Below are 47,927 nucleotides of genomic sequence, written 5' to 3'. Positions count from 1 at the left end.
GGGGGGGCGCCGCGGATGGCGGGACACGCCGTAAACCCGTCCATGGGGGCTCGTAGGCGCCATCCATGGCGCCTGCGGTCCCGCCTGCCCCACCCACCCGGCCACGGACATTCTCCGTGCGCGTCAGCCACGTGAATCAAAGGAATGAAATCAAGAGCGGGGGCCTGTGGCTCCGCTTTATTTGTAGAGTCGAGCCTTGCTCGACTGCTTTTGATCAGGAACGATCACTCATCATGAAATTCAACGCACTGGCCAAAAAAGCGGCCAAGGGCCCCGCGCCGCTGGAACATGGCGGCAACGTGGAAGTGGAGGATCTGATCCGCTTCGTGCTGGAACACGGCAGAGAGGGCGCTACCGAGATCGAACGCCTGTGTGCGCTGTACGGCTGGCGCGAGGAGTTCCAGTACAACGCCGATGGCACCCACCTCGCGCCGATGGCGCCGTGGGCGCAGGTGTGTGCGGCATTCGGGCACGGTGGCGTGGCGGGGCTGCAGCCGCTGCTGGATGATCCGCGGCGGGCGACCTATGCGATCGGTGTGCTGGAGGACGTGCGCAGCGAGGCGTCGGTGATGGCGCTGCTGGGGTTCTGCGCGCAGGCGGATTTCAGCCAGAGCGATCCGATGTCGGCGCCGTCGCGGGCGCTGGCTGCGTTGAATTCGCTGCTGTCGTTCGACAAGGGCGTTGTGGTGCCGGTGGCAACGCAGCAGTCGCTGCTGCGCCTGGTCCAGCGCGCGTGGGAACAGGCGCCGACGCCGCAGGGCCGCAGCCTGGCGCTGTATGCCGCACGTGGTGCATCGGTGGCGGAAGCGATGGCGTGGCTGCAGTCGCTGGCGCTGGAGGAGGAAGAGTTGGTTGCTGCGCGCAAGGTGGCCTTGAAGCGGCTGCGGCAGCGTTTGTGAGATGGGGTCAGAGCCCGGACCTCATACGGGGTCAGAGCCCTTTTGCCTTGGCAAAAGGGCTCTGACCCCAGCAGAATCCCGTAGCGTCAGCCGGCGCAGCGCGCGCAGAGGCCGTGCACTTCCAGGGTCTGCGCCTGCGGCTGGAAACCCAGTTCCTTGGCGCGCTTTTCCAGCTGGGTGACGATCTCGCGGTCTTCCAGCTCCACCGCGCTGTGGCAGCTGTTGCAGATCAGGAACGGCACCGAATGCGCCGCGCTGCTGGGGTGGTGGCAGGCCACGAAGGCATTCACCGATTCCAGCTTGTGCACGAAGCCGTTCGCCATCAAGAAGTCGAGCGCGCGGTAGACGGTGGGCGGGGCATCAGCGCCCACACCCTTGCCGTTGCGCACCCACTCCAGCAGCTCGTAGGCCTTGACCGGCTTGCCGGCCTCGGCGATCAGCTTGAGCACGTTGGCGCGGATCGGGGTCAGGCGCAGCCCGCGCTCACGCGAGACACGCTCGACCACCGCCACGAAATCCGATGCGTCGTGGACGTGGTGGTGCGGGGCGGTACAGGCAGAGGCTGGTTTGGCGGGCATGCGCGTTCTCCGGTTCAGGTCTGGGCGGCAGGGCTCAGGCCGTTGCTACCTTGGTGATGGCCACATCGATGCGTTTCAAGGCCTGCTCGCGGCCGGCCAGGTACACGGTATGGGAAATGTCAGGACTGACCTGGGTACCGGTGATGGCCACGCGCAGCGGCTGGGCGACCTTGCCCATGCCCATTTCCAGGGCGGCGGCAGCGTCGTGCAGGGCCACGCCGACGGCTTCAGCGGTCCATTCCGGCAGGGCCGCCAGCAGTTCGCGGGCCTTGCCCAGCGGCAGCTCGGCGCCGGCCTTGAAGTGCTTGGCCACGGCCGCGTCGTCGTACTCGGTCAGCGGCTGGTACCAGACCACGGCCTTCTCGGCCATTTCCTTCAGGGTCTGCACGCGCTCGCGCAGGGCGATCACCACGTCCACCGGCGCCGGGCCGGCGGCCACGTCCAGGCCCAGCTTTTCCAGCTGGTAGACCAGGTGCGGCACGATGCTGGCCGGCTCCTCGGTCTTCAGGAAGTGCTGGTTGACCCAGCCCAGCTTGGCCATGTCCAGGCGCGAGGCCTTGGAGTTGCAGTTGGTCACGTCGAACAGCTCGATCAGTTCCTGGCGGCTGAACAGCTCCTGGTCACCGTGCGACCAGCCCAGGCGGGCCAGGTAGCTCAGCAGCGCATCGGGCAGGTAGCCTGCGTCCTTGTACTGCATCACGTCGGCCGCGCCGGTGCGCTTGGACAGCTTGGCACCCTGCTCGTCGAGGATCATCGGCATGTGGCCGAACTTCGGCACCGGGGCGCCGATGCCTTCGTACAGGTTGATCTGGCGCGGGGTGTTGTTGATGTGGTCGTCGCCGCGGATGACCTCGCTGATGCCCATGTCCCAGTCGTCCACCACCACCGCGAAGTTGTAGGTGGGGTAGCCGTCCGGGCGGAAGATGACCATGTCATCCAGCTCGCTGTTGGCGATCTCGATGCGGCCCTTGATCAGGTCGTCGAACACCACGGTGCCGTCGAGGGGGTTCTTGAAGCGGATGACGCGGTTCGGGTCGTCCTTGCGCGGCAGGCCCAGTTCACGCGCGGCGCCGTTGTAGCGCGGCTTTTCCTGCTTGGCCATGGCGGCCTCGCGCATCGCGTCCAGCTCTTCGCGGGTCTCGTAGGCGTAGTACGCCTTGCCGTCGGCCACCAGCTGCTCGGCCACTTCCAGGTAACGGGCGACGCGGTCGGTCTGGTAGATCGGGCCGACGTCGTAGTCCAGGCCCAGCCAGTCCATCGCCTCCAGGATCGCGTCGATCGCGCCCTGGGTGCTGCGTTCACGGTCGGTGTCCTCGATGCGCAGCACGAATTCGCCGCCGCGGTGGCGGGCCTCCAGCCAGCAGTACAGCGCGGTGCGGGCACCGCCGATGTGCAGGTAACCGGTGGGGCTGGGGGCGAAGCGGGTGCGGCAGATCATGGAGGGCTCGGGGAACGGGAATCCCCCGATTTTACCACCAGCCCCGGAAAGGCAAGGGGGGGCGGACACATCCCGCCCCTCCTGCCCGGTTTTTCAGGGCTGCGGTTCAGCCTTGCGCGGGAACGACTGCTCGCGCATCGCCGCGTTGTAGGCAAACGAGGCGACGATGGCGGCGGCCTGCTTCAGGTCGTCCGGCTCGGCGTGGTCCCAGGTGTCCAGGTGGCTGTGGTGGACGTTGGTGAAGTAGTCCAGGCGGTCCTGGATGAACTGGAAGCCCGGCAGGCCGATGCGGTCGAAGCTGATGTGGTCGGTGCTGCCGGTATTGCGGGTGGCCACGGTAGTGGCGCCCACGTCCTGGAACGGGGCCAGCCAGGCTTCGAAGATCGGCATCGCCGCCAGGTTTTCCTGGGCGTAGATGCCCCGGAAGCGGCCGGAGCCGTTGTCCATGTTGAAGTAGACCTGGAACTTGCCGTAATCGCGGGTCTTCTGCAGGGCACCGGTCGGGTCGCGCAGCGAGGCCGGCAGCGCCTTCTGGGCCGCGTCGGTGGGTTCCGGGAAACGGCCGAAGTGCTTGGCCACATAGGCCTGCGAGCCGATCAGGCCCTGCTCCTCGCCACTCCACAACGCCACGCGGATGGTCCGCTTCGGCTTGGCGCCGGTGGCCTTGAGGATGCGCATCGCCTCCATCATCACCGCCACGCCGGCGGCGTTGTCGGCCGCGCCGGTGCCGCTGTGCCAGGAATCCAGGTGGGCGCCGATCATCACCACTTCGTCGGGCTTGCTGCTGCCGCGGATCTCGGCCAGCGTGTTGTAACCGGGCTGGTCGGCCTCGTCGGTGAAGCGCGCGGCCACGTCCACGCGCAGGCGTACCGGCTGCTTGGCGTCCAGCGCGCGCACCAGCGGGTTGAAGTGCTCGGCGATCATCGCCAGTTCCGGGATGCCCACCGATTCGCCGGCCTTGCGCGAACCGCCGCCGGCGACGCGGATGATGCCGTTGTCCCAACTGCTGATGCTGATCGATGCCAGCGCGCCCTCTTCGACGAAGAAGGCGTTGACCTTGGCGGCCAGCTCCTGGCGTTCCTTGTATTCCTTCACCCGCTTGGCCCGTTCGGCGGCCACGTCCTTGGGCAGGGTGAATTCCTGCAGGCCTTCCAGCGAGGTGGCGTCGTGCCGGTGCGAGTCCGGCTCGGTACCGCGCTTGTACTCGCGCGCCTCGCCCAGCAGCAGGATCTTGCCGCGCAGCTTGCCGCGGTACTGCTCGATGTCCTCGGGCTTCTTGATCTCCACGTGCACCAGCTCGCCCTCGACCGGGCCGCGGGTGCCGGGCGTCCACGCCTTGGGCAGGGCGTGCAGCGGCTGCACGCGGTCGCCCAGCATTTCCACGCTGGCCGAGGTGAATTCCCAGCCGCGGCCGAAATCATCGAAGGCTTCGTCGTGCACGTTGTCCAGCTTCCATTCGCTGAACTTGCTGCGGGTCCACGCATTGGCGCGGCCCATCGCCGGCGAATTGGTCAGGCGCGGGCCGATGCGTTCGGTGAGGTAGCTGAAGGTGTCCATCACCTGCGAACGGTGGAAGGCCTCCTGGCGGATGCGGCTGACCATGTCCAGGTCCACCGGTTCACGCTGCTGCGCCATTGCGTTGCCACCCATCGCCAGCGCCGTGGCCAGCACGCCCCACTTCAGCCCGTTCCACTTCAACACACCACACCCCTGCCCTTCGGCTCGATCGTCAACCCATCGAGTCTAGCCAGCGGCGGTGGGCGGCCCCCGTCCCATCGGTCATGGGCAGCACTGCGCTCACCCACGCCACCCCAGCCACAGCTGCGCGCGCTCCGGCAGCAGCAACAGCCAATGACGCTGGTCCACGCTGCTGCAGCCGTACACCGCGGCATGCGCCGGCCAGTCCGGCGGCAGGCCGTCGATGCCGATCTCCGACAGCGCCGCCGCGCCGGCCTTCCATGGCCGGTAGCGCGGCACCCGCCCGGCCAGCGCGCCGCGTCCCTGCCGCGCGCCGACCAGCCAGTCCAGCCCCCTGCGCTGCAATCCCTCGCAGGTCACCGCGGCCAGCTGGAAGCGGACCAGGCCGGGGGCGATCCGTGCCCCCGGCAGGGCCGCCAGCACGCCATGTGCCTGCAGCAGTGCATCCACTTCCAGCAGCGCCGGAACGCCCTGCCGTGCCCGTTGCCACAATCCCTGGCGCCAGCCCATGGCGTGCTCCTTACTTCAGTTCCGCGCCCAGCGCGTACCAGTCGACCCGGCGGGTCACCCACATCGCCAGCGCCAGGATCACGAACAGCAGCAGCGATCCCATCAGCAGCGCGTTGTTTTCCGAGACCAGCAGGCCATACAGCGCGCCGTACAGCAGGGTCAGCAGCGCAGCGAAGCCGAGGCCGCGCTTCCAGTGGCCCAGCACATGGGCCAGGTACACCGCCTGCAGGCCGATGCAGGCCACGGCCGAGACCAGGTAGGCCTTCCAGAAGGTGATGTGCTCGGACAGGCTGATCAGCAGCAGGAAGAAGATCGCCAGCGCCAGGCCGACCATCAGGTACTGCAGCGGGTGGATGCGCAACGACTTGATCAGCTCGAACAGGATGAAGCCGACGAAGGTCAGCACCACGAACAGGATGCCGTACTTGGAGGCGCGGTCGGCCTGGGTGTAGGTGTCGACCGGATCCACCAGCGACACCGTCACTGCCTGCGAATCCATCGCACCGTCACGGCGCAGCTGCGTCTGGGCATCCGAGGCCAGCGAAGACACCGCCCACTGCGCGTTGAACCCCTGCGCATCGACCCGGCGTTCGTTGGGCAGGAACGCACCGCTGAAGGACGGGTGCGGCCAGCGCGAGCGCAGTGCGATCCGGGTGTCATCACCCACCGGCACCACCGACAGCGCGCGACTGCCGTCCAGGCGCAGGTCCAGCTCGATGCTGCTGCCGGCCAGGGTGCCGCCGTGGCTCTCGGCGAAGCCGGCCACCGGCGCGTGCAGGCCACGGCCTACCTCGCTGGCCGCCCCGACACCCGGCAGCAACCGCACCTGTCTGCCATCCACGCGCAGGTCCGGCGTGCCGACCAGGCCACGCGCATCGGACACGCCCAGCACCACGTACGGCCGGCCATAGCTGCGGCCCGGCTTCACCGGGTAATCGTCGGCCGCGAAGGTCGCCTTCAACTGGCCGTTCCAGCTGTACACCGGCACCTTGAACAGGCCGACCTCGCGCTGGCTCGGCAGCATCTCGCCGCCCACGTCCAGCGAGGCCGGCATCTGCAGCCAGTGGCCTTCGGTCACCTGCTCCTCGGTCTTCTTGTTGCCCTTGGCGTCGACCACCTCGACCTGCTGGCGTTCCACCCACGGCACCACCCGTACCGGGCCGACCAGGCGCTGCGCACCGGCGCGGCTGTCGGCCACCCGCGCGAAGGCCTCGTCGCGGTATGCACTGCGCTCGTTGATGACGCCGCGGATCATCGTCAGCGGGATCAGCAGCAGCAGGATCAGTCCGCCGACAATGGCGAACCGCAACAGCATCTTCAGGGATTTCATCGTCCGTCCTCGTTGCAGAGGACTGCAGGATGGACGGCGGCGGTGAGCGGGGTTTGTGGCGAATTTGAAGCGAATGTGAAGTCAGCGACGGGCGCGCTGCGCCGGTCCACCCAGCGGCAGCCACAGGCTCGCGACCGTGCCGCCGCCGGGCCGCGGCTCGAGGCTGGCGCGGCCATCGTGCAGGCGCGCCACTTCCTGCACGAACGGCAGGCCCAGGCCGGAACTGCGCCGGCCACTGCCGGGACGGGCCAGCGAATAGAAGCGCTCGAACACCCGGTCACGCGCGTATTCGGGCACACCGGCGCCACGGTCGGCCACCTGCAGGCGCACGCCCTGGCCATCGGCCACCGCCTCCAGCTCGACCTCGCCGCCGGGCGTCGAGAACGCCACCGCGTTGTCGATCAGGTTCTGCAGCGCCTGCCGCAGCAGATAGGCATCGCCGTGCACGCGCAGGTCAGGCACCGCGTCGATCCGCACCACGACACCGGCCGCCTGTGCACGCACCTGTGCGGCGGCAGCGGCATCGTCCAGCAGCGTGGCCGGCGCGATCGGGTCGCGGGTCTGCAGCCAGCCATGCTGTTCCACTTCGGCCAGCGCCAGCAGCTTGTCGATGGTCTCGGTCAACCGCTCCTGCTGGTCGACGATGCTGCGCGCGAAATGCGCACGGTCGGCATCGGGCATCGGTTCCTGCAGCAGTTCGGCGGCACCGCGGATGGCGGCCAGCGGGCTCTTCATCTCATGGGTCAACGACTGTACGTACTGCTCGACGTAGGCCTTGCCTTCCAGCTTGCGGCGCATGGTTTCCAGCGCTTGGCCGAGATCGCCGATCTCATCGCGGCGGCGCCGTGGCGGTGGCACCGGCTCGCCAGCGGTGACCGCGCGTGCGTAGCGGCTGAGCTGGCCGAGGCCGGTGGTCAGCCACATCGTCACCAGCACGCCGACCAGCGCGGACAGGCCGATCAGCCACGCCCCGCGCTCCATGATGGCGCGCTGGCTGGCGGCAATGAACGGATCGATGCTGCGGTTGGGCTGGGCCAGGCTGAGCACGCCGATGAGGGTGTGGCCATCGGCGGGGTCGTAGACCGGCGCGGCCACGTGCATCACCGTGTCGCCCTCGCCACCGGGCACTTCCGGGCTGGAGCGCGCGCCGTACTCGCCACGCAGCGTGCGGTAGACATCGTTCCAGCGCGAGTTGTCGCGGCCGACGTCGCGGCCCAGCGAATCGTAGATGACGATGCCGCGCGCATCGGTGATCGTCACCCGGTAATCCAGCGAACGCTTGGGGAAGCGCCAGACCATCGCCTTCAGGTCGCGCTGCCGCGCCTTGGCCAGGTTGCGGGTGAAGCTGCCACTACTGATCGTGCCGGCCTTGACGTCGGCGGCGGCCATTTCGGCCAGCACGTTGGCCGCATCGACCAGGGTCGATTCCATCGCCTGGCGCACGCCCGGCTTCACCTCGTTGACGAACACCCGCATGACGAAGAACGCGGCGATGCCGGTGATCAGGAAGAAGCCCAGGAACAGCTTCAGTACCAGGCGCATCGCTCAGGTCTCCAGCGCGTAGCCCAGGCCACGATGGGTGCGGATCGGGTCGTCGCTGGCACCGGCCGCACGCAGCTTGGCGCGCAGCGTCTTGACGTGGGTATCGACGGTGCGGTCGGCGCTGTCGGCGCTGCTGTCCCAGCCGCGGTCCATCAGCTGGGCGCGGCTGAGGATGGCGCCGGGGCGCTGCAGCAGCGCCTCCAGCAGGGCGTACTCATAGCGGGTCAGGTCCAGGGTGTGGCTTTGGTAGCGGATGCGACGGCCCTCGCGGTCGATGGAGAAGGCACCATGCTCGCGCCAGCCGGGCTCGACCGCCGCCACGACCGGGGCGGCCGGCGTCACCCGGCGCAGCCGGGCGCGTACCCGGGCCACCAGCTCGCGCGGCGAGAAGGGCTTGGCCATGTAATCGTCGGCGCCCAGTTCCAGGCCCAGCACGCGGTCCAGCTCATCGTTGCGGGCGGTCAGGAAGATCACCGGCACCTGCGCCTGCGGCCCCGGCATCGCGCGCAGCCGGCGGCAGACCTCGAAACCGCTGAGGTCGGGCAGGCCCACGTCCAGCACCACCACGTCCACATCGCCCTCCTGCAGGCGCTGCAGGGCCTGCCCGCCGAGCAGGCAGTGGCTGGCCGCGTAGCCTTCGCTGCGCAGGGCATACAGCACGGTTTCGGCGATGGCGGCTTCGTCCTCGACTACCAGGACCTGGGCAACGGGGGCTGTCATGGCGCGCAGCATAGCCGCTGCGGCCGCCGCCCCGTACACTGCCGCCCATGAACTATCGCCACGCCTTCCATGCCGGCAACCATGCCGATGTCCTCAAGCACATCGTGCAGCTGGCCCTGATCGACAGCTTCAAGCGCAAGGACAGCCCGTTCTTCGTGCTCGACACCCATGGCGGTGCCGGCCGTTACCTGCTGGCCAGCGAAGAGGGCCGCAAGACCCTGGAGGCCGAAGACGGCATCATGCGCCTGATGGCCCAGCCCAAGCTGCCGGAGGTCATCGAGCGCTACCTGAAGGCCGTGCAGGCCGACAACCCGGTGGGCGCGATGATCACCTACCCGGGCTCGCCGCTGCTGAGTGCCCAGGCCATGCGCGCGCAGGACCGGATGGCGGTCTGCGAGCTGCAGGACGATGAAGCGGCCCAGCTGAAGGCGCTGTTTGCCCACGACAACCGCGTCGGCGTGCACCAGGGCGATGGCTACGCGCTGCTGCGTTCGCAGCTGCCGCCGAAGGTCAACGGCAGCAAGATCGGCCGTGGCCTGGTGCTGATCGACCCGCCGTACGAGGCACAGGATGCCGAATACCAGGCCATCCTGGCCGCCCTGGCCGAGACCCTGGCGCGCTGGCCGCAGGCCACCTGCGCGGTCTGGTTCCCGATCAAGCAGCGCCGCACCATCCTGCATTTCCTGCGCAAGGCCGCCGCCCTGCCGGTGAAATCGGCCATGACCATCGAGTTCCTGGTGCGTCCGGACGATTCCCCGCTGCGCCTCAACGGCAGCGGCATGCTGCTGCTCAATGCCCCCTGGCAGTTCGACCGGGTGGTCGGCCCGGCCCTGCCGGCGCTGCGCCAGCACCTGGGCGAGCCGGGTGCCACCACCCGCCTGGATTGGCTCAAGGCCCCCGAATAGGCCACGATCAGGCGACGATCTGCCGTCTTCACGAGGCTGTACGCCCGTGAGCCTTTCGTTCACGGAATGCAGCCCCGGTGATGCCACAATCGATGGACCACCAAGGAATCACCCGGTATGGCCACTCGCAACCGCATGCCGCCCTGGCATGAGATCTTCAAGGCTCCCAGCGGCCACGAGCTGCTGATCCGCCCCATCCGCCCGGAAGACGGCGCGCCGCTGCAGGCCGCCTTCAGCCTCTTCGGGCCGGAAGAAATCCGTGACCGTTTCCTGCAGTCGGTGACCGAGCTTTCGGCGGACACCACCCAGCGCCTGACCCACCCCAACCCCAAGACCGAAATCACCCTGGTGGCCGCCGAATCGCTGCCTGCCGGTGAGGCGGTGGTTGGCGCGGTCGCGCGTGCCTCGATCATCCCTGGTACCCGTGAAGCCGAGTACGCGATCCTGATCAGCCGCTTCCTGATCGGCCAGGGCCTGGGCCGCCAGCTGATGCGCAAGCTGGTGAAATGGGGCCGCGGCAAGTACCTGGACCGCCTGTATGGCGACGTGGCCGCCGAGAACGAGCCGATGAAGCAGCTGGCCGCCTCGCTGGGCTTCAAGCCGGTACCGCACCCCAATGGCGCCGATGGCCTGGTGCGCATGGTGCTGGAACTGGACAACTGATGTAGCGCCGGGCCCACGCCCCCCCGCCCCCCGCGGGGGCGGGCACCCCCGGCCCTAGCCCCCCCCCACCACACCCCTTGACCCCCCGGCCACCCCCGGGCGGGCGCTGGGGGGGGCGGCCAGCCCCGGGCCAGGCCCCGGCGCTACCAACCGCGTTGCGCACACGGTCGCGACAAACCCTTCTGCTAAGATCGGCGGTCCATGTCGCGTACCTCATACCCCGCCCCGCCGTTGCCTCGCGCCGGCCAGCTCCGCGCCTGGTGGCGCGCCCCCGCCTCGCCGACCGCCCTGGCCTGGTACCTGGTCCAGGCCGCGCGCGCGCACGACGCGCCGCTGCTGGTGATCGCCCGTGACAACCACGGCGCCAACCAGCTCGAAGCCGACCTGCAGACCCTGATCGGCACCGATCCGGACCTGCCGGTGGTGGCGTTCCCCGATTGGGAAACGCTGCCCTACGACCGCTTCAGCCCGCACCCGGACATCATTTCGCAGCGCCTGGCCGCCCTGCACCGCCTGCCCACGCTCAAGCGTGGCCTGGTGGTGGTGCCGGTGCAGACGGTGCTGCAGCAGCTGGCCCCGCGCAGCTACGTCATCGGTGGCAGCTTCGACCTGAAGGTCGGCCAGCGCCTGGACCTGGAAGCCGAGAAGCGCCGCCTGGAAAGCGCCGGCTACCGCAACGTGCCGCAGGTGATGGACCCCGGCGATTTCGCCGTGCGCGGTGGCCTGCTCGACGTGTTCCCGATGGGCGCCGATGAGCCGCTGCGGGTGGAACTGCTGGACGAGGACATCGATTCGATCCGCGCCTTCGACCCGGAAAGCCAGCGCTCGCTGGACAAGGTCGAGTCGGTGCACATGCTGCCCGGCCGCGAAGTGCCGATGGACGATGCCAGCATCGCCCGCGTGCTGGGCACGCTGCGCGAGCGCTTCGATGTCGATACCCGGCGCAGCTCGCTGTACCAGGATCTGAAATCCGGGCTGGCCCCGGCCGGCATCGAGTACTACCTGCCGCTGTTCTTCGACCGAACCGCCACCCTGTTCGACTACCTGCCCGCCGGCAGCCTGCCGGTGGTGTGCACCGGTGCGGATGAAGCGGCCGTCGCCTTCTGGGCGCAGACCGCTGACCGTTACGAACAGCGCCGCCACGATGTGGAACGGCCGCTGTTGCCGCCGTCAGCGCTGTACCTGTCGCCGGAACTGCTGCGCGAACGCTTGAACGATGCCGCGCGCATCGAAGTCTGGGCGCCCGAGCACGCACGCATTGCCGATGCGCATGCGCTGGGTGACCAGCCACTGCCGCCACTGCCGGTGGCCGCGCGCGACGCGCCCGCCGGCGATGCACTGAAGTCATTCCTCGGTCACTACCCGGGCCGGGTGCTGATCGCCGCCGATTCACCGGGCCGACGCGAAGCCCTGCTGGAAGTGCTGCAGGCCGCCGAGCTGAAGCCGCCGGTGGTAGCCGATCTGCCCAGCTTCCTCGCCGACGATGCGCGCTTCGCCATCACCGTGGCGCCGCTGGAAGACGGCTTCGCGCTGGATGAGCCGCGCATCGCGGTGCTCACCGAGCGCCAGCTGTTCCCCGAGCGCGCCAGCAGCACCCGCCGCACGCGCCGTGCCGGCCGCGAGCCGGAAGCCATCATCCGCGACCTCGGCGAGCTGACCGAGGGCGCGCCGATCGTGCACGAAGACCATGGCGTCGGCCGCTACCGTGGCCTGATCGCGATGGACGTCGGCGGCATGCCCGGCGAGTTCCTGGAAATCGAATACGCCAAGGGCGACCGCCTGTACGTGCCGGTGGCCCAGCTGCACCTGATCAGCCGCTATTCGGGTGCATCGGCGGAAACCGCGCCGCTGCATTCGCTGGGTGGCGAGCAATGGACCAAGGCCAAGCGCAAGGCGGCCGAGAAGGTGCGCGACGTGGCCGCCGAGCTGCTGGAGATCCAGGCCCGCCGCCAGGCGCGTGCCGGTCTGGCGCTGCAGGTGGACCGCGCGATGTACGAACCGTTCGCGGCGGGCTTCCCGTTCGAGGAAACCCCCGACCAGCTGGCCGCCATCGACGCGACCCTGCGCGACCTGGCCAGCAGCCAGCCGATGGACCGCGTGGTCTGCGGCGACGTCGGCTTCGGCAAGACCGAAGTGGCCGTGCGCGCGGCATTTGCCGCGGCCAGCGCCGGCAAACAGGTGGCCGTGCTGGTGCCGACCACGCTGCTGGCCGAGCAGCACTACCGCAATTTCCGCGACCGCTTCGCCGATTACCCGCTGAAGGTGGAAGTGCTGTCGCGCTTCAAGAGCACCAAGGAAATCAAGGCCGAACTGGAGAAGGTCGCCGCCGGCACCATCGACGTCATCGTCGGTACCCATCGCCTGCTGCAGCCGGACGTGAAGTTCAAGGACCTGGGCATGGTCATCGTCGACGAGGAGCAGCGTTTCGGCGTGCGCCAGAAGGAGGCACTGAAGGCGCTGCGCGCCAACGTGCACCTGCTGACCCTGACCGCCACGCCTATCCCGCGTACCTTGAACATGGCCATGGCCGGCCTGCGCGACCTGTCGATCATCGCGACCCCGCCGCCGAACCGGCTGGCGGTGCAGACCTTCATCACCCAGTGGGACGACGCGCTGCTGCGCGAAGCCTTCCAGCGCGAGCTGGCGCGTGGTGGCCAGCTGTACTTCCTGCACAACGACGTGGAAAGCATCGGCCGCATGCAGCGCGAGCTGTCCGAGCTGGTGCCCGAAGCGCGCATCGGCATCGCCCACGGGCAGATGCCCGAGCGCGAGCTGGAAAAGGTGATGCTGGATTTCCAGAAGCAGCGCTTCAACGTGCTGCTGTCGACCACGATCATCGAATCGGGCATCGACATCCCCAACGCCAACACCATCATCATCAACCGCGCCGACCGCTTCGGCCTCGCCCAGCTGCACCAGCTGCGCGGCCGCGTGGGTCGCTCGCACCACCGTGCGTATGCCTACCTGGTGGCGCCGGACCGCCGCTCGATCACCCCGGATGCGGAGAAGCGCCTGGAAGCGATCGCCTCGATGGACGAACTCGGCGCCGGCTTCACCCTGGCCACGCACGATCTGGAAATCCGCGGCGCCGGCGAACTGCTGGGCGAGGACCAGAGCGGACAGATGGCCGAAGTGGGCTTCAGCCTGTACACCGAGCTGCTGGAACGCGCGGTGCGCAGCATCAAGCAGGGCAAGCTGCCCGACCTGGATGCCGGCGAGGAAGTGCGCGGTGCCGAGGTCGAGCTGCATGTGCCGGCGCTGATCCCGGAAAGTTACCTGCCGGACGTGCACACCCGCCTGACCCTGTACAAGCGCATTTCCAGCGCGCGTGACAGCGAGGCACTGCGCGAGCTGCAGGTGGAGATGATCGACCGCTTCGGCCTGTTGCCGGATGCGGCCAAGCACCTGTTCGCCATTGCCGAACTGAAGCTGCAGGCCAACACCCTGGGCATCCGCAAGCTGGACCTGGGCGAGAACGGCGGCCGCATCGTGTTCGAATCCAAGCCGAACATCGACCCGATGGCGGTGATCCAGCTGATCCAGAAGCAGCCGAACCTGTACGCCATGGAAGGGCCGGACAAGCTGCGCATCAAGCACCCGCTGCCGTTGCCGGAGGACCGCTTCAACGCGGCCCGTGCGCTGCTGCTGACCCTGGCGCTGCGCTGACCCCGGCGCACGCGTTACCCTATGCATCACCCCACCCCATCCGGGCCCGCAGACGCGGGCCTTGTTGTTTCTGCGTGCCAAGGCGGCGCCACCCCCATGCTTGATTCCAACCCTCCCGATCTGCTGCACACCGATGCCTGCCTGGTCGATGCACTGTCGATGTCGCTGCAGATGCGCGATGCCTACACCCGCCACCACTGCGACCGCGTCGGTCTGCTCGCCCAGCGCCTGGCCATCCACTGCGACATGGACAGCGACAGCCGCGCGCACGTCGGTCTGGCCGCGCGCTTCCACGACATCGGCAAGATCGGCATTCCCGATGACGTGCTGCTGAGCCCGCGCCGGCACACCGACGAGGATCGCGCGATCATGCGCGAGCATCCGGTGCGTGGCGAACACATCTTCCTGGCCACGGGCCGCAGCGATGCGGTGCCGGTGGCGCGGCTGATCCGCGCCCATCACGAAGCCCACGACGGCAGCGGCTACCCCGATGGCCTGCACGGCGAGTCGATCCCGCTGGGCGCACGCATCCTCACCGTGGTCGATGCCTACGACGCGATGACCAGCGCCCGCCCCTACCGCCAGGCGATGGAGCATGACGCGGTACTGCGCATTCTCGATGAGCAGGCCGGCGGGTTGATTGACCCGTACGTGCTGAGGCGTTTCCGCGACATGCTGGCCGGGTAGCCACAGCAAAAGAAAAGGCCCCGCTTTCGCGGGGCCTTCTGCACTCAGACAACCGCCGTGGCGATTACCAGATCACCACACGCTTGTCGTCGGCGCGCACCATCGCGTCACCGGCCTTGCACTGGAACGCAGCGGCATAGGACGGCATGTTCGACGGTGCACCGTTGGCGCGGAAGTTGGCCGGTGCGTGCGGATCGGTGTTCAGGCGCACGCGCAGCTCGCCATCGGTGAAGTTGCGGCGCCACACGGTGGCCCAGTTCATGAAGAAGCGCTGGTCCTGGCTGTGACCGTCGACTTCGACATTGGCCTTCGGGTCCTCCTTCAGGGCCATCTGCAGCGCGTCGTACGCCACGGTCAGGCCGCCCAGGTCACCGATGTTCTCGCCCAGGGTCAGCTTGCCCTTCACGAACACGCCCGGCACCGACTCATAGCCATCGAACTGCGCGACCAGCTTGTCGGTACGCTCGGTGAAGGCCTTGCGGTCACCGTCGGTCCACCAGTTGTCGAAGTTGCCGTTGGCGGCGAACTGGCTGCCCGAGTCGTCGTAGCCGTGCATCATCTCGTGGCCGATGACCGCGCCGATGCCGCCGTAGTTCAGCGCCGGGTCGGCCTTGGCGTCGAAGAACGGCGCCTGCAGAATGGCGGCCGGGAACACGATCTCGTTCTTGGTCGCGTTGTAGTAGGCGTTGACGGTCTGCGGGGTCATGCCCCACTCGGTCTTGTCCACCGGCTTGCCGATCTTGTCCAGCATGTAGCGGTAGTTGAACGCACGCGCCGCCTGCATGTTGCCCAGGTAGCTGTCGCCGTTGGTCTGCAGGCCCGCCCAGTCACGCCACTTGTCCGGGTAACCGATCTTCGGGGTGAAGCTGGCCCACTTTTCCAGTGCCTTCTTCTTGGTTTCCTCGCCCATCCACGGCAGCTGCTCCAGGCGCGCCTTCAGCGCCTGCGACAGGTTCTCCACCAGATGCTGCATGGCCACCTTCGATTCGGCCGGGAACACGGCATCAACGTACAGCTGGCCCAGGGCTTCGCCCATGCCACCGTTCACCGATTCCAGCACACGCTTCCAGCGCGGCTGCATTTCCTTCTGGCCACGCAGGGTGGTGCTGTAGAAGTCGAAGTTGGCCTTCTCGAACTGGCTGCTCAGGTACGGCGAAGCGTCATCCACGGTGTGGAAGCGCAGGTAGGCCTGCCAGGTGCTGGCCGGCACGTCGGCCAGCATCTTGTCCATTTCACCGAAGAAGCCCGGCTGCGCCAGCGAGAACTTCTGCGCGGCCGGCACCTTCAGGGTGTCGAACAGCGCGGTCCAGCTGAAGTTCGGGGTCAGCTTGTCGGCGTCGGCGGCGCTGAGCGGGTTGTAGCGCTTGGCCGGGTCACGCATTTCGATGCGCGACATCGAGGCCTTGGCCAGGCGGGTCTCGAAGGCCATCACGGCCTTGGCCTGCTCGGCAGCCTGCGCCGCGTCCATGCCCGACAGAGTCAGCACCTGGGCGATGTAGGCCACGTAGGCCTCGCGGATCCTGGCCTGCGACTCGTCGAAGTAGTAGCCCTTCTCCGGCAGGCCCAGGCCGCCCTGGCCGACGTAGGCGATGACGTTGGCCGAATCCTTGTAGTCGGCATTGCCGAACAGCGAGAACAGCACGCCCTTGCCTTCGGCCTGGCTGTCGCGCAGGTACTGGGTGATGGCGGCGGTGTCGTTCAGCGCGGCGATCTTGTCCAGCTGCGGCTGCAGCGGGGTCAGGCCGGCGGCCTCGATCTTCGCTTCGTCGTTGCCGGTCTTCCAGATGTCACCGATCTTGGCTTCCACCGAGCCGGCCTTGGCCTGGCTGGCGGCGGCCTGTTCGACCAGCGCGTGCTGCACTTCCAGCGAGCGCTCGCGCAGGATTTCGAAGCTGCCCCAGGTGGTCTGGTCGCCCGGCACCGGGTTCGCCTTCAGCCACTTGCTGTTGACGAAGCCGTTGAGGTCGGTACAGGCGGCGATGGACGGATCCAGGTCGGCGCCGTTGAGCGAGATCAGCGCGGTCTTGATCTGCGACTGATCGAAGGCCGGCTTGGCATCGGCAGTGGCGGCCGGCGCGGTTTCGTTCTTGCCACAGGCGGCCAGCGAAGCAGCAATGGCGATGGTCAGGCCCAGCGGGACCAGGTTGCGGACGTTCATGGAGTCTCTCTCCGACGGCGAATCGTCCAGCGTAGCGGGCACGGCGGTGCGGGGGACCGGCCAAAGGTCACAGGGGCCGTGGCATCGCCAACCAAGTGCATGCCGGTATTCTTGTCTTCCCGATCACCGGACCTCGCGCCCATGGACGAAGCTGCGCTGCTACTGGCTCTTGACACCTGCGAGTATCTGTTCCTGACGGATATCGGCGAACCGGAGGTCAACTGTCTGCGGCTGGTCATCGAGGAGGGACGGGTGACAGGAGAGCCCCGCCGCGTGAATTTCGGCCAGGGACATTGGATAGATGACGTGCGGGCGATAGAGATAACCTCCGATTCGCAGCGCTTCGAGCTGGTATGGGATGACTACATCAGCTATGTCGTGCACAACGAGTGTTACCAGAGCGGCGACGACTCCGAAGATTGGAGCGGCAACCGGTTCCGCCGCTACAGCCGTTCGAAGTTCCTCGACTATCTGGACCATGCCACCTTCGCTGATAGCCGTTACCCCGGCCCATTCGCCCACTATCAAGTGATATGCCAGGACCACGTCATCGACATTGCTGGATTGCAGCCGCCGAGGGTGCGCTTGCTGGGTCCTTCGTAGCCGACGGATGCAACCACCCATGGGGTGGCTCTACTGGGTTGCGATGGCGTCAGTCGAGCATGGCTCGACGCTACAACAGGCCGCCGTAATGGCGTTCATTCGCCCCTGATGGGAAGGGTTTCACCCATGCCGCACACTGCCGGCGCTATGCCAGACTGGCAGGCATCGCACCCACGACACCCGTTTGAACCACATGGCCGACAGACAGACACACCGCGATGAGACCGTGGCCGAGCATATCCAGCGCTACGGGTGGCATTGCCTGCACGTCCAACCAGATCACCCCGATCAAGCCCCTTTTTCCTACACCATCGGCTTCAACCAGTGCCACCAGGCGCCCGAAGTCATGGTCTTCAACATGCCCCGTGACAGGGCGCATGCTCTGCTCAGTGCCTGCGCCGCGATGCTCGCCGAGGGGAATCGGATACAGCCGGACATCAGGAATGGCGACGTCCTGTCAGGGGGATACGACGTCATTTTCAAGCGCGTCGATCCACGGTTCCATCGGGAATATCTCGGAACGGCCCTTCGACACGCCCCGGAAACACCGCTCGATGCCGTGGTGATGTTCCTTCCGGACGCCGATCACCGCTACCCCTGGGAAGATGGCTACGCCTACGTTGACGTCAGCGAAGCGCTGGGCATCGTCTAACAAAGGCCTCAGGGGCCTGCCCCTGTAGAGTCGAGCCATGCTCGACTGCGCCTTTCGCACGACATCAAAGCAGTCGAGCATGGCTCGACTCTACAAAACGAAAGGCCGGCTTGCGCCGGCCTTCAGTTTTATTTCGCCTTGCCCTGGTTGGCCACGGCTTCAGCGGCCTTGCGGGCGGCTTCCGGGTCGCCCAGGTAGCGGAACGACTTCACGGTCAGGTCGTCGTTCAGTTCGAACAGCAGCGGGATGCCGGTCGGGATGTTCAGCTCGAGGATTTCCTCGCGCGAGACGTTGTTGAGGTACTTGTACAGCGCGCGCAGCGAGTTGCCGTGCGCGGTGACCAGCACGGTCTTGCCGTCCTTCAGCTGCGGCGCGATGGCGTCGTGCCAGTACGGCAGCACGCGGTCCAGCGTGGTCGCCAGCGATTCGGTACCCGGCAGTGCATTGCGGTCCAGGCCGGCGTAACGGCGGTCGTGGATCGGGTGGCCCGGATCTTCCAGCTCCATCGGCGGCGGCGGGATGTCGTACGAACGACGCCACACCTTGACCTGGTCCTCGCCGTGCTTGGCAGCGGTCTCGGCCTTGTCCAGGCCCTGCAGGCCGCCGTAGTGGCGCTCGTTGAGGCGCCAGGACTTGTTGACCGGCAGCCAGTCCTGGCCCAGTTCGGCCAGCGCACCCTGCAGGGTGTGGATGGCGCGCTTGAGCACCGAGGTGTAGGCGACGTCGAACTGCAGGCCTTCTTCGCGCATCAGGCGGCCGGCGTTGGCGGCCTCGCTGCGGCCCTGGTCGGTCAGATCGACATCGACCCAGCCGGTGAAGCGGTTGTCCAGGTTCCACTGGCTCTGGCCGTGGCGCAACAGTACGAGTTTACGGGTCACTGCAGGATCTCCAACGCGAGGAAAGGCAGGCGGCCATTGTAGCCCCGCCGGCGCTCACCGCGCCGTGGCGGCGGCCATGCCATGCTGCGGGCCGATGAAGACCGTGATCGACCCCGGGCGCTGGCAAGGCAGCGTCGCCGACGCCCGCGAACAACAGCGGCAGCTGGCCAGCCGCGTGGAGCGCCAGGACCGCCTGCCGCGCACGGTGCGCTGGCTGGCCGGGCTGGACGTGGGCTTCGAGGATGACGGCGCCACCACCCGCGCCGCAGCGGTATTGCTGGATGCCCGCACCCTGCAGCCGGTGGCGCAGGAGATCGCACGCATTCCCACGGTCATGCCCTACATCCCCGGCCTGCTCAGTTTCCGCGAACTGCCGGCCCTGCTGGCCGCGTTGGCACAGCTGCCGCGCACGCCGGACCTGGTGTTCGTCGATGGCCATGGCATCAGCCACCCGCGGCGGCTGGGCGTGGCGTCACACCTGGGCGTAGTGACCGACCTGCCCACTATCGGCGTGGCGAAGTCGAAGCTGGTGGGCGCTTCGAAGAGCCCGGCGCAGAAGCCGGCGCGCACACGCCGCTGCTGGACGGCGACGAGCAGCTGGGCTGGGTGCTGCGCAGCAAGATCCGCTGCAGGCCGTTGTTCGTGGCCGGCGGCCATCGGGTCAGCGCCGATACCGCGCTGGCCTGGGTGCAGCGCACGCTGCGCGGCTACCGGCTGCCCGAACCGACGCGGCTGGCCGACCGGCTGGCTTCGCGCCGCGATGAGGGTAGAGTCGACTGCTAGTCGACTATCGCGCGCAGCGCGGGATTTTCGGGGCTTTCCGCCAAGAGCAGTCGACTAGCAGTCGACTCTTCCCAGCCGACGCGACCCAGTCGGGATTTTTTACCGGTGCACATGGCCATGATGGCCCTGCGCATCATGGTCATGGTCATGGCCATGGTCATGATCGTGCTTCACCGGCTGCCCGCAGGCTTCGCCACAATGGTCCGCCTCGATCTGCAGGGTCACATGATCGATGCCGAACTCCTCGTGCAGACGCGCACCCAGTTCGCGGCGCAGCGCATCGGCATCGGTGCCATCACGCATCACCACGTGCGCGGTCAGCGCCGGCGTGCTCGATGCCAGTGCCCAGATGTGCAGGTCGTGCACGTCCAGCACGGCGGCATGCGCGCCCAGGCCCGCGCGCACCTTGGCCACGTCGGTGCCCTTGGGCACGCCTTCCAGCAGCACGTTGATCGCCTCGCGCATCAGCACCCAGGTGCGCGGCAGCACCCACAGGCCGATCAGCACGGCCAGGATCGGGTCGATCGGCTTCCAGCCGGTCCAGCGGATCAGCAGCGCGCCGACGATGACCGCGACCGAGCCCAGCATGTCGGCCCACACTTCCAGGTAGGCACCTTTCACGTTGAGGCTTTCACCGCTGCCGGCCTGCAGCAGCCGCATCGAGATGAGGTTGATGACCAGGCCGATCGCCGCGATCACCAGCATGCCGGTGGAGGCGATCTCCTGCGGCTGGCGGAAGCGCGCGATGGCTTCCCATAGGATGTAGCCGGCCACCACGAACAGCATCGCGCCATTGATCATCGCGCCCAGCGCTTCCAGGCGGGCATAGCCGTAGGTGCGGCGTGCATCGGGTGGGCGCCGGCTCAGCCGCACCGCGACCAGCGCGATCATCAGCGCCAGCGTATCGGTGGCCATGTGCGCGGCATCGGACAGCAGGGCCAGGCTGTTGGTCCAGAACGCCCCCACCACTTCCACCAGCAGGAACGTGGTGGTCAGCCCGAGCGCCCACCACAAGGGCTTCTCGTGGCGGATTTCAGATGGCAGGTGGTCGTGGTCATGACCCATGGCAAAGCTCCTGTGCAATGCGGTCAGGCTACGCGCGGTGGCCGCGGGAGACTATTACGCTGTTTATAACATTGCAGGCGTGCACGCCCCATCGGGCTTACACTGCGCTGCTCACTCCCTTCAACCGTACGCCCGCGCTGCCGATACCGGTGGTCTGCTGTACGCCGCCGGACAACAACGTGGATACCCCCCAACTGGATGAAGCCAGCCAACCGCTGGCCGAAGCCTGGCAGCAGTGCCTGCTGCAGGCTGGCAGCGCTGCCACTACATTGCTGCGCCGTGTCGCCGAGGATGCTCCGCCGCTGCTCGCCCAGCGCTTCTATGAAGTGCTTCTGGACGATGCGCGTGCACGCCGCTTCCTGTCCCACGAACAGGTGAAGCAGCGCCTGCAGCCGGCAATGCAGCGCTGGTTGAGCCAGTTGCTGTGCACCGGTACCGAGGGCGTGGCCGCCGCCGTAGCCGCACAACGGGTGATCGGCGACGTGCATGCGCGGGTCGGCATTCCGGTGGATCTGGTGACCCGCGGCGCGCGCGTGCTCAAGCACGAACTGTTCGTGCGCCTGCGTCAGCAGGCCTGCGACAGCGACACCGCGTTCGCGGCCATCAACTGCCTCAGCGCGACCATGGACATCGCCATGGAAGGCATGACGCTGGCCTATACCCATGCCCGCGAGCGCTCCTCGCGTACCGATGCGGCCTATCGCCTGTTCTCGCTGGTGCAGAACGTGAGCACCGAGCGCGAACGCCAGCGGGCGCTGTTGCTGGACTGGGAAAACACCCTGCTCTACACCCTGGCCGGCCACGCCTGCGATGGCGAGGGCGCCAGCCTGGCCACGTCCGAGTTCGGCCTGTGGTTCACCCACAAAGGCATTCCCAGCTTCGGCGAAAGCAGCGAGACGCAGCAGGTGTCGCGCCTGGTCGCACGCATCGATGGCTGCCTGCTGGGTGCCCAGGACGATGACACCGCCCAGCGCCTGGCCGTGCTGCCGCCGATCCGCGAAGACCTGGCCACCATCCGCAGCCTGATGACGCTGCTGTTTGAACGCATCGGCGAACTCGATGCCGGCAGCGATGCGCTGACCAACCTGCTCAACCGCCGTTTCCTGCCGACGGTACTGCGCCGGGAGATCGAGCTGGCCACCCGCAACCAGACGCCGTTCTCGTTGCTGCTGCTCGACCTGGACCACTTCAAGGCGATCAACGACGGCCACGGCCACGATGCCGGCGACCGCGCGTTGCAGCATGTCGCTGCGCTGCTTGGCCAGCTGACCCGTGGCAGCGATTACCTGTTCCGCTACGGCGGCGAGGAGTTCGTGGTGGTGCTGGTGGCCGCCAGCGAATCGCAGGCGATGGTGATTGCCGAGAGCCTGCGCCGGCAGATCGCGCAGTCGCCAGTCAGCCTGCCCAATGGCCAGGTGCTGGACCTCAGTGCCAGCATCGGCGTCGCCGGCCACGACGGCCACCCGGATTACGAGCGGCTGATGGCCCGTGCCGATGCGGCGATGTATGCCGCCAAGCGCAGCGGCCGCAACCGCGTCGTGCTGGCCGATGCCGCACTGCCCGAGGCACCCGGTCGTCGCGCCCTGCGCTGAACGCTACAGCGCGTCGCAGGGGCGGCGGCGCGCACGGCAACACAGCCACCACAGCAGCGCCAGTACCGCGATTCCCGCGCCCAGCAGGCACACCGCATGCCAACCGTGGCGTGCCTGCATCCAGGTGCCGGCGGTCGCACCCACGCCACTGCCGACCGCATAGAACAGCATGTACAGCGCCACCAGGCGGCCATGCTGTTCGACCGGTGCACGCAGCAGCAGCGCCTGGTTGGACACGTGCAGGGCCTGCCCGCCCAGGTCCAGCAGCACCACACCCAGCAACAGCAGCGCCAGTGAGTACGCCAGCCCTATCAGCGGCCCCCAGGCCGCCAGCATCAGCAGCAGCGCGGCCAGGCTGACACGCACGCCGAAGCCGCGATCCATCCAGTGGCCGACCCGGGCGGCCAGCAGCGCACCGACGATGCCGGCCAGGCCCAATGCACCGATCGCGGCAGTGGACCAGTGCAACGGCGGCGCCGACAGCGGCAGCGGCACCGCCGCCCAGAACACGTTGAGGCCGGCAAACAACAGCAGTGCCAGCGGCCCACGCTCACGCAGCGTGCGGTCGTCACGCAGCAATGTGGCCATCGATGCCAGCAGCGTGCGCCACGACGGCGGCACCAGCGGCACCGGGAGGGCCGGCAGGCGTCGCCACAGCAGCAGCGCCAACGCCGCCATCAACACGGCGGACAGCAGGTAGACCGCACGCCAGCCGGCCACGGCGGCCACGCTGCCGGACAGCACGCGCGCCGACAGCAGGCCGATGAACACTCCGCCCTGCACGGCGCCGACCATGCGCCCGCGCTGTTCGGCCGGCGCCAGCTGGGCCGTATAGGCGATCAGCCCCTGGGTGAGTGCCGTGCCCAGCAGCCCGGCCAGCAACATGCCGGCCAGCAACCACGCCGCCGTCTGCGCAGCCGCCAGCAGCAGGAGCGCGGCCACCAGGGCCAGCAACTGCACCCGCAGCAGGCGCCGGCGGTCGCCACGGTCGGCCAGCGGCAACAGCCCGAGCAGGGCCAGCACGCTGCCGGCCTGGGTAGCCGCCAGCACCGCGCCGGCCACGGCCGTGTCGAGGGCGAAGGCCTGGGCCAGCCGTTCCAGCAGAGGTTGCGCGTAGTAGACATTGGCCACGCTGGCGCCGGCGGCGACCGCCAGCAGGCCGAGCAGTGGCCGCGATACGGGGAGGCTCATCTTTGTGGTTGCATTTTGAAACTGGCTGCACGGTAGCGCCACTGGTTTTAAACTGCAACCAGATATCCCGGTGGAGCCCGCCATGCATGCCGACAGCCCCTGCCCCGTGGCCCGCAGTGCCGACCTGCTCGGCGACCGCTGGGCGCTGCTGGTGATCCGCGATGCCTTCGACGGCATCACCCGCTTCGGTGATTTCCAGCGCAGCCTCGGCGCGGCCCGCAACATCCTCAGCGACCGCCTGCGCCGGCTGGTCGAGGCCGGCCTGCTGGTGCAGCAGCCAGCGGCCGATGGCAGCGCCTACCAGGACTATGTGCTGACGGCCGCCGGTCGCGACCTGTTCCCGCTGCTGGTCGCCCTGCGCCAATGGGGCGAACGGCATCGTTTCGCCCCCGGCGAAGCGCATTCCACCCTGATCGAGCGCACCAGCGGCGCCGCCCTGCCCCACATGCAGCCGCAGGACGCCGCCGGCCACGCCATCGCCCCCGAGCAGACGGTCGTCCTCAAACTCTGACAAAAAGGGGACGGAGGGGATTAAGTCGCATGTGCACATACGACTTAATCCCCTCCGCCCCCCTTTTCTTGGCGGGCGCCTCCCCCGAATGGGGGACTCGACACAGCTACCGGTGTCAAATAGCATTCGCTCGCAATTGCATACGATTCCTATTTACATCGGCCATGGCCGCATCTTCCTCCTCTCCTGCCAGCGGCACTCCGCCGGCCAAGCGCGTGCCGCGCGGTAGCGGCCATGCCCTGCTGTGGGCCCGTGGCCTGCTCGGCCTGCTGGGCGGGTACGCCGTGGCCGCCTGCTGGGCCGCCGCACTGGCGCGCCTGCTGCCCGGCGCCAAGGCCGATGCCACCCTGGTCGCCACCATGGCCGCATTCGTGGTCTATGCGCTGGCCGCCATCTGGGCCTATGCCGCACGCAGCACCCTGCGCGCCACGCTGGGCCTGCTGCTTGCCGGTGGCCTCGGTGCGCTGCTGGCATGGCTGCTGCGCGGGGGTGTGGCATGAGCAATCTCGGTGGCATCCGCCAATCGCAGTCGGTGCTGCATACCTGGTCGGGCCTGGTGGTCGGCTGGGTGCTGTTCCTGATCTTCATCGCCGGCACTGCCGCGTACTGGAAGGAAGAACTGACCCGCTGGATGCAGCCGGAAATCGGCCTGCCCGCCAGCAGCGCAACCGCCGTCACCCAGGCCCAGCAGTTCCTTGCCCGCACCGCGCCCGACGCACAGCGCTGGAGCATCGAGCTGCCCGACGCACGCAGCAGCGCGACCTCGGTCAGCTGGCAGCCGCAGGGCGAAAAGGAACGGCGCCGCGGCCAGCGCAATCCCAACCAGGCCACCCTGGATGCGGATGGCAAGCCGGTGCAGGTGCGCGAGACCCGCGGTGGCAACTTCTTCTACCGCCTGCACTTCGACCTGCACTACGTGCCGGTGCTTTGGGCGCGCTGGTTCATCAGTGCGTGTTCGATGCTGATGCTGATCGCCCTGATCAGCGGCGTCATCACCCACAAGAAGATCTTCACCGACTTCTTCACCTTCCGTCGCGGCAAGGGCCAGCGCAGCTGGCTGGATGGCCACAACGCGCTGGCGGTGCTGTCGCTGCCGTTCCATCTGATGATCACCTACACCGGCCTGATCACCCTGATGACGCTGTACATGCCGTGGGCGGTCGATGCCAACTACCCCGGCGGCCGCGATGCGTTCTTCGCCGAACTGTTCCCGCGCGCGGAGAAGGCCGAGGCCAGTGGCGTGGCCGCGACGCCGCCAGCGCTGGCCGAGGTGCTGCGTCGTGCCGAAGTGCAATGGGGCGGCGGTCATGCGGCCTCGCTGCAGATCGAACATCCTTCCGACGCGGCGATGCGCATCAGCGTGCGTCGCCAGCAGGGCGACCAGATTGCCGGCGCCGCCGACGCGCTCAGCTTCGATGCGCGCGGCAACCTGCTGGATGCCGCTGCACCGCGCTCGGCCGCGGTCATCACCCGCGACGGCATGATCGGCCTGCATGCAGCGCGCTTCGCGCCCACCACGATGCGCTGGCTGTTCTTCCTGTCCGGCGTGGCCGGCACCCTGATGGTGGCCACCGGGCTGGTGCTGTGGACGGTGAAACGCCGCACCCAGCTGCCCGATCCGGCGCGCCCGCATCTGGGCTTCCGCATCGTCGAACGCCTGAATATCGGTTTCGTCACCGGCCTGCCGGTGGCGATGCTCGCCTTCCTCTGGGGCAACCGCCTGCTGCCGCTGGACGTGGCCAACCGCAGCGATGCCGAAGTGAAAGTGTTCTTCTACGCCTGGGCGGCCTGCGTGGTGCACGCCATGCTGCGCGCACCGCGTCGCGGCTGGGTCGAGCAGCTGGCGTTGGCCGGCGTGCTGGCCCTGGGCCTGCCGCTGTACAACCTGGTCGCCTGGCAGGGTGGCGCGGTATCTGCGCTTGCTGCCGGTGATGGTGCCAAGGCCGGCATCGATATCGGCCTGCTGGTGATCGGCGCCGGCCTGCTGTGGGCCGCACGCAAGGTGCATCGTTTCGTCCCGGCACAGCGCAAGCCGCGCGCCGCACGCACCGGCGCCACCGCCGCTGTCGAGGCCGGCGCATGAGCGTGCTCGCCCTGCTGCTGGCCGCCGCCGCCTTCGCCTGCCTGGCGATGGCGATGGAACGTCATCACCGCGATGTGGCCGGCCATGCGCCGCCCACGCAGCGTCGCCGCCTGCTGCAGGTGCTGGGCGTGCTGGGGCTGCTCGCCAGCCTGCTGTCCAGCATCGCGGCATGGGGCATCGCACAGGGGTTTGTTGGTTGGTGCGGCGTGCTCGCCGCCGGTGCCGGGGCGATGGTGCTCTGGCTCAGTTTCCGCAGCCCGGCCAAGCCGGCGCCACGCCCGTCTTCCCGTTCCTGATCTAGAAACCGAGGTTCCACCATGTATCAGCCTTCCTCTGGCGCCCTGCGCCGGAACGCCCTCGCCTTGTCGCTCGCCTGCGCCGTCGCGCCGGCTTTTGCCCAGGACAGCGCGCCGACCACCACCGAACTGGACCGGGTGATGGTCACCCAGCGCACCGAGGGCTACCAGGTGTACGGCACCAACACCGCCACCAAGCTGCCGCTGACCCTGCGCGAAACCCCGCAGTCGCTGACCGTGTTCACCCGCCAGCGCATCGAGGACTTCAACCTCATCACCATTTCCGAGGTGCTGCAGCAGACCCCGGGTGTCACCATCCAGTCCTACGACAGCAACCGCACGCTGTTCAACGCGCGCGGCTTTGCCATCAACAACTTCATGTTCGACGGCATCCCCACCAACTACACAACCGGTGCGGGCGGCAACTCGATCCTCAGCGATACCTCCATCTACGAACGCATCGAAGTGGTGCGCGGCGCCAGCGGCCTGGTCACCGGCTCTGGCAATCCGTCGGCCACGGTCAACATGGTGCGCAAGCGCCCGACCGAGACCTTCCAGGCCAGCACCAGCCTCAGCGCCGGTTCGTGGGACTACAAGCGTGCCGAAGTGGATGTCTCCGGCCCGCTCAGCAAGGGCGGCCGCGTGCGTGGACGCTTCGTCGGCGCCTACACCGACAAGGAAAGCTGGGTGCGCTTCCAGCATGACAAGTCGCCCAGCCTGTACGGTGTGATCGAAGCCGACCTGACCGACAGCACCCGCCTGCGCGCCGGCATCGATTACCTGAAGACCCGCTCCGATGGCGGTGCGTGGAGCGCCTCGCCGCTGTACTTCCGCGATGGCACGCGTGCGCACATGCCGCGCTCCTACAGCGCCGCGGCGCGCTGGAACGAATGGAACCGCGAGAGCACCAACTACTTCGCCACCCTGGAACAGCAGCTCGGCGCCGGCTGGAGCGGCCGACTGGCCTACAACCACCGCGCCACCGACACCGACTCGCTGCTGCTGGCCGGCTCCAACACCGGCAACTGGGCCGATGCGGTGACCGGCCTGGGCCTGCGCATCGCCGATACGTATTCGGTGTCCGAGACGCGCGAGGATGCGTTCGACCTGTACGCCTCCGGCCCGTTCCAGCTGTTCGGCCGTTCGCATGAACTGGTGGTGGGCATCAACCACTACGACCGCGACCTGGACACCATCCGCGCCGGCATCACCTCGCGCCCGTACAACGTCAACGCTTTCCCCAGCATCTACGAGTGGGATGGCAACATCGGCAAGCCGACCACCTACAACTACGGCATTCCGTCCAGCACGGTGAACACCACCGAGACCGGCTACTACGCCGCCGTGCGCCTGAACCCGATCGACCCGCTGAAGATCATCGCCGGTGCGCGTTATTCGGATTACCGCACCACCACCGACAACTACGACGTCAACGGTGTGTTCACCAGCCGCAGCGCGCGCACCACCGCGCACGAGCTGACCCCGTACGTGGGCGTGCTGTATGACCTCAGCAGCAGCATCACCGCCTTCGTCAGCTACTCCGACGTGTTCCAGGCCACCGCGCGCCGCGACATCAACAACCAGCTGCTCGACCCGACCACCGGCGGCAACTACGAGTACGGCCTGAAGGGTGAATTCTTCGGCGGCCGCCTGTACACCTCGTTGAACGGCTTCTACATGAAGCAGGACAACGTGGCCGAGCTCGACCCGAACGGCGGCGAGATCAAGCTGCCCGATGGCAGCTCGCCCTACATCGCCAGCAAGGGCATCACGACCCAAGGCGGCGAGTTCGAAGTGTCCGGCTCGATCACCGACCACTGGAGCATGACCGGCGGCTACACCTACAGCTACAGCAGCAACCCCGATGGCAGCCGCTTCGCCAGCACCAGCCCGATGCACCTGGCGCGCTTCAACACCACCTACAGCCACGGCCAGTGGACGGTTGGCGGCGGCTTCAGCGTGCAGAGCGAGATCTACCAGATGCAGCCGATCCCCACCGGCCGATTCAATGCCAACGGCACCCCGGTGACCGCCACCGGCAGGATGAGCCAGGGCGGCTACGTGCTGTTCGACCTGATGGGCCGCTACCGCATCAACGACAACCTGAGCGTGGGCGTGACGGTCACCAACCTGTTCGACAAGGTCTATTACCGCAACGTCGGCTTCTTCAACGCGGGCTACTGGGGCGAGCCGCGCCGCGTGCTGTTCAACCTGCGCGCGAAGTTCTGATATCGCCGCGCGGCGTCGGGCACCCGATTCCGCACAGTGACCCCCACCTTCGGCGCATGCTGCCTGGGTCGGCAACGGCGTAGCATCAGGGGCGGGCCTTCGGGCCCGCCTTTTTTGTTGCCCGCCGAGGAACCCACCATGCTGCACCGCCGCCTGCTCCACCCCGCCCTGCTGCTGTTGCCGCTGGCCCTGCTGGGCGCGCCGTCGCTGCAGGCACGCGAGGTGGCCGCACCGGCCGAGCATGTCGACGCCGATGGTCCCTACGTGTTCCGCGTCGGCGACCAGCTGCGGGCGAAGTGGATCTGCGGCGACCAGGTGCAGATGCGCACCCTTCCGGCCGATGCCGAAGGCACCGATTTCACCCCGCAGTGCGGCTACGCCCACAGCGTGCACGTGCTGCCGCCGGTGGCGCCCTCGGTGTCGGTGCTGCCGGCCACGCCGCGCATCGTTGCGGTGTCCGACATCCACGGCCAGTACGGCCTGCTGGTGCGGCTGCTGCGCGCCAACAAGGTGATCGACGCGCAGGACCAGTGGGCGCTGGGCAAGGACACCCTGGTGATCGCCGGCGATGTGTTCGACCGCGGCCCGCAGGTGACCGAGGCGTTCTGGCTGCTGTACGGGCTGCAGCAGCAGGCCGCAGCGGCCGGCGGCGCGGTGCACTTCGTGCTCGGCAACCACGAAACCATGGTGCTCTACGACGACCTGCGCTACGTCAATCCCAAGTACCTGCGCAGCGCCCAGCTGCTGGGCCGCAGCTACCCACAGCTGTACGCGGGCGATTCGGTGATCGGCCAGTGGCTGCGCACCCGCCCGGTGCTGCTGAAGATCGGTGACACCCTGTTCCTGCACGGCGGCATCTCGCCCGAGGCGGTGCAGCTGGCGCTGGACCCGGCCACCACCAATGCCGCCTACCAGGCCTCGCTGGGCACGCCCAAGGCCGAGGTGAAGGCAGACCCGGCCACCGCGCCGCTGTACGACGGCAAGACCAGCCCGATCTGGTACCGCGGCTATTTCGATGGCCAGCTGGACAGCAACGGCGTGCAGGCCGTGCTCGACCAGCTGCACCTGAAGCGCATCGTGGTCGGCCACACCTCGATGCCGCACGTCAGCACCTTCCATGGTGGCCGCGTGATCGCCATCGACAGCAGCATCAAGAACGGCGAGAACGGCGAGCTGCTGTTCATCGAGAACGGCACGCTCAGCCGCGGCCTGCTGGACGGTACGCGCGTGCCGTTGGCCGAAGGCGTGCCGGGCGTGGATGGCTGACTCCAAGCAAGCTCAACCGCCGTTGGCCTTGGTAGAGTCGAGCTTGCTCGACTGCTTTTGATCGGAGAGTCGAGCAAGCTCGACTCTACCCATCAGGAACCGCCGCCATGTCCCAGACCGTCATTCCGCAGCTGCGCATGCTGCACGCCGACACCACCCTGCCGTTCTACGTGCAGGGCCTGGGCTTCGCCGTCGACTGGGAGCATCGCTTCGGCGCGGGCATGCCGCTGTTCGCCCAGCTCACCCGCGAGGGCCAGACCCTGTTCCTCAGCGAACATGCCGGCGATTGCCAGCCCGGCGGCGCGGTGTACTTCAAGGTCGATGACGTGGACGCGGTGTTCCGCGCCTTCAGCGCCGCTGGCGTGCCCATCCTGCAGCCACCGCACGATACCGACTGGGGTACCCGCGAGATGCTGCTGGTGGACCCTGACGGCAACCGCCTGCGCTTTGCCACCCACAGCGACTGAACGGCGCGGACTTGAGTGGAATATATGAAACGTATACGCTTCATATATTCCCTCTCGAGAGTCCGCCATGGGCATCGTCAACATCGATGACACCCTGCACGACCAGCTGCGTCGTGCCTGCACCGTCTCCAGCCGGTCCATCAACGCCCAGGCCAACTTCTGGATCCGGGTCGGCATGCTGTGCGAACTGAACCCGACCCTGAGCTTCCAGGACATCGTCGCCAGCGAACTGCGCGCGGCCGGCGTGCAGCCGCCGCTGCTGGCCCCCGGGCAGGCCTGAGCCGATGGCCATGGTCAAGCGCCCCGACGAGATCGCGCTGATGGCCGAGTCCGGGCGCCTGCTCGCGCAGGTGTTTGCCGCACTCGACGCCCTGCCGCTGGAAGGCCGCAGCACGATGGACATCAACGACTTCGTCGAGCGGATGATCGTCGACGAGCTGCACGCGCGGCCGGCCAGCAAGGGCCAGTACGGCTTCCCGTACGTGCTCAACACCTCCATCGACAACGTCATCTGCCACGGCGTGCCCAGCCATGAGGACGTGCTGCGCAGCGGGCAGATCGTCAACCTCGACATCACCCTGGAAAAGAACGGCTACATCGCCGATTCCAGCACCACCTACCTGGTGGGCGAGGTCGACTACGCCGCGCGCAAGCTGGTGACCGTGGCCTACCAGGCCATGTGGAAGGGCATTGCCGCGGTGCGCCCCGGCGCGCGCCTGGGCGACATCGGCCATGCCATCGCCCGCCATGCACGCAGCCACGGCTACAGCGTGGTGAAGGAATACTGCGGGCACGGCATCGGCCAGGAAATGCACGAAGACCCGCAGATCCTGCATTACGGCCACGCCGGTACCGGCCTCGAGTTGCAGGAAGGCATGGTGTTCACCATCGAACCGATGCTCAACCAGGGCAAACCGGCCATCCGCCAGTTGCCGGACGAATGGCCGGTGTACACGCGCGACGGCAAGTTGTCGGCGCAGTTCGAGCACACCGTGGCGGTAACCGCGCAGGGCGTGCGCGTGCTGACCCTGCGCCCGGACGAAACGCCGCTGTGCGCGATTGATGCGGCCTAGAGCATCCGCTGCTGCAGCGCCTGCGCCTGTGCGCGCCGCGCTGCCAGCGGCTCGCGCACACGCTGTGCCACGTAGCCCACGCTGGCGGCCAGGATGAAGGTGTAGCCCAGCAGCTCGGTGGTTTCCTCGACGGTGTTCTTGAACACGCGGATGTACTGGTCGCCGAGCAGGCCCGACCACAGCGAGGTCATGCCGATCAATCGCGAGTACACCAGCAGCAGCACCAGGCCGATGGTCATCACCGTGCCGGCGCGCGAGGTCAGGAAGCGCAGCAGCCCCTGCAGTGTGCTGCGCCAGTCACGGCTGGCCCAGCCCAGCGAACCCGCCACCATCACCGCCACGGGATATTTCCAGAATCCGTGTGCGATCAGATCCAGCACTTCATCCATCTCGCGCACGAACATGCAGGCAAACAGCGCCGCGGCGAGCACGGCAAAGCGGCGATCGTCGGCGCGACGCACGGCCAGGCGCACGAAGGCGGCGACACTCGCCGCGAGGAAGCCTTCCTGGGTCAGCTCGACCAGCGACCACTCACCCACCGCATCGCCCAGCCAATGGATATCCAGCCAGGCCAGTGCCGGCGGGATGGCCATCATCAGGCCGAACAGGAACGTGCGGCCGAGGTGGGCCAGGAGGAGTTGCAGGTTGTCTTTCATGGAACACCGATGCCGCCCAATGGACGGATGTACTGCGAGAACGAAGGCGACCCGGGGGCTGCCGGACTACGGCATGCGCGGCGGGGTCGCAGCGGGGGCGGCATTATCGGTGCTGGGCGTGCGGGCGAAAACCGCATCAGTGGAACAAAGACACAACATGCGCGCAGCGCAGTCATTCATGGCGACAGCGGGCGCAGCAGCAGCAACAACGCCAGGCTCGCCATGAACAGCGCGATGCCTGCATCCAGTACGCGCCAGGCGTTCGGGTTGCGGAACAGCGGCTGCAGCAGGCGCGCGCCGTAGCCCAGCGCGCAGAACCACAACACGCTGGCCACGCAGGCACCACCGGCGAACGCCCAGCGCAGCTCGCCGGGATAGCGCGTGGACAGGCTGCCCAGCAGCACCACCGTATCCAGATAGACGTGCGGGTTGAGCAGGGTGAAGGCCAGGCAGGCCAGCAGCACCTGCCGCCGGTTGCCGCCTTCGCTGCTGGCGGCGGCCAATGCACTGCCGCCGCGCCAGGCACGCAGGCCGGCCTGCAACCCGTACCAGCCAAGGAACGCCGCACCGCCGAAGCGCAGCACCTGCAGCAGCAGCGGCCACTGCAGCACCAGCGCACCCATGCCGCCCACCCCGGCCAGGATCAGCGCGATGTCCGCGCCCATGCAGGCCAGCACCACCATGCCCACATGGCGGCGCTGCAGCCCCTGCCGCAGGACGAAGGCATTCTGGGCGCCGATGGCGATGATCAGGCCGGCGCCTGCAAACAGGCCGGCCAGGGCCGCGGTAATCCACATGGGTACTGCCATCACATCGGAAAGGACGCGCAGAGTGGCGCCGGCGGCTGGTTAAGGCCAGCTGGTTTTTCTTTATCCTGTACAGAAAAACTGAAGAGGCCCGGCATGGACCTGGTACACCCGCAATTGGCCGCCTTCGCCGCGGTGCTGGAAGAAGGCAGTTTCGAAGCCGCCGCCAGGCGACTGGCGATCAGCCCGTCGGCGCTGTCGCAGCGGATCAAGGCGCTGGAAGACCGCTTGGGCCAGGTGCTGCTGGTGCGCCAGGCACCGTGCCGCCCCACCGCTGCCGGCGAGATCCTGCTGCGCAGCGTGCGGCCGATGCAGGCTCTGCAGGCCGAGGCACTGGCCGAGCTGCTGCCCGAGCGCGGCAATGACGCCACGCGCACGCCGATCCCGCTGGCGGTCAACGACGACTCGCTGGACACCTGGTTCGTCGCCGCCATCGCCGAGCTGCACCAGCGCCATGGCTACCTGTTCGACCTGCGCATGGACGACCAGGACCACACCCTCGAACTGCTGCGCGATGGCAGCGTCCTCGGTGCGGTTACCGCCGAAGGCCGCGCGTTGAAGGGCTGCAACGTGCACCCGCTGGGGGCGATGCGCTACCACGCCATCGCCTCGCCGGCCTTCGCCCGCCGCTGGTTCGGCAAGGGCATGCAGGCCGATGCGCTGGCCGTGGCGCCGATGATCGTGTTCAACCGCAAGGACGAACTGCAGGCGCGTTTCCTGCGCCGCCTCACGCGTGCGCGGCTGCAGCCGCCGGTGCACTACCTGCCCTCCTCCACCGGTTTCGTCGAAGCCGCCGCGCGCGGACTGGGCTGGTGCCTGGCGCCGGAAACGCTGATCGCGCCGGCGCTGGCTGCAGGGAGCGTAGTTGTGCTGGAACCAGACCGATGGCTGGATGTGCCGCTGTACTGGCAGCATGCCGCGGTGCGTTCCAGCACGCTGCAGCAGATCACCCAGGCGCTGCGCAGCGCCGCGGAGGGTTGTCTGCGCTGAAGCCCCTGCGACGTGCACCGCGCCGACAGCAGCTTCACGGCACATCCACTAGTTTTTGCCGGACTCTTTACGGATGACGGACCCGACGTGCACCTGCAACGTCCCTGCCCGCGACGGCACCGCGCACGTTGGCCGCTGCTGGTCTGCGCCACGCTGCTGACGGCCACCAGCATCGCGCAGACGGCTGCCGACCCAGCCTCCGCCCCTGCCCTGCAATGGGAACAGGCTCGACAGCGGCTTGAACAGGTTTCCGATGCGCTGGCGGCGGCCGATGCCGGCGTGCGCAACAAGCAGGAACTGCAGGAAGCCACGCGCCTGCTGCGCCTGCCCGAGATCACCGGCGAAGTGCGCCGCATGCAGTTCCAGAAGACCCTCACCCTGCCACTGGGCTCGCTGGCGCCGGTGGCCGAGGCCTATGGCATCGATTCGCCGCTGAGCTTCACCGAACGCGACTGGCGCACCCGCCCCGTGGTGACCGCGGTGCTGCCGCTATACACCGGCGGCGTGATCCCGGCGGCGCAACGTGCGGCCAGCGCCGCGAGCGAACAGGCCAGCGCCGAACGCGAGGCGCAGCGCCAGTCGCTGACCGTGCAGCTGGCCCAGGCCTATTTCGGGCAGCGCCTGGCCGAACAGGCCGTGGACGTGCGCCGCGACGTGCGCGACGGCCTCAACCGCCACCTGTCCGACGCGGAGAAACTGGAACGCGAGGGCTTCGCCACCCGCGCGCAGCGCCTGCAGGCCACCGTGGCCCGCGACAAGGCCGAGCGTGAGTACCAGAAGACCCTCAACGACCTCGCCACGTTGCAGGCCGCGCTGGCGACCCTGCTGCGCAGCGGTGGCGAGGTGCGCCCGCTGTCGCCGCTGTTCGTGCAGCGCGCGCCGCTGGAACCGGTGGCCAGCTTCGAACGCACCGCGCAGGCGCGACAGCCGCAGATCCGCCGCCTGCAGGCGATGGTTGCCCAGGCCGAACAGGGCGTGCGCGTGCAGCAGGCCAAGCTGAAGCCGCAGATCTTCGCCTTCGGCCAGTACGACTTCCGCCGCCGCGATGAAATGCTGACCGACCCGGACTGGGCCTTCGGCATCGGCGTGAAATACACCTTCCTCTCGCCCAGTTCGCGGCCGGCGCAGATCAGTGCGGCACGCGCGCAGCAGGAACAGGCCGAAGCCGGCCTGCGCGAAGCCGAGAACCAGGTCGCCCTCGGCGTGCGCAAGGCATGGAACGAACTGGAAAGCGCGCGCCAGCAGTTCGTGCTGCTGGACAGCAGCATCGCCCAGGCACAGGAAAACCTGCGCCTGCAGGAGCTGGCCTTCCGCGAGGGACAGGCGACGTCGCTGGATGTCATCGACGCGCGGCTGGGCCTGGGTGGCGCCCGCGTCGAACGCGCACAGGCCGCCTACCAGTACGACATCGCCCTGGCGCAACTGTTGGAAGTGAGTGGACAGATGGACCGTTTCGAAGACTATCGGCGCCGTGCGGACGAGGTGATCGACCATGAGTGACGTGCTGCACGACGAATCCACCACGCCACCCGGCAAGCGCCGCGTGGGCATCATCCTGGTGGTGGTGCTGCTGGCCGTGGTGGTGCTGGGCCTGTGGCTGGCCTGGCGCCGGCCGGCCGACCAGATCCAGGGCATGGCCGACGCCGATACCCTCAACGTCGCCGCCAAGATCACCGCCCGCGTGGCCGAACTGAAGGTGCGCGAAGGTGACCGCGTGCAGGCCGGGCAGATCGTGTTCCTGCTCGACAGCCCGGAAGTGGCGGCCAAGGAACAGCAGGCCCACGGCGCACTGGCCGCCGCGCAGGCAGTGGCCGACAAGGCCGACGAGGGCGCGCGCAGCGAGGACATCCGCGCCGCCGAAGCCAACTGGAAGCGGGCCGAGGCCGGTGCCACTCTGGCCGAAGCAACTGCGCGCCGCGTGCAGAACCTGTTCAACGAAGGGGTGATGACCCGGCAGAAGCGCGATGAGGCGCAGGCCCAGGCCACCAGTTCGCGCGAACTGGCCCGTGCCGCGCGCGCGCAGTACGACATGGCGCTGGCCGGGGCACGCGAGCAGGACAAGCGTGCGGCGCAGGGTCAGGTGCAGCAGGCACAGGGTGCGGTAGCCGAGGTCAACGCTGCACGCGTCGAAGTGGAAGGCCGCGCACCGGTGGCCGGCGAGATCAACAAGCGTATGGCCGACCCGGGCGAACTGGTGCCGGCGGGCTATCCGGTGTTCACCCTGGTCGACATCGACCGCATGTGGGTGTCGATGAATCTGCGCGAGTCGCAGATGCAGGGCCTGAAGGTCGGCAGCACCCTGCGCGGCAGCATCCCGGCACTGGACCAGGACGCCGAATTCGCGGTGTATTTCATCAATCCGGCCGGCGACTACGCCACCTGGCGCACCACCCGCCAGTCCTCCGGCTACGACGTCCGCAGCTTCGAGGTGCGGGTGCGCCCGGTACGCCGCATCGAGGGCTTCCGCCCCGGCATGAGCGTGCTGTTCGCATGGCCCCCGCACTGATCCCGGGCAACGGCGGCTTTGCGGCGTCGTGGCGGCGCGAACTGCACACGCTGCGCGGCAATCGGGCCGATCTGCTGCTGGTCACTGCGCTGCCGTTGCTGATGCTGGTGCTGATGGCGTGGATGTTCAGCCCCGCGGTGATGCGCGATGTGCCGATTGCCGTGGTCGACCTCGACCACAGCAGCGACAGCCGCCTGCTGCTGCGCATGCTCGACGCCAGTCCCGGCGTCCGCGTGGCCAGCCAGCCGGTGGCAATGGAGGAGGCCGGTGCGCAGCTGCGCCGGCTGCAGGTCTACGCCATCGTGCTGGTACCACGCGATGTCACCCGGCAGGCGCTGCGCGGCCAGCAGGGCACGGTGTTCGCCTATTACAACGCCACCTACATGACCACCGGCCAGTCCGCCGCGCGTGACATCGGTGATGCGGTGGCCGCGTGGAACGCACGCCTGCTGCGCGAACGCATCGCCCTGCAGGTCGGCCCCGGCAAGCTGCGCGCGGCACCGATCGCCGTGCAGTCGGACATCCTCTACAACCCTGCGCGCAGCTACGAGCTGTTCCTGCTGCCGCTGATCTTCCCCGCCGTGCTTTCACTGGTGCTGGCGCTTGCGGTGGCCGGCAGCCTGGGTCGCGAGATCCGCGATGGCACCCTGCCCGGCTGGCTTGGGCGCACGCCGTGGCCAGCCCTTGCCGGCAAGATCGCACCGTATGTCCTGCTGTTTTCGCTGTATGGCGCGCTGGGCGTGGCCTACCTTGCCTGGCTGCGCGGCGACGGCATCGCCGGCAGCGCGCTCCTGCTGCTGCTCGGCCAGCCGTTGTTCTACCTGGCCACCGCGGCCTACGCCCTGTTCTTCGTCGGCGTCACCCGCGACATGGGCACGGCACTGTCGGCCGTCGGCCTCAGCATCGGTACCGCGCTGGCCTTTTCCAGCGCCACGTTCCCGGTCATCGACGCACCGCTGTTCACCCGCATCTGGCACCTGCTGCTACCGCTCAGCGCGTACATCAAGCTGCAGACCCAGCAGCAGTTCGTCGGTGCGCCGCTGGCGGTGTCGCTGTGGCCGCTGGCCACGCTGCTGCTGATGATCGTCATCGCCAGCGGCCTCGGTGGCCGGCGCCTGCTGGCGTTCGCCCGCAGCGCGCAGGCCGCGCGACCGGCCGGGGCCGACGCATGAGCGCGGTCTGGGCCAGCCTGCGGCAGACGTTGCTGGCGGTGCTGCTGGACCGCTACGCCATCGTGGTGATGGTCGGCGCGGTCATCCTGTACTCGTTCTTCTACCCGGCCGCGTACCGGCACCAGGTCGCCGGCAACCTGCCGATCCTGGTGGTGGATCAGGACCACAGCGCCACCAGCCGCGAACTGCTGCGCAAGCTGGACGCGCTGCGCGTGGCCCGCGTGGTCGGCCAGCCGGCCAGCATCGACAGCGCGCGCCGTCAGCTGGAAGCCGGTGATGCCGAAGGCATCGTACTGATCCCCGCCAACCTGGAGCGCGACATCCTGCGTGGCCGTCCGGCGAAGCTTGTCCTGCTCGGCAACGGCGCCTACCTGGGCCGCGCCAGCTGGGTGCTGGGCAGCGTGGCCGATGCGCTGGGATCGTTCGGGCGCGAGGCGGCGGTCACCCAGGCTGCCTTCATGGGCGTTCCGCAGGCGCCGCCGGTCACGCTGGTACAGCGGCCGCTGTACAACACGCAGGAAGGCTATGGCAGCGCGATCGTGCCGGGCGTGGCCGAACTGATCGTGCACCAGACCCTGCTGATGGGCATCGGCGTGCTGCTCGGCGGTCGCCGCCTGGCCCTCGGCCGGCGCCTGCGCTTCGACCTGCCCACGCTGGCCGGCATGGCCCTGGGCTTCGGCCTCATCGGTCTGTTCGGGCTGTTCTACTACGCCGGGTTCACCGCATGGGTGCAGGACTATCCGCGCGGCGGCAATCCACTCGGCCAGCTGTTCGGCGGCACGTTGTTCATCGCCGCCACGGTGGCCCTCGGCCTGTTCGTCGGCAGCTTCTTCCGCACCCGCGAACGCGCGTTCCAGTACATCATCGCCACGTCCATCCCGCTGTTCTTCCTGGCCAACCTGTCCTGGCCCTCGGTGATGACGCCGCCGCCGCTGGTGTGGCTGTCGCAGCTGCTGCCCACCACCTCGGGCATCAACCTGATGGTGCGGCTGACCCAGATGGACGCCAGCCTGGCCGATGTCAGCCACGAACTGCTCACCCTTGGCGTATTGCTGCTGCTCTACGGCAGCCTCGCCGTCTGGCGCCTGCACGGCGCCTCGATCAGGGGTCCGGGGCGTACCAGAACGGGATGAAGTACTCGCGCCGGCGATCCGCGCCACGCTCCGGGCCCTCGCCATTCCACAGCAGATGCAGGTCGTGCCGGCCCGGTGCCAGCCCGACCATCGGCAGGTAACCGGCCAGCCCGCGCATGTCGAGGTCGCGCCGTTCCATCGGTACGAAGGCATGCAGGTCAACGGGCCTGCCGTCCAGCTGCACCGTCCAGAGCTGGGCCAGGCAGTCCACCGCCGCGGTCGCGGCCGCCGCACCTTCCGCATCGTTGCGCCCACCCGGCAGCTGCGTGCAGCGCGTGCGCGCCACCCCGTTGTCGCGCTGCGGGCGGTGAGGAATGAACAGCCGCAGCTGCGAACCACTGATGGTGTCGGCGGGAATCATCGGGTACGGCAGCAGCTGGTCGTGCGCCGAGCGCATCGATTCGTAGTGCGCGCTGAGCATGCCGTGGTCCACCGCTTCGCCGGTGATGATCTGGTACCGGTTGAACAGCGAGAACTTCACCGAGCCGGCCACCTGCAGGCCACCCAGCAGCATCGCCACCATGATCGCGCCCAGGTAGGCCACGGTGAAGAACTGCGAGCGCAGGTTGCTCTGGATCGTCAGCTGCATGGTCTGGATCAGGCGCATCAGCGGTATCCGCTGCAGGGCACCGAGCACCCACTGCAGCACGCGCTGCTGGCGTTCGCTCGGGCGACCGCGCGCCTGCCTACGTGCAATGGACTTCTCCAGCAGCATGGGCAGCAGCCCCAGCATCAACAGGACCAGCATCACCACGCCCACGAAAATCGTGGCCGCCGTATCCGAGCCACCGCACAGCGCGCCGACCAGCATCGCCAGCCCAAGGATGATGATCGCCATCACCAGCGTGCCGGCCAGGGTCTGCACGCACATCAGGGTGGTCGAGAACAGCATCGTCGCCAGCCGGTCGGCGCGCTGGATGCTGCCGTCGAGGCCGCCATCGCGCGCACGCATGAAGGCACGCGAGACCGGACCCATCTTCGGCAGCTGGTCCCAGTCGATGCCCTTCGGGAAGTGCGACTTCAAGCCCACCAGGCCGATCCAGTAACCACGCACGGTCAGGTGCGCGATCAGCGCCACCGCCATCACGTAGCACATGCCCACGCTGATGCTGAAGACGAACCACAGCACCTGGAAGTACATGCCCTCGGTATGCAGGCTGCTGCGTGCCCAGATGTCGAACAGGTAGCCCGGCACGGCCAGCAGCGCGAAGGCCAGCAGGCCGGAAATGAACAGCTCCAGCTCATCGGTGCGCTCGCGCAGCCGGCCGGAGCGGGTGCTCGCCTCCTGCGCCTCATCGGTATGGGCAGCGGTCACGACCGGTTCGGCAGCAGGTGATTCGTTCACAGGGCGTTCATCCGTGGAATTCGGCGCAGTATAGGGTCCGCGCCGCGCCTTGCGATACGTCCGCCCACAACGACGAACGCCGACCCAAGGGCCGGCGTTCGAGGTACCACGTCGTGGAAGGGAGCGGGTATCAGGTCATGCGGGTACTCAGCGGTAGACGCGCTCGCAGCGGCGCTCGACCACGCGGTCACCGGTCTTGTTCTGGTGGTTGCCCTGGATCTGGCGGCCAGCTGCACCGCCGGCCACGGCACCGGCCACAGTCGCCAGCTTCTTGCCGTTGCCGCCACCCACCTGGTTGCCCAGCAGGCCGCCGACCACGGCACCGGTAGCCGTACCGGCGATGCGGTTGGGATCGCGCGAGTTGCGCTGCACTTCCACGTTCTTGCAGACCACGCGGCTGCCATCGTTGAACTTGCGGCCTTCATCGCGCGGGCCATAGCTCTGTGCGCTGGCTACCGACGAAGCCGCCAACAGGCTGCCGAGCAGCAGTACGCGAAGGGACGTGTTCATGGCGATCTCCTGTGATCCGATGTGCGCCCAGTCTCCCGCCGGCAACGCCAACCGAAGGTGAAATACCGGTCGACGGCGCCTGAACGGCCATGCGGCGTTCAGCGATGCGACGCTGGCGTTGGCACCGCGTGCCCTACAGTGCGTGCATGACCCTGCACCTGCAGATCGACGGACGTGCGATCACCGACATCGACAGCCTCTATGCCGAGTTCAACCGTGTGTTCATGGCGGGCGAAGACTGGCAGCTCGGGCCCAGCCTGGATGCGCTGGACGACCTGCTGTACGGCGGTTACGGCGCACTGCACGGACACGCCACCGCAACCGTGGCCTGGCGCGATATCGCGCTCAGCCGCGTCGCGCTGGGCGTGGATGCGACCTGCGCCTGGCTGCAGGCGAAACTGCAGCAGCCCGGCACGTTCAACGCCGATGTGATCCGCCACCAGCTGGATGCGCTGGAACGCGGCGAAGGCCAGACCTACTTCGAGATCGTGATGGAGATTTTCGCCGGCCACCCGCGCATCACCCTGCTGCCGCAGTGACCACCGCCAACGCTGACGCTACGCGTCCCAGCGGAAGCCGACGCTGTAGATCGACTTGATCCAGTCACTGCCGCCGCCGTCCATCAGCTTGCGCCGCAGGTTCCTGACATGGCTGTCCACGGTGCGGTCTGCCACTACGCGGTGGTCGGCGTACAGGTGATCCATCAGCTGGTCACGCGACCAGATGCGGCCCGGCGATGCGGTCAGCGTCCGCAACAGGCGGAACTCCACCGGCGTCAGGTCCAGCCACTGGCCATGCAGTGATGCGCGGCCACCGGGCTCATCCAGCTGCAGGCCGGGGGCGGGGCCGGCTGCCACGGTGCCCCGTGCACCCGCACGGCGCAGCACGGCACCAACCCGCGCCACCATCTCGCGCGGGCTGGAGGGTTTGCAGATGTAATCGTCGGCACCCACTTCCAGGCCCAGCAGGCGATCCACCTCTTCCACCCGCGCAGTCACCATGATCACCGGCACCTCGCCAACAGCGCGCAGATCCCGGCACAGGGTGATGCCATCACGGTTGGGCAGCATCAAGTCCAGCAGCACCAACGCCGGCTGCACGCGTGCGTAGGCGGCCATCACCTGCGCACCGTCGGCCACCCATTCGGTGCGGTAGCCGCTGGCGTGCAGGTAGTCCTGCACCAGGCGCGCCAGTTCCGGCTCGTCTTCCACCACCAGGATGCAGTCGCCGTTGCCGGTGCTCATGCGCGCACCGGCAGGGTCAGCACCACGCGCAGGCCGCCCAGCGCCGAGGCTTCGGCATGCAGGGTGCCGCCGTGCGCCTGGGCGATGTTGCGGCAGATCGCCAAGCCCAGGCCGCTGCCGCCGCTGGCGCGGTTGCGCGATTCCTCGGCACGGTAGAAGCGTTCGAACAGGCGCCCGCGCTTGTCCTCGTCCACGCCCGGCGCGCTGTCTTCGATGATGGCGCGCACCGTGTCGCCCTGGCGCTGCACCGCCACCACTACCTGGCCGCCGGCATCGGTGTAGCGCAGGCTGTTTTCCAGCAGGTTGGCGAACAGCTGCTGCAGGCGGCGCTCGTCGCCGTTCACCGGGCACGGCTGCGCAGCGGGAATGGCCCGCAGCTGCAGGCCGGCATCGGCAAGGCGACCGCGCATGCCATCCAGCGCAAGCTGCAGCACCGCGTCCAAGTCCAGTGGCGTGGAGCGGTACGCCAGTGCACCGGCCTGTGTCAGCGCCAGGTCGTGCAGGTCGTCGATCAGCTTGCCCAGCTGCTGCACCTGCCGCTGCAGCGTGGCCAGGGTTTCCGGGGTCATCGGCCGGATGCCATCCTGGATTGCTTCCAGCTGCGCGCGCATCACCGTCAGCGGCGTGCGCAGCTCGTGCGAGATATCGGCCATGTAGCTGCGCCGGTTGCGTTCGGTGTCTTCCAGCGTGTCGGCCAGGCGGTTGATGTCGTGGCCCAGGCGGCCCAGCTCGTCATCGCCGGTGCGTGCGGCGCGGGCACTGAAATCACCCGCGGCCAGCCGGTGGATCGCACCGGTGAGCCCACCGACCTGGCGCAGCAGCGTGCGCGACAGCAGCCAGGCCAGCAGTGCGGCGATCAGCACCGAAGTGATGCCGTTCACCCAGCGCCCGCGCGACTGGTCGCGGGAGAAACGCACGTCCCCGGCGGCGATGGCTTTCTCGAACGGAATCATCACGAACCAGCCCACCGGGTGGCCGTCGCGCGCGGCAATGGGCAGCTTGATGGCCTCCAGCGTGGCCTGCGGATTGCCAGCCAGGAAACGCCCCTGTAGATCCAGCAGCGCGAACCGCGGCACCGCGCCGGTCTGGTCGGAGACCGGCGGCGCGCGAAGGTTGCCCGCCACCGGCACCCAGGTCGGCCGCATCAGCTCGAACCACACCTCGTTGTGGTTGCGCACGAAATCCCAGCTGCCTTCGCGGTCGTACGCCGCTTCCACCTGCGGCAGCACCTCGCGCATGCGCGACTCGCCCTGTTCGTTCAGGTAGCCCAGGAAGCCCCGCTCGAACAAATAGCGGCCGACCACGCCGTTCACCGCCAGCACCATGGCGCACGCGGTCAGCACGAGCAGGAACAGTTTGGCGGGCGTACCCAGTTTCATCGGCGCAGGGGCATCGGCTTCGGTGGGCACTACTTAGCCGCATCGGCCCGGCCCAATGCAAGAAAAAAGGGGTTCGTTCAGGCGATCTCCTAAATTGCTGCGAATTTCGTACCGAACATGGCAAGCCTCAGAAACGCCCATGGGGTAGCCCGATGCCTGTGTTCGATCGTCGTAGTTCGTTCCGCCTGCCCTGGCGGCTGATGCCGGCTTCAGCGCTGGCCCTGGCGCTGGCCGCCTGCTCGCCCGCACAGGCGCCGCAGCAGCACACCGCCGAAGTGGTGGCCACGCCGGTGGTCACCCGCTCGCTGGCGGTGGAACAGTCGCTGGCCGGGCGCACCGTCGCGGCCATGGTGTCCGACGTGCGCCCGCAGGTGGGCGGCATCATCCGCTCGCGCGCCTTCACCGAGGGAGCGCTGGTCGACGCCGGGCAGCTGCTGTACCAGATCGACCCGCGCAGCTACCAGGCCGCCTATGACAGCGCCAAGGGCTCGCTGGCGCAGGCCGAGGCCGCCGTGCTGTCCTCGCGCCCCAAGGCCGAGCGCTACCGCAACCTCGTCGATGCCGATGCCGTGAGCCGGCAGGATGCCGACGATGCGCAGGCCACCCTGCGGGCCAACGAAGCCGCCGTAGTGGCCGCGCGCGCCGCGCTGCAGACCGCGAAGATCAACCTGGACTACACCCGGGTGACGGCCCCCATCGCCGGCCGCATCGGCACCTCCACCTACACGCCGGGCGCGCTGGTCAGCGCCGGCCAGGACACCGCGCTGGCCACCATCCAGCAGCTGGACCCGATCCATGTCGATGTCAGCCAGACCAGCGCGCAGCTGCTGGCCCTGCGCAAGCAGCTGGACAGCGGCGCGCTGCAGGCCGTGGATGGCAAGGCGCAGGTGCGCATCGTGCTGGAGGACGGCAGCACCTATGCCCCTCAAGGACATCGGCGGCGCCGATGTGCTGCTGGTAACGACCAATGAATTCAGTTCTGCCGAAGAAGCCATGGCCGGCTTGCGGGTCGATGGGCGCATCGTGCTGTGCGGCCTGGACTTCAGCCAGCCGTTCTCGATCTCATCAGAAGGCGTGCCTTTCCACATGATGCGCCAGCGCGTGATCGGGGCGACCCACGGCGGCCAGCAGTACCTCAGCGAGGTATTGAATCTGGCAGCCACCGGCAAAGTGAAGCCCCTGGTCGAGACCTTCGCGCTGGACCAGGCGACCGAAGCCTATGACCGGCTGGCATCGGGGAAAATGAGATTCCGCGGCGTCTTCCTGCCCTTGGGAGAGGCTACGCAACGCGGTACGTAAAAACATTGCGCTGCACCAGGAGGGTGAGCGCCTAGTTGCGCTCACCACGTCCCATCGGCAGATCAAGCACCGGCCACCCCTTCTTGTCCCAGTGCACGGGCTGGACGCGCGGCGAGCGCTTGGCAGTGCAGCCCATGTCCGGACCGGAATTGCCGTGGTAGATGATCCAGTCGGTGCCATCACTGCCCTGGAAGAACCCGTTGTGACCCGGCGCGTACACGTTGCCTGCAGGATTCTTGGCAAGGATGGGCGCCTTCGCCTTGGTCCATGCACTGGCATCGAGTGGATCGGAACCGGCCTTCGCGTGCAGCAGCCCGATCGCGTAGTCGTCGGACCAGCATGCGCTTCCCGAATAGGTCAGGAAGAGGTCGCCGTTGGGGCCCTTCAGGAACTCAGGCCCTTCCAGGATCTGCCGGCCACCCTGGCGCTCCCACGGCTGGTCCGGCCGCGCAATGATGACCTCCTCGCCCTGCAGGGTCCACGGGTTTGCCATGGCCACGATGGCCAGCACGCTGTCGGGGCCCACGTAAGGCGAATAGACGAAATAGCGCTTTTCACCGATCACGAAGGTGGTGCCGTCGATGCCGGCATGTGCCGTGGCCAGGCGCCCGCGATCAATCCATTCGCCCTTCGTCGGATCGGCATTGGTGTTCTCCAGCACGAACACGCCGCGCTGGGCATCTTCCTGGCCTTCGGCAGCGCCGCTGGCGGCAGCGGTGTAATAGATGTACCAGCGGCCATCGATGCGATGCAGTTCGGGCGCCCAGATGGATGTTGCGTTGGGTCCGGTGGCTGGCGGGCGCCAGACCGTGACTTCCCGGGCCTGCGCCAGCTGTGCGAGGTCGCCGGTTGCGCGGATCGCCAGGCGGTCACCGTGGGTGGCCATGTAGTAGAAGGTCCGCCCGTCGCGGACGATCCACGGATCAGGGCCGGAGTCGAGCAGCGGATTGTCCCGCGCCGGCTCGATTGCTGCTGCCCCTGCAGCTGCCTGCAGCAGTGCCGCTGCGAGCACTACCCGAAGTGTGTTCTGCACCATCCCGCGCTCCCATTGATGTCCACACTGGCCGGTTGCCAGCCGGCCGTCACAGAAACATATAATCGGACAATTGGCAACGGCCACGACGTGGGGATGGGACATGCAGCATGACGTGCACAGCATCATCGGCATCAACTGGGGCAGCAGCAATCTTCGTGCCTACCTCATCGATGCATCCGGACAGATGGTCGACAGCCTTGAGGCCCCGGCAGGCGTGGCCGGCCTCGACCGCGATGGCATGGTGGCCGCCGCCGATGCGATCCGCCAGCGTTGGCCGGCCGCTGGCCACGTCTACGCGGCAGGCATGATCGGTTCCACCGTCGGCTGGGTGGATGCGGGCTATGTGGATTGCCCCGCCGGTGTGACCGATGTGGCGCGCAACCTGGTCACGGCCCATATCGGGACGCTCACGATGCGCATCGTGCCTGGCATGGCCTGTGTGCGCACCGCCGACGGCGCGCCGGATGTGCTGCGCGGCGAAGAGACCGAGTTGCTGGGGCTGCTCGCCGGTGGTGGCATCGAGGCCACCTCGATTGTTGCCCTGCCCGGCACGCATGCCAAGTGGATCGAACTGGTCGATGGCCGCGTCCACTCCTTCATGACCGCGATGTCCGGCGAGCTGTTCGACCGCCTTGCCAGCGGCGGCCTGCTGGCATCGGTACTGGAAGGACCGGGCGACGCCGGCCCGGCATTTGCCGAAGGCATGCGTGCTGCAGCGCGGGGTGGACTGGGGTTGGGCACGTTGCTGTTCGGCGTGCGCGCACGGGTGGTGCGCGGGGTTCTGCCGCGCACGGAAAGCAGCGCGTACCTGCGCGGTCTGCTCGCCGGTGCGGAGATCGCCGATGCGCTGGCGCTGTACCCGCAACTGCAGCAGGCCTGCGTGCCATTGATCGGGTCAGCGCCGGTGTGCCGCCTCTACCAGGCCGCGTTGACCGCGATGGGCATCGCATCGCGTCCGGTGGCTTCAGCCGATGCCGTGGTATGCGGATTCCATGCGCTTCATCAACTGGCGGCCAGCTAGGCCGAATACGTCGTGCTGCGTCGCAACGTGCGTATTGTCTGATTATATGTTTTTGTACGCCCACGTCATTGAGAGGGGTCTGGGGCAATGCTTGCTGGCAAGGGAAAGACGGCGGGACTGATCGGGGCGATGGCACTGGCGGCTGCATCAGCCGCACACGGACAGGCGCGCACGGTGCTGGGCACCACGGCTGATGGCACCCGGGTCGAGTCGATCCAGTTGCGCGACGGCAGCGGCATGCAGGCCACCGTATTGACCCTGGGCGCAGCACTGCATTCGCTGCAGGTGCCGGACCGCGATGGCGCGTACGCCGATGTGCTGCTCGCTGATGGCACGCTGCAGGCCACCCTGGACAAGCCACAGTATTTCGGCGCGACGGTCGGTCGCTTCGCCAACCGCATCTCCGCAGGTCGCTTCAGCCTGGATGGCCACACCTACCAGGTGCCGACCAATGACGGCCCCAACAGCCTGCACGGCGGCAGCCGTGGCTTCGACAAGGTGGTCTGGGATGTGGTCGAGGCCAAGGCCGACCACGTGACGCTGCGCCACGTCAGCGCCGATGGGGAACAGGGATTCCCCGGCACGCTCACCGTCACCGCGACCTACACGCTGCAGGGCAATGGCCGCCTGCTGGTCGAGTACCGCGCGACCACCGACGCGCCGACCATCGTCAACCTGAGCAACCACGCCTACTGGAACCTGTCAGGCGAAGGCTCGGGTACGGCCATGGAGCACGAGCTGACCATTCCGGCCAGCGCCTACACGCCCGTGGACGCCACCCTGATTCCCACCGGCGTGCTGCAGCCCGTGGAAGGCACGGCGTTTGATTTCCGCACGGCCAAGCCCATCGGGCGCGACCTGCGCCGTGGCGATGAGCCGCAGCTGCTGCACGGCCACGGCTATGACCACAACTGGGTGATCAGCCGCAGCCCCAGCAAGGAGCTTCGTGAGGTTGCCCGCGTCCACGACCCCCGTTCGGGCCGGGTGATGACCCTGTTGTCGACGCAGCCGGGCCTGCAGTTCTACTCCGGCAATTTCCTTGACGGCAGCACCGTGGGCAAGAGCGGTTCGGTCTACCGCCAGGGTGATGCCATTGCGCTGGAACCGCAGCTGTTCCCGGACACGCCGAACCAGCCTGCGTTCGGCTCGGCACGGCTGGACCCTGGCCAGACCTATCTGAACCGCATCGTCTACCAGTTCTCGACCGACCGCGACGCCCCCGCGCGCCGCTGAGTCACGCCTCCGTGGCGGCGGCCCCGCGCCCCCCGCCCCCGCCCCCCCCCGCCCACCCCCCACCCCCCCCCCCGCCCGCGCCACCCCGGGGCGGGGGGCGCAGGGCCCACGCGC

44 protein-coding genes and 2 pseudogenes are annotated in these 47,927 nt (G+C 68.1%); 28 read left to right on the top strand and 18 right to left on the bottom strand.

Going from position 1 to position 47,927, the window contains the following annotated elements; translation table 11 throughout:
* Positions 1–233 precede the first annotated feature (233 nt).
* The gene (locus ACVOK1_RS09845; protein ID WP_481561910.1) at positions 234–899 is read left to right on the top strand and encodes a hypothetical protein; all 666 of its coding nucleotides are present in this window, start codon (positions 234–236) and stop codon (positions 897–899) included.
* Between the two features lie 86 nt (positions 900–985).
* Here ACVOK1_RS09845 and ACVOK1_RS09840 read toward each other — a convergent pair whose 3' ends face one another.
* The 7 genes from ACVOK1_RS09840 to creB all read right to left on the bottom strand — a co-directional run bounded on the left by ACVOK1_RS09840 (position 986) and on the right by creB (position 8,727).
* A complete protein-coding gene (locus tag ACVOK1_RS09840) occupies positions 986–1,477 on the bottom strand; it encodes a Fur family transcriptional regulator (RefSeq protein ID WP_079221204.1) in 492 nt (163 codons plus the stop codon).
* A 34-nt stretch (positions 1,478–1,511) separates the two neighbouring features.
* Complete coding sequence (gene gltX / locus ACVOK1_RS09835; protein WP_108768259.1) at positions 1,512–2,915, bottom strand: glutamate--tRNA ligase; 1,404 nt, start codon at positions 2,913–2,915, stop codon at positions 1,512–1,514.
* Positions 2,916–3,008: 93 nt separating this feature from the next.
* Complete coding sequence (locus ACVOK1_RS09830) at positions 3,009–4,565, bottom strand: M20/M25/M40 family metallo-hydrolase (RefSeq protein WP_406236493.1); 1,557 nt, start codon at positions 4,563–4,565, stop codon at positions 3,009–3,011.
* A 147-nt stretch (positions 4,566–4,712) separates the two neighbouring features.
* Positions 4,713–5,123, bottom strand: coding sequence for a hypothetical protein (locus ACVOK1_RS09825; RefSeq protein ID WP_406232316.1), 411 nt, complete (start codon positions 5,121–5,123; stop codon positions 4,713–4,715).
* 10 nt (positions 5,124–5,133) lie between these two features.
* A complete protein-coding gene (gene creD, locus ACVOK1_RS09820; protein WP_481561909.1) occupies positions 5,134–6,453 on the bottom strand; it encodes a cell envelope integrity protein CreD in 1,320 nt (439 codons plus the stop codon).
* An 81-nt stretch (positions 6,454–6,534) separates the two neighbouring features.
* Complete coding sequence (gene creC / locus ACVOK1_RS09815; protein ID WP_481561908.1) at positions 6,535–7,995, bottom strand: two-component system sensor histidine kinase CreC; 1,461 nt, start codon at positions 7,993–7,995, stop codon at positions 6,535–6,537.
* Between the two features lie 3 nt (positions 7,996–7,998).
* The gene (creB, locus tag ACVOK1_RS09810) at positions 7,999–8,727 is read right to left on the bottom strand and encodes a two-component system response regulator CreB (RefSeq protein ID WP_481561907.1); all 729 of its coding nucleotides are present in this window, start codon (positions 8,725–8,727) and stop codon (positions 7,999–8,001) included.
* Positions 8,728–8,762: 35 nt separating this feature from the next.
* Between creB and ACVOK1_RS09805 the strand changes: the two genes are divergently transcribed.
* From ACVOK1_RS09805 to ACVOK1_RS09790, 4 genes are all read left to right on the top strand, one after another.
* Positions 8,763–9,620: a 23S rRNA (adenine(2030)-N(6))-methyltransferase RlmJ gene (locus tag ACVOK1_RS09805; protein ID WP_150455189.1), complete on the top strand. Its 858-nt coding sequence runs from the start codon at positions 8,763–8,765 to the stop codon at positions 9,618–9,620.
* Between the two features lie 117 nt (positions 9,621–9,737).
* Positions 9,738–10,283: a GNAT family N-acetyltransferase gene (locus tag ACVOK1_RS09800; RefSeq protein WP_108768252.1), complete on the top strand. Its 546-nt coding sequence runs from the start codon at positions 9,738–9,740 to the stop codon at positions 10,281–10,283.
* A gap of 201 nt (positions 10,284–10,484) precedes the next feature.
* On the top strand, positions 10,485–13,949 hold the full coding sequence (gene mfd, locus ACVOK1_RS09795) for a transcription-repair coupling factor (RefSeq protein ID WP_481561906.1): 3,465 nt from the start codon (positions 10,485–10,487) through the stop codon (positions 13,947–13,949).
* Between the two features lie 96 nt (positions 13,950–14,045).
* Entirely contained in the window at positions 14,046–14,636 is a 591-nt protein-coding gene (locus ACVOK1_RS09790) for an HD-GYP domain-containing protein (RefSeq protein ID WP_481561905.1), read from the top strand.
* 64 nt (positions 14,637–14,700) lie between these two features.
* Here ACVOK1_RS09790 and ACVOK1_RS09785 read toward each other — a convergent pair whose 3' ends face one another.
* Positions 14,701–16,794, bottom strand: a complete 2,094-nt coding sequence (locus ACVOK1_RS09785; RefSeq protein ID WP_481561904.1) for a M13 family metallopeptidase — start codon at positions 16,792–16,794, stop codon at positions 14,701–14,703.
* A gap of 141 nt (positions 16,795–16,935) precedes the next feature.
* Here ACVOK1_RS09785 and ACVOK1_RS09780 point away from each other — a divergent pair, with 141 nt between their 5' ends.
* Together ACVOK1_RS09780 and ACVOK1_RS09775 are read left to right on the top strand one after the other, a co-directional pair.
* On the top strand, positions 16,936–17,397 hold the full coding sequence (locus ACVOK1_RS09780; RefSeq protein WP_481561903.1) for a hypothetical protein: 462 nt from the start codon (positions 16,936–16,938) through the stop codon (positions 17,395–17,397).
* Between the two features lie 193 nt (positions 17,398–17,590).
* Complete coding sequence (locus ACVOK1_RS09775) at positions 17,591–18,049, top strand: DUF4262 domain-containing protein (RefSeq protein ID WP_481561902.1); 459 nt, start codon at positions 17,591–17,593, stop codon at positions 18,047–18,049.
* Positions 18,050–18,177: 128 nt separating this feature from the next.
* Here ACVOK1_RS09775 and gpmA read toward each other — a convergent pair whose 3' ends face one another.
* Positions 18,178–18,927: a 2,3-diphosphoglycerate-dependent phosphoglycerate mutase gene (gene gpmA / locus ACVOK1_RS09770; RefSeq protein ID WP_200751615.1), complete on the bottom strand. Its 750-nt coding sequence runs from the start codon at positions 18,925–18,927 to the stop codon at positions 18,178–18,180.
* Between the two features lie 76 nt (positions 18,928–19,003).
* Here gpmA and nfi point away from each other — a divergent pair.
* Positions 19,004–19,710, top strand: a pseudogene (nfi, locus tag ACVOK1_RS09765) (deoxyribonuclease V).
* A gap of 99 nt (positions 19,711–19,809) precedes the next feature.
* Here nfi and ACVOK1_RS09760 read toward each other — a convergent pair.
* A complete protein-coding gene (locus tag ACVOK1_RS09760; RefSeq protein ID WP_481561901.1) occupies positions 19,810–20,775 on the bottom strand; it encodes a cation diffusion facilitator family transporter in 966 nt (321 codons plus the stop codon).
* A gap of 179 nt (positions 20,776–20,954) precedes the next feature.
* Between ACVOK1_RS09760 and ACVOK1_RS09755 the strand changes: the two genes are divergently transcribed.
* On the top strand, positions 20,955–22,367 hold the full coding sequence (locus ACVOK1_RS09755) for a GGDEF domain-containing protein (protein WP_481561900.1): 1,413 nt from the start codon (positions 20,955–20,957) through the stop codon (positions 22,365–22,367).
* A 3-nt stretch (positions 22,368–22,370) separates the two neighbouring features.
* Here ACVOK1_RS09755 and ACVOK1_RS09750 read toward each other — a convergent pair whose 3' ends face one another.
* The gene (locus tag ACVOK1_RS09750) at positions 22,371–23,558 is read right to left on the bottom strand and encodes an MFS transporter (protein ID WP_481561899.1); all 1,188 of its coding nucleotides are present in this window, start codon (positions 23,556–23,558) and stop codon (positions 22,371–22,373) included.
* 82 nt (positions 23,559–23,640) lie between these two features.
* On the opposite strand from ACVOK1_RS09750, the gene ACVOK1_RS09745 reads away from it, so the two are divergent.
* From ACVOK1_RS09745 to map, 9 genes are all read left to right on the top strand, one after another.
* Positions 23,641–24,069: a winged helix-turn-helix transcriptional regulator gene (locus tag ACVOK1_RS09745; protein ID WP_481561898.1), complete on the top strand. Its 429-nt coding sequence runs from the start codon at positions 23,641–23,643 to the stop codon at positions 24,067–24,069.
* A 164-nt stretch (positions 24,070–24,233) separates the two neighbouring features.
* Positions 24,234–24,569 (top strand): hypothetical protein, encoded by a 336-nt coding sequence (locus tag ACVOK1_RS09740; RefSeq protein ID WP_204324051.1) that lies wholly within the window; start codon positions 24,234–24,236, stop codon positions 24,567–24,569.
* Positions 24,566–26,152 (top strand): PepSY-associated TM helix domain-containing protein, encoded by a 1,587-nt coding sequence (locus ACVOK1_RS09735; protein ID WP_481561897.1) that lies wholly within the window; start codon positions 24,566–24,568, stop codon positions 26,150–26,152. The genes ACVOK1_RS09740 and ACVOK1_RS09735 overlap by 4 nt, the downstream gene beginning before the upstream one ends.
* A complete protein-coding gene (locus ACVOK1_RS09730; RefSeq protein ID WP_481561896.1) occupies positions 26,149–26,448 on the top strand; it encodes a DUF3325 domain-containing protein in 300 nt (99 codons plus the stop codon). Before ACVOK1_RS09735 ends, ACVOK1_RS09730 begins: the two co-directional genes overlap by 4 nt.
* Before the next feature lie 66 nt (positions 26,449–26,514).
* Positions 26,515–28,677, top strand: a complete 2,163-nt coding sequence (locus ACVOK1_RS09725; protein WP_481561895.1) for a TonB-dependent siderophore receptor — start codon at positions 26,515–26,517, stop codon at positions 28,675–28,677.
* A 138-nt stretch (positions 28,678–28,815) separates the two neighbouring features.
* Complete coding sequence (locus tag ACVOK1_RS09720) at positions 28,816–29,943, top strand: metallophosphoesterase (RefSeq protein WP_313051396.1); 1,128 nt, start codon at positions 28,816–28,818, stop codon at positions 29,941–29,943.
* A gap of 107 nt (positions 29,944–30,050) precedes the next feature.
* Positions 30,051–30,410, top strand: coding sequence for a bleomycin resistance protein (locus ACVOK1_RS09715; RefSeq protein ID WP_108768238.1), 360 nt, complete (start codon positions 30,051–30,053; stop codon positions 30,408–30,410).
* 67 nt (positions 30,411–30,477) lie between these two features.
* On the top strand, positions 30,478–30,690 hold the full coding sequence (locus ACVOK1_RS09710; RefSeq protein WP_043396626.1) for a ParD-like family protein: 213 nt from the start codon (positions 30,478–30,480) through the stop codon (positions 30,688–30,690).
* A gap of 10 nt (positions 30,691–30,700) precedes the next feature.
* Positions 30,701–31,483, top strand: a complete 783-nt coding sequence (map, locus tag ACVOK1_RS09705) for a type I methionyl aminopeptidase (protein ID WP_200751605.1) — start codon at positions 30,701–30,703, stop codon at positions 31,481–31,483.
* On the opposite strand, the gene ACVOK1_RS09700 is transcribed toward map, so the two are convergent.
* Positions 31,480–32,139: a hypothetical protein gene (locus ACVOK1_RS09700; protein WP_481561894.1), complete on the bottom strand. Its 660-nt coding sequence runs from the start codon at positions 32,137–32,139 to the stop codon at positions 31,480–31,482. The genes map and ACVOK1_RS09700 overlap by 4 nt on opposite strands.
* A gap of 176 nt (positions 32,140–32,315) precedes the next feature.
* Positions 32,316–32,936 (bottom strand): LysE/ArgO family amino acid transporter, encoded by a 621-nt coding sequence (locus tag ACVOK1_RS09695; RefSeq protein ID WP_108768236.1) that lies wholly within the window; start codon positions 32,934–32,936, stop codon positions 32,316–32,318.
* A gap of 105 nt (positions 32,937–33,041) precedes the next feature.
* Here ACVOK1_RS09695 and ACVOK1_RS09690 point away from each other — a divergent pair, with 105 nt between their 5' ends.
* From ACVOK1_RS09690 to ACVOK1_RS09670, 5 genes are all read left to right on the top strand, one after another.
* Entirely contained in the window at positions 33,042–33,935 is an 894-nt protein-coding gene (locus ACVOK1_RS09690) for a LysR family transcriptional regulator ArgP (protein ID WP_481561893.1), read from the top strand.
* Positions 33,936–34,073: 138 nt separating this feature from the next.
* Positions 34,074–35,435, top strand: coding sequence for a TolC family protein (locus ACVOK1_RS09685; protein WP_481561911.1), 1,362 nt, complete (start codon positions 34,074–34,076; stop codon positions 35,433–35,435).
* Positions 35,428–36,441 (top strand): HlyD family secretion protein, encoded by a 1,014-nt coding sequence (locus ACVOK1_RS09680; RefSeq protein WP_481561892.1) that lies wholly within the window; start codon positions 35,428–35,430, stop codon positions 36,439–36,441. The genes ACVOK1_RS09685 and ACVOK1_RS09680 overlap by 8 nt, the downstream gene beginning before the upstream one ends.
* The gene (locus tag ACVOK1_RS09675; protein WP_481561891.1) at positions 36,426–37,613 is read left to right on the top strand and encodes an ABC transporter permease; all 1,188 of its coding nucleotides are present in this window, start codon (positions 36,426–36,428) and stop codon (positions 37,611–37,613) included. Before ACVOK1_RS09680 ends, ACVOK1_RS09675 begins: the two co-directional genes overlap by 16 nt.
* Entirely contained in the window at positions 37,610–38,746 is a 1,137-nt protein-coding gene (locus ACVOK1_RS09670) for an ABC transporter permease (RefSeq protein ID WP_481561890.1), read from the top strand. Before ACVOK1_RS09675 ends, ACVOK1_RS09670 begins: the two co-directional genes overlap by 4 nt.
* Here ACVOK1_RS09670 and ACVOK1_RS09665 read toward each other — a convergent pair.
* Complete coding sequence (locus ACVOK1_RS09665) at positions 38,715–40,091, bottom strand: hypothetical protein (RefSeq protein WP_481561889.1); 1,377 nt, start codon at positions 40,089–40,091, stop codon at positions 38,715–38,717. The genes ACVOK1_RS09670 and ACVOK1_RS09665 overlap by 32 nt on opposite strands.
* 147 nt (positions 40,092–40,238) lie before the next feature.
* Positions 40,239–40,601: a glycine zipper 2TM domain-containing protein gene (locus tag ACVOK1_RS09660; RefSeq protein ID WP_108768229.1), complete on the bottom strand. Its 363-nt coding sequence runs from the start codon at positions 40,599–40,601 to the stop codon at positions 40,239–40,241.
* Between the two features lie 146 nt (positions 40,602–40,747).
* On the opposite strand from ACVOK1_RS09660, the gene ACVOK1_RS09655 reads away from it, so the two are divergent.
* Entirely contained in the window at positions 40,748–41,140 is a 393-nt protein-coding gene (locus ACVOK1_RS09655; RefSeq protein WP_481561888.1) for a barstar family protein, read from the top strand.
* A gap of 18 nt (positions 41,141–41,158) precedes the next feature.
* Here the strand turns inward: ACVOK1_RS09655 and ACVOK1_RS09650 are convergent, their stop codons facing one another.
* Together ACVOK1_RS09650 and baeS are read right to left on the bottom strand one after the other, a co-directional pair.
* The gene (locus tag ACVOK1_RS09650; protein WP_481561887.1) at positions 41,159–41,845 is read right to left on the bottom strand and encodes a response regulator; all 687 of its coding nucleotides are present in this window, start codon (positions 41,843–41,845) and stop codon (positions 41,159–41,161) included.
* Positions 41,842–43,224, bottom strand: coding sequence for a sensor histidine kinase efflux regulator BaeS (baeS, locus tag ACVOK1_RS09645; protein ID WP_481561886.1), 1,383 nt, complete (start codon positions 43,222–43,224; stop codon positions 41,842–41,844). Before baeS ends, ACVOK1_RS09650 begins: the two co-directional genes overlap by 4 nt.
* Positions 43,225–43,424: 200 nt before the next feature.
* Here baeS and ACVOK1_RS09640 point away from each other — a divergent pair.
* Together ACVOK1_RS09640 and ACVOK1_RS09635 are read left to right on the top strand one after the other, a co-directional pair.
* Positions 43,425–44,156, top strand: a pseudogene (locus tag ACVOK1_RS09640) (efflux RND transporter periplasmic adaptor subunit); the annotation flags it as partial.
* Positions 44,098–44,523 (top strand): zinc-binding dehydrogenase, encoded by a 426-nt coding sequence (locus ACVOK1_RS09635; protein WP_481561885.1) that lies wholly within the window; start codon positions 44,098–44,100, stop codon positions 44,521–44,523. The pseudogene ACVOK1_RS09640 and the gene ACVOK1_RS09635, both read left to right, overlap by 59 nt.
* Positions 44,524–44,554: 31 nt before the next feature.
* Here the strand turns inward: ACVOK1_RS09635 and ACVOK1_RS09630 are convergent, their stop codons facing one another.
* On the bottom strand, positions 44,555–45,691 hold the full coding sequence (locus ACVOK1_RS09630; RefSeq protein ID WP_481561884.1) for a glycoside hydrolase family 43 protein: 1,137 nt from the start codon (positions 45,689–45,691) through the stop codon (positions 44,555–44,557).
* On the opposite strand from ACVOK1_RS09630, the gene ACVOK1_RS09625 reads away from it, so the two are divergent.
* Positions 45,660–46,580: a 2-dehydro-3-deoxygalactonokinase gene (locus tag ACVOK1_RS09625; protein ID WP_481561883.1), complete on the top strand. Its 921-nt coding sequence runs from the start codon at positions 45,660–45,662 to the stop codon at positions 46,578–46,580. The two genes, ACVOK1_RS09630 and ACVOK1_RS09625, sit on opposite strands and share 32 nt — an antisense overlap.
* A 129-nt stretch (positions 46,581–46,709) precedes the next feature.
* On the top strand, positions 46,710–47,813 hold the full coding sequence (locus tag ACVOK1_RS09620) for an aldose epimerase family protein (RefSeq protein WP_481561882.1): 1,104 nt from the start codon (positions 46,710–46,712) through the stop codon (positions 47,811–47,813).
* Positions 47,814–47,927: the final 114 nt, after the last annotated feature.

The organism is Stenotrophomonas sp. STEN087 (genome assembly GCF_056759115.1).
The sequence above is the reverse complement of the archived record's forward strand: the minus strand, read 5'-3'. Positions and strand labels throughout refer to the sequence as shown.

What these genes read in the sequence shown, in the direction of transcription:
- ACVOK1_RS09845 (WP_481561910.1), top strand. Translation starts at nt 234, where the DNA reads ATGAAATTCAACGCACTGGCCAAAAAAGCGGCCAAGGGCCCCGCGCCG.
- ACVOK1_RS09840 (WP_079221204.1), bottom strand. Translation starts at nt 1,477, where the DNA reads ATGCCCGCCAAACCAGCCTCTGCCTGTACCGCCCCGCACCACCACGTC.
- gltX (WP_108768259.1), bottom strand. Translation starts at nt 2,915, where the DNA reads ATGATCTGCCGCACCCGCTTCGCCCCCAGCCCCACCGGTTACCTGCAC.
- ACVOK1_RS09830 (WP_406236493.1), bottom strand. Translation starts at nt 4,565, where the DNA reads ATGGGTGGCAACGCAATGGCGCAGCAGCGTGAACCGGTGGACCTGGAC.
- ACVOK1_RS09825 (WP_406232316.1), bottom strand. Translation starts at nt 5,123, where the DNA reads ATGGGCTGGCGCCAGGGATTGTGGCAACGGGCACGGCAGGGCGTTCCG.
- creD (WP_481561909.1), bottom strand. Translation starts at nt 6,453, where the DNA reads ATGAAATCCCTGAAGATGCTGTTGCGGTTCGCCATTGTCGGCGGACTG.
- creC (WP_481561908.1), bottom strand. Translation starts at nt 7,995, where the DNA reads ATGCGCCTGGTACTGAAGCTGTTCCTGGGCTTCTTCCTGATCACCGGC.
- creB (WP_481561907.1), bottom strand. Translation starts at nt 8,727, where the DNA reads ATGCTGCGCGCCATGACAGCCCCCGTTGCCCAGGTCCTGGTAGTCGAG.
- ACVOK1_RS09805 (WP_150455189.1), top strand. Translation starts at nt 8,763, where the DNA reads ATGAACTATCGCCACGCCTTCCATGCCGGCAACCATGCCGATGTCCTC.
- ACVOK1_RS09800 (WP_108768252.1), top strand. Translation starts at nt 9,738, where the DNA reads ATGGCCACTCGCAACCGCATGCCGCCCTGGCATGAGATCTTCAAGGCT.
- mfd (WP_481561906.1), top strand. Translation starts at nt 10,485, where the DNA reads ATGTCGCGTACCTCATACCCCGCCCCGCCGTTGCCTCGCGCCGGCCAG.
- ACVOK1_RS09790 (WP_481561905.1), top strand. Translation starts at nt 14,046, where the DNA reads ATGCTTGATTCCAACCCTCCCGATCTGCTGCACACCGATGCCTGCCTG.
- ACVOK1_RS09785 (WP_481561904.1), bottom strand. Translation starts at nt 16,794, where the DNA reads ATGAACGTCCGCAACCTGGTCCCGCTGGGCCTGACCATCGCCATTGCT.
- ACVOK1_RS09780 (WP_481561903.1), top strand. Translation starts at nt 16,936, where the DNA reads ATGGACGAAGCTGCGCTGCTACTGGCTCTTGACACCTGCGAGTATCTG.
- ACVOK1_RS09775 (WP_481561902.1), top strand. Translation starts at nt 17,591, where the DNA reads ATGGCCGACAGACAGACACACCGCGATGAGACCGTGGCCGAGCATATC.
- ACVOK1_RS09760 (WP_481561901.1), bottom strand. Translation starts at nt 20,775, where the DNA reads ATGGGTCATGACCACGACCACCTGCCATCTGAAATCCGCCACGAGAAG.
- ACVOK1_RS09750 (WP_481561899.1), bottom strand. Translation starts at nt 23,558, where the DNA reads ATGAGCCTCCCCGTATCGCGGCCACTGCTCGGCCTGCTGGCGGTCGCC.
- ACVOK1_RS09745 (WP_481561898.1), top strand. Translation starts at nt 23,641, where the DNA reads ATGCATGCCGACAGCCCCTGCCCCGTGGCCCGCAGTGCCGACCTGCTC.
- ACVOK1_RS09740 (WP_204324051.1), top strand. Translation starts at nt 24,234, where the DNA reads ATGGCCGCATCTTCCTCCTCTCCTGCCAGCGGCACTCCGCCGGCCAAG.
- ACVOK1_RS09735 (WP_481561897.1), top strand. Translation starts at nt 24,566, where the DNA reads ATGAGCAATCTCGGTGGCATCCGCCAATCGCAGTCGGTGCTGCATACC.
- ACVOK1_RS09730 (WP_481561896.1), top strand. Translation starts at nt 26,149, where the DNA reads ATGAGCGTGCTCGCCCTGCTGCTGGCCGCCGCCGCCTTCGCCTGCCTG.
- ACVOK1_RS09720 (WP_313051396.1), top strand. Translation starts at nt 28,816, where the DNA reads ATGCTGCACCGCCGCCTGCTCCACCCCGCCCTGCTGCTGTTGCCGCTG.
- ACVOK1_RS09715 (WP_108768238.1), top strand. Translation starts at nt 30,051, where the DNA reads ATGTCCCAGACCGTCATTCCGCAGCTGCGCATGCTGCACGCCGACACC.
- ACVOK1_RS09710 (WP_043396626.1), top strand. Translation starts at nt 30,478, where the DNA reads ATGGGCATCGTCAACATCGATGACACCCTGCACGACCAGCTGCGTCGT.
- map (WP_200751605.1), top strand. Translation starts at nt 30,701, where the DNA reads ATGGTCAAGCGCCCCGACGAGATCGCGCTGATGGCCGAGTCCGGGCGC.
- ACVOK1_RS09700 (WP_481561894.1), bottom strand. Translation starts at nt 32,139, where the DNA reads ATGAAAGACAACCTGCAACTCCTCCTGGCCCACCTCGGCCGCACGTTC.
- ACVOK1_RS09695 (WP_108768236.1), bottom strand. Translation starts at nt 32,936, where the DNA reads ATGTGGATTACCGCGGCCCTGGCCGGCCTGTTTGCAGGCGCCGGCCTG.
- ACVOK1_RS09690 (WP_481561893.1), top strand. Translation starts at nt 33,042, where the DNA reads ATGGACCTGGTACACCCGCAATTGGCCGCCTTCGCCGCGGTGCTGGAA.
- ACVOK1_RS09680 (WP_481561892.1), top strand. Translation starts at nt 35,428, where the DNA reads ATGAGTGACGTGCTGCACGACGAATCCACCACGCCACCCGGCAAGCGC.
- ACVOK1_RS09675 (WP_481561891.1), top strand. Translation starts at nt 36,426, where the DNA reads ATGGCCCCCGCACTGATCCCGGGCAACGGCGGCTTTGCGGCGTCGTGG.
- ACVOK1_RS09670 (WP_481561890.1), top strand. Translation starts at nt 37,610, where the DNA reads ATGAGCGCGGTCTGGGCCAGCCTGCGGCAGACGTTGCTGGCGGTGCTG.
- ACVOK1_RS09660 (WP_108768229.1), bottom strand. Translation starts at nt 40,601, where the DNA reads ATGAACACGTCCCTTCGCGTACTGCTGCTCGGCAGCCTGTTGGCGGCT.
- ACVOK1_RS09655 (WP_481561888.1), top strand. Translation starts at nt 40,748, where the DNA reads ATGACCCTGCACCTGCAGATCGACGGACGTGCGATCACCGACATCGAC.
- ACVOK1_RS09650 (WP_481561887.1), bottom strand. Translation starts at nt 41,845, where the DNA reads ATGAGCACCGGCAACGGCGACTGCATCCTGGTGGTGGAAGACGAGCCG.
- baeS (WP_481561886.1), bottom strand. Translation starts at nt 43,224, where the DNA reads ATGAAACTGGGTACGCCCGCCAAACTGTTCCTGCTCGTGCTGACCGCG.
- ACVOK1_RS09635 (WP_481561885.1), top strand. Translation starts at nt 44,098, where the DNA reads ATGGCAAGGCGCAGGTGCGCATCGTGCTGGAGGACGGCAGCACCTATG.
- ACVOK1_RS09625 (WP_481561883.1), top strand. Translation starts at nt 45,660, where the DNA reads ATGCAGCATGACGTGCACAGCATCATCGGCATCAACTGGGGCAGCAGC.
- ACVOK1_RS09630 (WP_481561884.1), bottom strand. Translation starts at nt 45,691, where the DNA reads ATGCCGATGATGCTGTGCACGTCATGCTGCATGTCCCATCCCCACGTC.
- ACVOK1_RS09620 (WP_481561882.1), top strand. Translation starts at nt 46,710, where the DNA reads ATGGCACTGGCGGCTGCATCAGCCGCACACGGACAGGCGCGCACGGTG.